Source organism: Saccharospirillum salsuginis (assembly GCF_014651855.1).
In the GTDB taxonomy this organism is placed as follows: Bacteria; Pseudomonadota; Gammaproteobacteria; order Pseudomonadales; family Natronospirillaceae; genus Saccharospirillum; species Saccharospirillum salsuginis.
The window spans coordinates 71,471-129,141 of record NZ_BMXR01000005.1 but is presented as its reverse complement, the minus strand read 5'-3'; the positions used below and the strand labels follow the sequence as shown (position 1 = coordinate 129,141).

General features: G+C 57.6%; 46 protein-coding genes and 1 riboswitch (1 of these 47 cut by a window edge). Of the genes, 29 read left to right on the top strand and 17 right to left on the bottom strand.

Annotated features, from left to right (window positions below; genetic code table 11):
• Window positions 1–430, top strand: the end of a protein-coding gene (locus IE111_RS11140; RefSeq protein WP_189608641.1) for a helix-turn-helix transcriptional regulator. Its footprint begins 677 nt before the window's first position; the window shows 430 of its 1,107 coding nt (coding positions 678–1,107); the start codon falls outside the window, past its left edge; it ends in the stop codon at window positions 428–430.
• 200 nt (window positions 431–630) lie between these two features.
• On the opposite strand, the gene IE111_RS11135 is transcribed toward IE111_RS11140, so the two are convergent.
• Entirely contained in the window at window positions 631–2,454 is a 1,824-nt protein-coding gene (locus IE111_RS11135) for an Ig-like domain-containing protein (protein ID WP_189608640.1), read from the bottom strand.
• A 480-nt stretch (window positions 2,455–2,934) separates the two neighbouring features.
• Here IE111_RS11135 and IE111_RS11130 point away from each other — a divergent pair, with 480 nt between their 5' ends.
• From IE111_RS11130 to IE111_RS11095, 8 genes are all read left to right on the top strand, one after another.
• Entirely contained in the window at window positions 2,935–4,740 is a 1,806-nt protein-coding gene (locus tag IE111_RS11130; RefSeq protein WP_189608639.1) for a protein adenylyltransferase SelO, read from the top strand.
• A 90-nt stretch (window positions 4,741–4,830) separates the two neighbouring features.
• A complete protein-coding gene (locus IE111_RS11125) occupies window positions 4,831–5,715 on the top strand; it encodes a HEPN domain-containing protein (protein WP_189608638.1) in 885 nt (294 codons plus the stop codon).
• Window positions 5,716–6,015: 300 nt separating this feature from the next.
• Complete coding sequence (locus IE111_RS11120; RefSeq protein ID WP_189608637.1) at window positions 6,016–6,501, top strand: Hcp family type VI secretion system effector; 486 nt, start codon at window positions 6,016–6,018, stop codon at window positions 6,499–6,501.
• 63 nt (window positions 6,502–6,564) lie between these two features.
• Window positions 6,565–6,996, top strand: a complete 432-nt coding sequence (locus IE111_RS11115; RefSeq protein ID WP_189608636.1) for a hypothetical protein — start codon at window positions 6,565–6,567, stop codon at window positions 6,994–6,996.
• Between the two features lies 1 nt (window position 6,997).
• Window positions 6,998–7,438, top strand: a complete 441-nt coding sequence (locus tag IE111_RS11110) for a hypothetical protein (RefSeq protein WP_189608635.1) — start codon at window positions 6,998–7,000, stop codon at window positions 7,436–7,438.
• A gap of 86 nt (window positions 7,439–7,524) precedes the next feature.
• Window positions 7,525–8,004, top strand: coding sequence for a hypothetical protein (locus IE111_RS11105; protein WP_189608634.1), 480 nt, complete (start codon window positions 7,525–7,527; stop codon window positions 8,002–8,004).
• Window positions 8,005–8,215: 211 nt separating this feature from the next.
• A complete protein-coding gene (locus tag IE111_RS11100) occupies window positions 8,216–9,100 on the top strand; it encodes a HEPN domain-containing protein (RefSeq protein WP_189608633.1) in 885 nt (294 codons plus the stop codon).
• A gap of 287 nt (window positions 9,101–9,387) precedes the next feature.
• Window positions 9,388–10,260: a hypothetical protein gene (locus tag IE111_RS11095; RefSeq protein ID WP_189608632.1), complete on the top strand. Its 873-nt coding sequence runs from the start codon at window positions 9,388–9,390 to the stop codon at window positions 10,258–10,260.
• Here the strand turns inward: IE111_RS11095 and IE111_RS11090 are convergent.
• The 7 genes from IE111_RS11090 to nrdA all read right to left on the bottom strand — a co-directional run bounded on the left by IE111_RS11090 (window position 10,250) and on the right by nrdA (window position 20,369).
• Window positions 10,250–12,745: a DEAD/DEAH box helicase gene (locus IE111_RS11090; protein WP_189608631.1), complete on the bottom strand. Its 2,496-nt coding sequence runs from the start codon at window positions 12,743–12,745 to the stop codon at window positions 10,250–10,252. The two genes, IE111_RS11095 and IE111_RS11090, sit on opposite strands and share 11 nt — an antisense overlap.
• On the bottom strand, window positions 12,742–13,641 hold the full coding sequence (locus tag IE111_RS11085) for a HamA C-terminal domain-containing protein (protein WP_189608630.1): 900 nt from the start codon (window positions 13,639–13,641) through the stop codon (window positions 12,742–12,744). Before IE111_RS11085 ends, IE111_RS11090 begins: the two co-directional genes overlap by 4 nt.
• A 929-nt stretch (window positions 13,642–14,570) precedes the next feature.
• Window positions 14,571–15,224, bottom strand: a complete 654-nt coding sequence (locus IE111_RS11080) for a DCL family protein (protein WP_189608629.1) — start codon at window positions 15,222–15,224, stop codon at window positions 14,571–14,573.
• A gap of 73 nt (window positions 15,225–15,297) precedes the next feature.
• Window positions 15,298–16,074: a hypothetical protein gene (locus IE111_RS11075; protein WP_189608628.1), complete on the bottom strand. Its 777-nt coding sequence runs from the start codon at window positions 16,072–16,074 to the stop codon at window positions 15,298–15,300.
• Between the two features lie 431 nt (window positions 16,075–16,505).
• A complete protein-coding gene (gene yfaE / locus IE111_RS11070) occupies window positions 16,506–16,793 on the bottom strand; it encodes a class I ribonucleotide reductase maintenance protein YfaE (RefSeq protein ID WP_189608627.1) in 288 nt (95 codons plus the stop codon).
• Complete coding sequence (nrdB, locus tag IE111_RS11065; RefSeq protein ID WP_189608626.1) at window positions 16,790–17,914, bottom strand: class Ia ribonucleoside-diphosphate reductase subunit beta; 1,125 nt, start codon at window positions 17,912–17,914, stop codon at window positions 16,790–16,792. The genes yfaE and nrdB overlap by 4 nt, the downstream gene beginning before the upstream one ends.
• 187 nt (window positions 17,915–18,101) lie before the next feature.
• On the bottom strand, window positions 18,102–20,369 hold the full coding sequence (nrdA, locus tag IE111_RS11060) for a class 1a ribonucleoside-diphosphate reductase subunit alpha (protein ID WP_189608625.1): 2,268 nt from the start codon (window positions 20,367–20,369) through the stop codon (window positions 18,102–18,104).
• Between the two features lie 106 nt (window positions 20,370–20,475).
• Window positions 20,476–20,726, bottom strand: a riboswitch (cobalamin riboswitch).
• Between the two features lie 146 nt (window positions 20,727–20,872).
• On the opposite strand from nrdA, the gene IE111_RS11055 reads away from it, so the two are divergent.
• The 3 genes from IE111_RS11055 (at window position 20,873) to IE111_RS11045 (ending at window position 22,856) form a co-directional block, all read left to right on the top strand.
• Window positions 20,873–21,784 carry an alpha/beta fold hydrolase gene (locus IE111_RS11055; protein WP_189608624.1) on the top strand — a complete coding sequence of 304 codons (912 nt, stop codon included), beginning with the start codon at window positions 20,873–20,875 and terminating at the stop codon, window positions 21,782–21,784.
• Window positions 21,785–21,799: 15 nt separating this feature from the next.
• Window positions 21,800–22,369 carry a TetR/AcrR family transcriptional regulator gene (locus IE111_RS11050; protein ID WP_189608623.1) on the top strand — a complete coding sequence of 190 codons (570 nt, stop codon included), beginning with the start codon at window positions 21,800–21,802 and terminating at the stop codon, window positions 22,367–22,369.
• Window positions 22,370–22,448: 79 nt separating this feature from the next.
• Window positions 22,449–22,856 (top strand): VOC family protein, encoded by a 408-nt coding sequence (locus tag IE111_RS11045; RefSeq protein ID WP_189608622.1) that lies wholly within the window; start codon window positions 22,449–22,451, stop codon window positions 22,854–22,856.
• A 574-nt stretch (window positions 22,857–23,430) separates the two neighbouring features.
• Here the strand turns inward: IE111_RS11045 and IE111_RS11040 are convergent.
• The 7 genes from IE111_RS11040 to IE111_RS11010 all read right to left on the bottom strand — a co-directional run bounded on the left by IE111_RS11040 (window position 23,431) and on the right by IE111_RS11010 (window position 34,612).
• Complete coding sequence (locus IE111_RS11040) at window positions 23,431–23,985, bottom strand: TMEM165/GDT1 family protein (protein ID WP_189608621.1); 555 nt, start codon at window positions 23,983–23,985, stop codon at window positions 23,431–23,433.
• 216 nt (window positions 23,986–24,201) lie between these two features.
• Entirely contained in the window at window positions 24,202–26,940 is a 2,739-nt protein-coding gene (locus tag IE111_RS11035; RefSeq protein ID WP_189608620.1) for an ImpA family metalloprotease, read from the bottom strand.
• A 310-nt stretch (window positions 26,941–27,250) separates the two neighbouring features.
• Window positions 27,251–28,657 (bottom strand): TRAP transporter large permease, encoded by a 1,407-nt coding sequence (locus IE111_RS11030; RefSeq protein WP_189608619.1) that lies wholly within the window; start codon window positions 28,655–28,657, stop codon window positions 27,251–27,253.
• Window positions 28,654–29,298 (bottom strand): TRAP transporter small permease subunit, encoded by a 645-nt coding sequence (locus tag IE111_RS11025; protein WP_189608618.1) that lies wholly within the window; start codon window positions 29,296–29,298, stop codon window positions 28,654–28,656. The genes IE111_RS11030 and IE111_RS11025 overlap by 4 nt, the downstream gene beginning before the upstream one ends.
• A 469-nt stretch (window positions 29,299–29,767) precedes the next feature.
• Entirely contained in the window at window positions 29,768–30,781 is a 1,014-nt protein-coding gene (locus tag IE111_RS11020; protein WP_189608617.1) for a C4-dicarboxylate TRAP transporter substrate-binding protein, read from the bottom strand.
• 325 nt (window positions 30,782–31,106) lie between these two features.
• The gene (locus IE111_RS11015) at window positions 31,107–32,474 is read right to left on the bottom strand and encodes a sigma-54-dependent transcriptional regulator (RefSeq protein ID WP_189608616.1); all 1,368 of its coding nucleotides are present in this window, start codon (window positions 32,472–32,474) and stop codon (window positions 31,107–31,109) included.
• Window positions 32,471–34,612: a sensor histidine kinase gene (locus IE111_RS11010; protein WP_189608615.1), complete on the bottom strand. Its 2,142-nt coding sequence runs from the start codon at window positions 34,610–34,612 to the stop codon at window positions 32,471–32,473. Before IE111_RS11010 ends, IE111_RS11015 begins: the two co-directional genes overlap by 4 nt.
• A 485-nt stretch (window positions 34,613–35,097) precedes the next feature.
• On the opposite strand from IE111_RS11010, the gene IE111_RS11005 reads away from it, so the two are divergent.
• The 4 genes from IE111_RS11005 (at window position 35,098) to IE111_RS10990 (ending at window position 39,523) form a co-directional block, all read left to right on the top strand.
• Entirely contained in the window at window positions 35,098–36,840 is a 1,743-nt protein-coding gene (locus IE111_RS11005; RefSeq protein WP_189608614.1) for an acetolactate synthase 3 large subunit, read from the top strand.
• 2 nt (window positions 36,841–36,842) lie between these two features.
• The gene (ilvN, locus tag IE111_RS11000; protein WP_189608613.1) at window positions 36,843–37,334 is read left to right on the top strand and encodes an acetolactate synthase small subunit; all 492 of its coding nucleotides are present in this window, start codon (window positions 36,843–36,845) and stop codon (window positions 37,332–37,334) included.
• A 180-nt stretch (window positions 37,335–37,514) separates the two neighbouring features.
• The gene (locus IE111_RS10995) at window positions 37,515–38,720 is read left to right on the top strand and encodes an EAL and HDOD domain-containing protein (RefSeq protein WP_189608612.1); all 1,206 of its coding nucleotides are present in this window, start codon (window positions 37,515–37,517) and stop codon (window positions 38,718–38,720) included.
• 38 nt (window positions 38,721–38,758) lie between these two features.
• Window positions 38,759–39,523: a Crp/Fnr family transcriptional regulator gene (locus IE111_RS10990; RefSeq protein ID WP_189608611.1), complete on the top strand. Its 765-nt coding sequence runs from the start codon at window positions 38,759–38,761 to the stop codon at window positions 39,521–39,523.
• Between the two features lie 325 nt (window positions 39,524–39,848).
• On the opposite strand, the gene ilvC is transcribed toward IE111_RS10990, so the two are convergent.
• Together ilvC and IE111_RS24720 are read right to left on the bottom strand one after the other, a co-directional pair.
• Window positions 39,849–41,330: a ketol-acid reductoisomerase gene (gene ilvC, locus IE111_RS10985; RefSeq protein WP_189608610.1), complete on the bottom strand. Its 1,482-nt coding sequence runs from the start codon at window positions 41,328–41,330 to the stop codon at window positions 39,849–39,851.
• Between the two features lie 382 nt (window positions 41,331–41,712).
• Entirely contained in the window at window positions 41,713–45,585 is a 3,873-nt protein-coding gene (locus tag IE111_RS24720; protein ID WP_189608609.1) for a glycosyl hydrolase, read from the bottom strand.
• A gap of 377 nt (window positions 45,586–45,962) precedes the next feature.
• Between IE111_RS24720 and IE111_RS10975 the strand changes: the two genes are divergently transcribed.
• The 13 genes from IE111_RS10975 to msrQ all read left to right on the top strand — a co-directional run bounded on the left by IE111_RS10975 (window position 45,963) and on the right by msrQ (window position 57,196).
• The gene (locus tag IE111_RS10975) at window positions 45,963–46,982 is read left to right on the top strand and encodes a BamA/TamA family outer membrane protein (RefSeq protein ID WP_189608608.1); all 1,020 of its coding nucleotides are present in this window, start codon (window positions 45,963–45,965) and stop codon (window positions 46,980–46,982) included.
• Window positions 46,982–48,091, top strand: coding sequence for a hypothetical protein (locus IE111_RS10970; RefSeq protein WP_189608607.1), 1,110 nt, complete (start codon window positions 46,982–46,984; stop codon window positions 48,089–48,091). The genes IE111_RS10975 and IE111_RS10970 overlap by 1 nt, the downstream gene beginning before the upstream one ends.
• Window positions 48,088–49,185, top strand: a complete 1,098-nt coding sequence (locus IE111_RS10965; RefSeq protein ID WP_189608606.1) for a sensor histidine kinase — start codon at window positions 48,088–48,090, stop codon at window positions 49,183–49,185. The genes IE111_RS10970 and IE111_RS10965 overlap by 4 nt, the downstream gene beginning before the upstream one ends.
• Window positions 49,175–49,948 (top strand): LytR/AlgR family response regulator transcription factor, encoded by a 774-nt coding sequence (locus IE111_RS10960; protein ID WP_189608605.1) that lies wholly within the window; start codon window positions 49,175–49,177, stop codon window positions 49,946–49,948. The genes IE111_RS10965 and IE111_RS10960 overlap by 11 nt, the downstream gene beginning before the upstream one ends.
• 118 nt (window positions 49,949–50,066) lie before the next feature.
• Window positions 50,067–50,714: a hypothetical protein gene (locus IE111_RS10955; protein ID WP_189608604.1), complete on the top strand. Its 648-nt coding sequence runs from the start codon at window positions 50,067–50,069 to the stop codon at window positions 50,712–50,714.
• Between the two features lies 1 nt (window position 50,715).
• Window positions 50,716–51,429 carry an ABC transporter ATP-binding protein gene (locus tag IE111_RS10950; RefSeq protein ID WP_189608603.1) on the top strand — a complete coding sequence of 238 codons (714 nt, stop codon included), beginning with the start codon at window positions 50,716–50,718 and terminating at the stop codon, window positions 51,427–51,429.
• Window positions 51,426–52,640, top strand: a complete 1,215-nt coding sequence (locus tag IE111_RS10945; protein ID WP_189608602.1) for an ABC transporter permease — start codon at window positions 51,426–51,428, stop codon at window positions 52,638–52,640. Before IE111_RS10950 ends, IE111_RS10945 begins: the two co-directional genes overlap by 4 nt.
• Entirely contained in the window at window positions 52,633–53,370 is a 738-nt protein-coding gene (locus IE111_RS10940) for an outer membrane lipoprotein-sorting protein (RefSeq protein WP_189608601.1), read from the top strand. Before IE111_RS10945 ends, IE111_RS10940 begins: the two co-directional genes overlap by 8 nt.
• A gap of 137 nt (window positions 53,371–53,507) precedes the next feature.
• A complete protein-coding gene (locus IE111_RS10935; protein ID WP_189608600.1) occupies window positions 53,508–53,672 on the top strand; it encodes a hypothetical protein in 165 nt (54 codons plus the stop codon).
• Between the two features lie 114 nt (window positions 53,673–53,786).
• On the top strand, window positions 53,787–54,680 hold the full coding sequence (ilvY, locus tag IE111_RS10930; RefSeq protein WP_189608599.1) for an HTH-type transcriptional activator IlvY: 894 nt from the start codon (window positions 53,787–53,789) through the stop codon (window positions 54,678–54,680).
• 70 nt (window positions 54,681–54,750) lie between these two features.
• Entirely contained in the window at window positions 54,751–55,545 is a 795-nt protein-coding gene (pssA, locus tag IE111_RS10925; protein WP_189608598.1) for a CDP-diacylglycerol--serine O-phosphatidyltransferase, read from the top strand.
• 56 nt (window positions 55,546–55,601) lie between these two features.
• Window positions 55,602–56,570 carry a protein-methionine-sulfoxide reductase catalytic subunit MsrP gene (gene msrP, locus IE111_RS10920; protein ID WP_189608597.1) on the top strand — a complete coding sequence of 323 codons (969 nt, stop codon included), beginning with the start codon at window positions 55,602–55,604 and terminating at the stop codon, window positions 56,568–56,570.
• On the top strand, window positions 56,570–57,196 hold the full coding sequence (msrQ, locus tag IE111_RS10915) for a protein-methionine-sulfoxide reductase heme-binding subunit MsrQ (RefSeq protein ID WP_189608596.1): 627 nt from the start codon (window positions 56,570–56,572) through the stop codon (window positions 57,194–57,196). Before msrP ends, msrQ begins: the two co-directional genes overlap by 1 nt.
• Window positions 57,197–57,671: the final 475 nt, after the last annotated feature.

Below are 57,671 nucleotides of genomic sequence, written 5' to 3'. Positions count from 1 at the left end.
CCTGATGAACCGTTCGTGTGCGGACTGGCTGCAGGTAACGACGCTCACTATGGAACAGGAGTCGTTTTTTGCCTCAGTGGCCGCTAAACGGGCCGCCAAAGACACCCATGAAAACCGACCATGCCCGCCCCCCAGATCGGTTCCGTTGTGCGAAGACCTGACCTTGTGGTACTGGCCCTCAACCTTCGAACGGCGCGTCGACGACGGCTTGCTGCGAGAGTTGTTTCAGCTCACTGCGCGTGAAGCGGAAGTCTGTCGGCACTTGGCTGCCGGGTTGCCCGCCAAAACCATTGCACGAGAACTGAACCTGTCCGTCTTCACCGTCCGCGACCATCTCAAGTCAATTGCCCATAAGACCGGCTACGCCTCCCAGGCGGAGTTGGTCGCCGGTTTGATGGCGCTGCCGGTTGAGGTCGGAAGCTTGAACTGAGGGATAGAGACGTAGAGCGCAGGCTCATCATTACACTCGCTGAAGCAATGCGACCGGAGACCCGCTGAGGAGGCCGCACGATGGGCACCATGCAGTTTGCGCGGACCGCCACCCGCAGTAAAGTGCTCCGATGAAAACGAGCCTGGACCACCGGCCCGAACGCAAACAAGAGGACATTCGGACCATCGACACCCTGCGCCTTACTCGAAACTGTTGGCTTCGATGTTGGTTCGCGTACCGTCGTCCTGGGCCCAAACAGCGATGGCATTGCCAACATGGTCGAACCCGACCTGTGGCACGGTGGCACTACCGGTCTCGTCCGTTTCGATAAGCCCCTCGGTGCTCCAACCGTCGCCGGGCGACCAGGTATTCGCCCAGATGCTGAAGGTCGTCCACACAGCGATGGCATTGCCGTCACCATCGAACGCGACCTGCGGAGTGCTAGCGCTGCTGTCAGTCGTTTCAACCAGCTCAGCCGTGCCCCAGCCGTCGTCGGGTGTGGCGGTGTTGGCCCAGATGTTGTACCCCGTGCCATCGTGCTGACGCCACACTGCGATGAGATTGTCGGCACTGTCGACAGCAATCTGCGGGTTGAAGGCGCTGCCGGCGTTGTCGGTTTCGAGGAGTTCATCCGCGCCCCACCCGCTGGCGGCTGTGTAGCTGGTGGCCCAGATATTGTCGCGCGTGCCATCATTGCTCGACCACACCACGGTCGCCACGTCCGAGCTGTCGATGACGATCTGCGGGTTGAACGAATTGCCGGCATCGGTGCTTTCAATGTCTTCCGGTGTGCCCCAGGTTCCGCCGGAAGCGTAAATGTTTGCGCGGATATCAAACTCCGTGCTGCCGTTGTACTGCGACCATACCGCGATGGCATTGCCGTCGCTGTCGAAAGCAATTTTTGGCACCTGGGCCGAGCCGCCGTCGGTTTCGATCTTTTCCGCCGTGCCCCATCCACTGCCCGACAAGTAGTAAATAGCCCAGATATTCGTCGGATTGGGCGTGGTCGGGGGTGGCTCGTCTTGCTCCCAGACAATCATGAGGTTCCCGGCACTGTCCGCGGCAATTTGCGGATCGGTCGCATTGCCGTCGTTGTACTCGATGAACCCGGCCGTGCCCCAGCCAGTGCCCGGCTGGTAACGGTTAACCCAGAGGTTGGTATAGGTGCTCAGCTGCGTCCACACCGCGCGGGCATCACCGTTGCTGTCGAAGACAACCTGTGGTGTTTCCGCATCCCCCGTACTACCGGAGATGACGGTGGCCGTACCCCAGCCACTGTCGGCCGACCAGGTATTGGCCCAGACCCGGTCGAAGCTGCCGTCGTTCTGGATCCAAACGGCCATGGCGTTGCCGTTACCATCAAAGGCAATCTGCGGCGCGCCCGCGTCACCGGAATCGGTCTCGATCGGCGCAGCCGTGCGCCAGGAGCGACACAGCACATCGACGTCATTCACATCCGCAGCAGCCACCGTCCCGCTGGCATTGGCCACCTGGCAAAGCTGCTGCTCGGGCGGTGCCGCCACGGTCACCTCGTATGCGCTGGCATCGGATAATTGCGTGGGGAACTCGAAACTGACGCCCGCCACGTCCAGGCTGTCAGCCTCATTGTTCTCCAGCGTCAGGCCAGAGTTCACCATGCCGGTGACCGTACCGCCGATGGCGTACAGCGGGGTTACCGTGATGCTGACAGTGGCCTGGGCCGAAGTCGCGCTACCGTCGCCAACGGTAAAGGTGAACGAGTCGTCACCGGTGAAATCCGCATCCGGGGTGTACGTAAGGTCAGGCACCGTGCCGCTCAGTGTGCCGTTGGCCGGATCGCCCTTGACCGTAAAACTCAGGCTATCGCCATCGTCGTCGTTGCCGGTGAGTGTAATGTCCAGGGGCGTGTTTTCACCGGTACTGACCGACTGGTCAGTGGCCTTTGGGGCCGTGTTGGAGTCTGTGCCGCCTCCGCCACCACAGGCTGAGAGCAACGAGACGCCTAAAAACAGAACAAGAACGGATACGAGATTGGAACGGTGCATAGGTATTCCCCCCCTTCACCGGGTTATCGTGGTGTACAGCCGGACTGCGGAATACCGACGTATGGACAGTCACCGAGTGCCAACAAGATATTGCGCTGCAGTCCGCATTCCCCGAGGGGTTTGAAAATCGCAGGTGCTGGATGTCGATAGCGTGTGTCGGCCACCCCAGCCGGTGCAGCTCATCCCTCCGTGACTGCAGCCCCCACGTGGAGACTATGTAGACACGGGAGAAAAAAACCAGGACGCAGCGCACACTTTCGCGCTTTTGGCCCCTTTTGCTGGGCCGCCGTCGCCCGGGTGACCGGCCAAGAGTATGAACATCGACGGGTTTGGATTGAAAACCGCCGGTTGGTTGAACCACTGCTGTATGCATCCGGGCACCACCACCATTACAATAGGGTAAAACTCATATCAACACTGGAGCACCCTTGTCTGGGTGTGACGCCATTCGCATTAAGCCGACCAATAGGGCGCCTGAGTATGCAACATGTAACGGCACCGGAGCAGGCTTCCTGGCCTCAGGATGCATCTCGTGAACACCCGTCCGAGGTTGCTCCCATCACAACGCTCGACGAGCTGGCCGAGCACGCGAGCTACTCGCTGGTGGAGTCGCTCCAATGCGACCCCAACGCAACCGAGGACGGCGTCGATCACGCCCCACGGCAGGTGTTTTCGGGCCATTATGTGCCGGTTAACCCCACTCCCATCCCTAACCCCGAATACGTCGCACACAGCAAAACGCTGTTCCGTGAACTGGGTTTGGATGACAGCCTGGCCCGGTCAGCCGACTTCATGGCCCTGTTTTCGGGTGACCTGACCCGGGTGCCACACCCCATGCGCAAGGTGGGCTGGGCCTGTGGTTATGCGCTGTCGATTTACGGCAACGAATTCTACCAGCAGTGCCCCTTTCAGACCGGCAACGGTTACGGCGACGGCCGGGCCGTGTCCGTTCTGGAGGCGGTACTCAACGGCAAACGCCGGGAAATGCAGCTCAAAGGCGGCGGTCGGACACCTTATTGCCGGGGGGCCGATGGCCGCGCCGTCTTGCGGTCGAGTGTTCGGGAGTTCCTGGCGCAGGAACACATGCATGCGCTCGGTGTACCCACGTCACGATCGCTGAGTTTGTACGTATCCAAAACCGAACAGGTCCAGCGGCCCTGGTATTCAGAAGGCTCTCATTCAGAAGACCCGGACATACTCGTGCAGAACCCGGTCGCTATCTCGACGCGCGTCGCGCCTTCGTTCATTCGCGTTGGACAACTCGAGCTGTTCGCTCGTCGCGCCCGCAAGCAGGAACACCCGAGAGCGATGGAAGAACTCGAACAGCTGGTGTTGCATCTCATCGACCGTGAATACAGCGGCGAAATAGACCCGGCACTGGGTACCGGCGAGAAGATCGTGCGCCTGGCGCGTCTGTTCCGCGGCCGCCTCACCTCGCTCATCGCCAACTGGATACGGGTTGGCTACTGCCAGGGCAACTTCAACAGCGACAACTGCGCGGCCGGTGGGTTCACCCTCGACTACGGCCCGTTTGGGTTCTGCGATGCGTTCGACCCGGCTTTCCAGCCCTGGACGGGCGGCGGTCAGCACTTCGCATTCCTGAACCAACCGGCCGCCGCCGAGCGCAATTTTCACTCGTTCTGCAGCGCCTTACAGCCGTTGCTGGAGTCTGATCACACCCGCCTGAAACAACTGATCGACATTGAGCGCGGCTTTTCGTCCGCCATGCAATCCGAACTAGAACAGATGTGGGCCGCCAAACTGGGGTTGAGCGACTTCAATGAACCGCTGGTCCGCGAGCTGTTGTCACTCATGGCGCATACCCCGGTGGACTACACCCTCTTTTTCCGGGAGCTCTCGGCGATACCCGACGACATTACGCCTCTGAAGAACAGCTTTTACACTGAAGCTGACGGTACCGGTCCCGTCAGGAACTCGATGGTCGCGACGGACCCAGAGGGCATGAATAAACGCTGGACCGAATGGCTCGCCCAGTGGCACTCACTGATCGACAGCGGTACGGGCGATGCCACGCCCCGCTCCCGTGAAGACATTGCCCGGCAGATGAAACGCACCAACCCTAAATACAGTTTGCGGGAGTGGTTTGTTGTGCCTGCGTATCAGCAAGCGATGAATGGCGACTACTCACGGGTGCATGAATTGCAGGATGTGATGACCCAGCCGTATGACGAACAGTCGAGCGTGGTGGAAGAGAAGTACTACCGGCTGAAACCGGCGCAGTACTTTGGGGCCGGAGGGTGGTCGCACTACAGCTGTTCATCATGATGCGCCGGGTGGGTGGCCCTACACGAACGCCATTCAAAGCGGCTGAAACCCACAGTTGGCGCGGCCGGTCACCCGTAGTAAAGTACCCCGATGAAAACGAGCCTGGACCACCTGCCCGAACGCAAACAAGAGGACATCCGGACCATCGCCACCGGTCTGCGTGACGCGCTGGATGAATTCCTCGCGGGCAAGACCGGTCGACGGCTCCAATACCGCATCCTCAAGATCATCCTCTTCGGCAGCCACGCCAAAGGCACCTGGGTGGAAGACCCCGACAACGGCTACGTGAGCGACTACGACATCCTCGTCATCGTCAACCAACCGGCGTTGGTCGAAGAATATGAAGTGTGGCAGACGGCCGAAGACCGGATAGAGCGTAAGGTAAGCGCCGAGCTGGGGCTGATTGTGCACACCCTGGGTGAGGTGAACGAAAACCTGGCCCAAGGTCAGTTCTTCTTCAGGGATATCCGGGAGGAGGGCATTGAGCTGTTCAGTGCCGACAACCGAGAGCTGGCATTGCCCGGGAAGCTGACGCCTGAGGAACGGAAGGCGATTGCACAGAAACATTACGATCAGTGGTTTGTGAGTGCCTCGGATTTCTTTGTGACGTTCGAGTTTGATAAGAACCGGGGCAAGCTGAATCAAGCTGCATTTTTGCTACATCAAGTTGTAGAGCGGTATTTTAGTTGTGTGTTGCTAGTCTGTACGAATTACCTTCCGAAAACCCACAACCTCAAACAATTGCGTTCATTGTGTGCTCAGCTAGATGTTCGGTTTGCCAAATTGTTCCCGCGAGACAGTAAGTTCCATCGGCGTAGCTTTCAGAGGTTAAAGCGCGCCTATGTGGATGCCCGATATTCCGAGCACTACGAGATCACGTTGGAAGAGTTGGATTGGCTAAGCAGCGAAGTGGCTAAGCTGCAGGAGCTGACCAAGGAAGTATGCACAACGGCATTGAACGAGATGGCCGATTGAATAAGAAGTTGATGCTTACCAACTGAGTACCGCAGGGTTCCTGGCCGCAGTGCACTCAGCACCATCAAATCAACAGAAGCACAACTCGAAGAACTCGTCGTCAGCGTTGGTTAATCACTCTCCTTAATTCGATCATCGAATCCATATACCAAATATTACAGGCTGTAATTTATTCGCCTTTATTTTGTGATTTCACTCACGAATAAATCAATTGCAAGTCAAAATGTATTGTCATGATGAAACCGCCTGAATACTCTCCCTTGCCAACCGTAGTTCAATCCACAAACAAGGAATAGGGACATGGCGATACCCGCTTATTTATGGCTAAAAGACGAACAAGGCAATGACATCAGAGGGTCCGTTAACGTATCAGGGCGTGAAGGATCAATCGAATTGCTTGAGTTTGACCATTCCATATACATTCCAACCGACAACGACACCGGCGAGTTGACCGGCACTCGTAAGCACGGCGCAATTACCGTTGTAAAAGCATTCGACGCGGCCTCTCCTTACTTGTTCAAGGCGTGTTGTAATGGGCAGAAGTTGGAAAGTGCAGTGTTGCGCTGGTACAAGATCGATGAATCCGGTCAGGAAGTAGAGTACTACCAACATGAGTTGGAAGGCGTCAAGATCAACTCATTCTCACCACAGATGGCCAACACCAAGGAACCATCGATGGAGAAGATTCCGCACATCGAGAGCATATCCTTGCGCTACGAGAAAATAACCCACACCTATTTGGATGGTAACGTCAGCCATTCAGATTCATGGTTTGAGGGACGATGAAGGAGACGGCAGGGGATGTTGTATTTCGCATCCCCACTTCCATTTGGTTAAGGGCTGAATACGATGGCTGCTACAGATCTACAATTGAGGGTTACAGTCGGAAAGCTCATAGAGCTGGCTTACTCAACCAATGAAGGACCGACAGCGAGAATTGTAAAATCGGGCAATAATTTCAGGATCAGTGTCGATCACACCGGCAAGGCGAAACTGTCAGGTGGCGGAGAGAGCGTCTTCTTTTATGGCGAGCCTGCCATGTCCGGTCTTGGCATCAGTATCAGTAGGGTGAGCATTCTTTTCACTAACGGAGATGGCTGGAACCTAAACTACAGTGCTACATTTACTTTAGTTGGTTCATCCAGCATATCCCTCATGGGAAGTTTCAATATAGAGGAGCTGCTTCTAAGTTGTAGCGGATGGTTGTGTGAAGCAGCCAGGCTTCTGAAAGGGAGAAATGCTAAGATTGAACAGCAGCTACAACAGATAATGGGACGATAGAATGAAGCTCACGTATTGGTTTACTCTGATCTTACTGGTGGGGTGCGCAAGTACACCGCATTCCAACACCGGTTTTTACGAAACCTACAAGCAGTACCAGAGTACAGTTCAGGACGACTATGAGTCAGCAACTGAACTCATAACGGACAGGTTCATGGAGGTGTACAATAAAGAGAAACTCAAGACAGAGCCTGATCGGTTTTTCCCGTACTTAGAGCACTTTCCGACAGTCGTCATGAATGAAGAGGATGTATTCGAAAGCCAAGATGAAAGTAGTGGCTGTCTGACTGTAGTAGGTACAGACAACGAAGGAGAGCCGGCTTCGATATCGATTCAGTTTGTAAAAGCCCAAGGCCTATGGCTAATGAATGCTTTTGAGATCGGTTATTATGAGAGACGAGACTGGCTGCCGAGTGAAGTTGTGTGCCCTGAGGTTCTTTAAACGGTAGCGGGCTCAGTATGCCGACAATATGGGTGAAATCCCGGTTCTCTCCGGTTGTAACATATAAATCAGCAAGAGCTGCAGCAATGCATACGAAAACCGACAAGGTGATGAAACGGATGATCCTGCCGCTCTCGATTTTCTTGTCCGCGTGTGCAAGTACTGCTGTTGATGAGACAGGTCAAGTCTCATTGTACCAGGAGTTTCAACGGTTCGGATCGCTGATCGTCGAAGATGAGATTCTGGCTACAGAGACGATGGTCTCCGCTAAATACGTCGCGCGGATCAAAACAGCACAGAAAAACATGCCAGAAGCGTTGCGAAGTCCTTATTATCGCGATCTGGCCACCAAATTACGCACTGAATACAGTCACTATGAAGACGTTCAGAGTGGTCAAGGGTGTTTGACGATTAATGGCCTGGATGATCGGCAACGGCCTAAGTCCCTGTCGTTGTATTACGTCAGTGAGGGTGGCAGGTGGGTCATCGACTCCATAATGGTTGCACTGCACCAGAGCATAGACGACTACTACCGAGAGGCGACGTGCCCCGCTATCGATCAATGAAACACCGCTATCCGGTCTTGCCTGCGATTTCACGGGCGCCAATGTGGGGCTCCAAAGCATTTGAAAGCAACGGTTGCCGGGGTGAGCCAGTCCACAGCGTCCTGCAAGGGGACCCCATATCCCCCATCCTGTTCCGGCCGATCGTGAACACCATTAGAAAAGGCTGAAATGCACAGTTGGCGCGGTCGCTCGCCCGTAGTAAAGTAACCCGATGAAAACGAGCCTGGACCACCTGCCCGAACGCAAACAAGAGGACATCCGGACCATTGCCACCGGTCTGCGCGATGCGCTGGACGAATTCCTCGCGGGCAAGACCGGCCGACGGCTGCAATACCGCATCCTCAAGATCATCCTATTCGGCAGCCACGCCAAAGGCACCTGGGTGGAAGACCCCGACAACGGCTACGTGAGCGACTACGACATCCTCGTCATCGTGAACCAACCGGCACTGGTGGAAGAGTACGAAGTGTGGCAGACCGCCGAAGACCGGATTGAACGCAAGGTGAGCGCCGAGTTGGGGCTTATTGTGCATACCCTGGGCGAGGTGAACGAGAACCTGGCGCAGGGGCAGTTCTTCTTTCGGGACATTCGGGAGGAGGGCATAGAGCTGTTCAGTGCCGACAACCGGGAACTGGCATTGCCCGGGAAGCTGACGCCCGAGGAACGGAAGGCGATTGCGCAGAAACATTACGATCAGTGGTTTGTGAGTGCGGGTCGGTTTCTAATAACCTGCCATGATCACATGGAGCGACAGTGGATTAATGAAGCCGCCTTTGAGTTGCATCAGGCAGCAGAACGCTTTTTCAGCTGCACTCTACTGGTGTGTACGAACTACCTACCGAAAACCCATAATCTGAAGCACTTGCGGTCACTGTGCGCCCAGCAGGACCTGCGCTTTGCCAGGCTCTTCCCGCGAGACAGTAAGTTCCATCGGCGTAGCTTTCAGAGACTAAAGCGCGCCTATGTGGATGCCCGGTACTCCGAGCACTACGAGATCACGTTGGAGGAACTGGATTGGCTGAGCCGCGAAGTCGCCAAGTTGCAGGAACTGACCCAGGAAGTATGCACCACGGCATTGAATGAGTTTGCCGATTGAAGAAGCAGTTGATGAGCAAAAAGTGAATAGCTCAGTACTCATAGCTGTTGTGAGCTCCATGCAATCAAATCAGCTGTGGTGCAACTCGAAGAGCCATATGTCCGAGTACTTTGATTCGAACTTTGATATCTGCAGTTTATTCTTTATTCGTTGAATGACCTGTAATAGTTGCCGAAAACTTGATATTATTCTGCACATATGAGCTCATGTACGGAAGAGGATGAAATATATTTCTTGTTTAGTTTATCTTCCGTATTCTTCGCCAACAATAAAGCTGGGTGAATTAAATGAATCGAATAAAAAAACCAATAACAGTTCGTTTCTTTTATATCCAAGCAAAGGATCAGTACTTTGATGATTTTATATCAAATTCGCTAACATTTTTAAATAACAAGATTCGTTCTAGAATAATAAATATAAGATCCAGAAAGTATCTCATTAAGGTTGATCCCACATCAAGCATACGTGGGAATAATTATTATCCTGTGACTGTTGTGAAAGAGAGAAATACATGGCAAGTGAAGGCCTCAAGGAGTGGTGGCTTTACGGGAGTATCTGTTAACCAAGGAATTATTGGTGACCCATATTTCTTTTTCGTGATTCCTGATAGGAAGTTGCTTCTAGGTTTCACTACTGGGCCAAGCGGAAGTCTAAAGAGTGTTGGCAAAACAATGTTAGAGCAGTTTAACAACAGCCGTGTTGATAGCATTGCGCTCAATTTAATTCCGAAAGAAAAAGAATTTTCTACACTTAATGAATTACCTGAATACAGCAGCTTACATTTCAAAGTAGATTCATCGTCCATTACAGATGTATCTGAAGATGCTCCTAAATTAATTAAAGACTTAAGTTCGGCACCTTATATAGAAGGTAATATGCAGCTATCTCTTGATTTGGATTTCAACGATTCAAAAAATGAAGAGTATTCTAAAGAAAAAATAGTTGAGATAGTTAGTTACCTGTCAGATCATGAAGGTTGTACGGTGCTAAAAATAAAGGGTAAAAATAGTAAAGGTGAATCGGTAAGCCTAGACTTTGCTAATGCTTTCTACAATTATAAGACTGAAATTGAAAACAGGAAAAATTATATAGACGAAGAATCTTCTTCAGAAGTTCTTGAGACTGCCTTAACTTATTTTGTTAACAATATTAGCCAGTAATCAGATTTTTAATTTCTTTTATTGTAACTCCATGAATGGAACCCAGCTTTCCTTCATTTAACATCTTTAAGAGACTGCCAGCAGATTGAATATCAAGGCTTTTATCTAATTTATCATCAATTTCCTTTGCCGCTTCTCTAGACAGCCCAATATTGATTAAGTTTACCATTCGTTCATCACAAGCTCCTACTTCCATGAATGAGTGGAGCTTTGATGATATGATATTCTCATTTCTTTCTATTAGAACACTGGAAAGTAGATACTCATAACATCGGATAGCGTTAGAAAGTCGAAAGCGAATGTCATTGTTAATAACTTTAATTACACTCCGTACTGATCTGTTCACATCGTATTTCTCAGATTTCTCTTCATCCCAGTCGATTTGTTTAAGAATAATGTCTCTCAGGCTATGACCCTGTATCCATTTCTTTGAGATAAGCACTACATATTTTACACTATATCCATCACTTGGTATGTAGACACCATGCTCATATAATTTAGTAGTAACACTTAGTAATCTTTCAAAAAGGTCCGCTGACTTTGGATGTGGCAATATCCAGTTTTTTAAGTCCTTTTGACTCCGAATAAAAGAAAGTAAACTATCTTGCTGAATGTAACCCACGGTCGGATTTGCTTCTAGCGTCAAAGGTGCCACTTCTAAAGAGTCATTGGCAGTCTTAATAGTTAGTCTTAAATTTTCTTTATCCTCATCATTTAAAGATAATTCATTAGCAGTTAAAGTATTTTCTAAATCTCCATTAGCATATTCTTTGATAAGTTTGTTTGCGATCGTGTAAAATTTAAATTGATCTTTTTCCGTATGATCATAAAGCCCTCTTAATGCGCTAATAACTTTTGGAAGATCATTATTTAATGTTGTATAGTATGTAGGAACCTTATCTGCTACCTCAGGAACATCGTCGAAATAGTCTTTGTATTTCCATTCATCTGGTTCTATTAAAAAAACATTTCCTGAAAAATGTTGAAGCATTCGTCCAGCCCTGCCAGTAATATTCTTGATTTTGACATCCTCAATGCGCTCCCATGGTTGATACATGGCACTTTGTTGCATTGGGTTTCTAAGAAACAAGTTCTTAGCGGGCAAGTTCACCCCTTCTGCAAGGGTGCTAGTACATACGACATAGCTGATGTGATCTTCTCTTACTAGGTTTTCAATCATTACTCGGAGGCTGCTGGGTAAGGGACCATAATGAAACGCTACCCCTTTCTTCAAGTTTTGAGCCAAAGAAAAACCCGAATGAATGAATTTTTTTACATAATCAGCAGCCTCCTCAAGTAAAGGGTTTTCTATGTTATGAGAAACCAATGCGGCTATTTCATTAGCTACATTTTCACAATAGTCGGTCCGATTTTGGTAAATGATATTACTTTGCCCTTCTCCAAGCCTGTAAATAATGTTAGAAAACTTTCTTCCTTTGAATTCTTTCTTTATGATTGTCTTATTTTGACTATTGTTTCTTGTGATAATAAGTTCTCGATTCTTTGGAGTAACTGATAAAACTATTTTAGCGACAGGTGAGTGTTGGGTTATTTCTTTCGTGAATTCTATCTTAGGAAGAACCGCAGAAAATGCATTTTGATAGCTTTGAGATGGCATGCTAATTATAACTTGCGGATAATTAACTTCCATCAGTTTTTCGATAGTAAGATGTAATAAAACGCCACGACTTGAATCAGCTATGTTTTGAGCTTCATCTATAAATAAGTAGTCAAATGAAAGATCTCCAGATTGCAGTACTTCATAAAGTCGTTCCTGGGTCATTATAAAAAGCGTTCTTGGTGCAAACTCTCCTTCCTTTGGAACCGTACAAACCTCAACTTTTATATTATTGTATCCCGTCAACAAATCATAAACCTTCCCTGCCACTTCTGAAATTAGAGCTCTTGTTGGTACAATTATCGCCGCAAATGATTCATCGCTGTTGGTCACCTTTTTAATTATATAGCTAAGGATAATATGTGTTTTTCCTGCTGAAGTTGGTGCGGCTGTAATGATATCCTTTTCTAATAATAAATCTTCCCATAGAGATCTTTGAAAGTCAGTCAATAGAAAATCTAGGTCTTCTACTGTATTTAGGCTTTCTCGAAAATCAATTTGCGCTTGAGAGTAAAAACCTAATTCTGTTTGAATTTGATCGAAGCGATCAGATAATAGTTTTACATTAGGAAAGTCCCCCTCATTAATAAACAGGTTTTTAGCTATTGGGATAATATCTTTGTGCTCTTCCCCTACAACATCCAATAGCATAGATAGAATGCTTGCACCTTCCCTGCGTATTTTGTCATCTTTAGATTGATAAAAAATTTGCGCGGTACTAACTAATTTTTTGATAACAGACCTTTCTAGCGATTTACTGTTACCTGCTAAACTATGTACATAGTTTGAGAAAAGGTTACTAGATGCTAATTGATATGCATTACTTTCGAAAACTTTTTCGGATAGTTTGTCTGCAAAGTTGGTCATTTTTCTATACCAATATGGTCAATAAAATCTGAAACAAGCATTTCAATATCACTAAATGGAAGCAATAGAAGAGGTGTTTCCTCTGTTGTCATTTCACCTTCTTCCACTTTTGAATAGTAATATGATACATACTCTTGAGCTAAATTTTTGTAATCTGTTAAAAATTCTTCATTGGATTTTGGTGTCGATATCAATTTAGGTTCAGCAAACCCAATAAAGCATGGCGATTTAATTTTTTCTTCTATATCTTTGTTGTTAAAAGGATCAAGAAGTTCTAATAAGCGCTGTTCTGTCTCTTCGTCTATACCTGGAAAATCAAGATAACTATCTAATAAATCAAGTTCATCTTGATACTTGCTCTTCGCGTTCACTATTGATTGAGTTGCTTTTGTTGCGGCAGATTTAAAACTTTTAAATAATTTAGACTCCCCTAAGTATAAAATAAACCCATCGTCTGTGAATTGCCCGTGAACAGCGTCCGCTCCAAAGACTGGCATCTTTGGATTTGATTTCTGAGAGACCTTACTTAAAATTTTTGGCGCTTCAAAATAGACATCTAGCAATGTGAATATTATTAGTTCACCGAGCTCTCCGTGAGCAGTTTTTTTACTTAGCTTTCTAATTGCCTTGTTAAATAGATCTTCCTTTGATTTCTTGCTTTTCACTCCGAGCTTTTTTTCAATCTCAGTGCATGAAAAAACAAAATTATGAAGCAACTCTGTTCTTATTAGCTCAAAAAATTCCGAATAGTCTGTTTTGCCATTAGAAATAGGGAGATAAACTAGAAGCGTCTCTACCTTCTGGCCATTAGGACATGTGTGCTCGACATCTACGTTCTTTAGCAATGCTTTAATTTTGTTGGCGTTTTGCAGTTGGGTTTGTAGTTTTTTTGACATATGCTGTTGTCAGTCTTCTCTGATTCCAATTTAATAAATTGAGGTCATTTGCTTTTCTCGGTCGGATAACTTGGGCGCCCATTGTTGTAAACACTGTTTAGCTGTGGAAGCGAAGAAATAGATCGGCAGTTTTCATGGTACTCCAATTTATTTCTAGGCTCAATTGCATAACTCTGCGCTTTAATGATATGTGCAGGCGCACTTTGCATTTCAATTTCAAATTATTTTAAAGTTCGCTTGACCATATTTATAGAAAAAAACTATTCAATAAACATTTGTGCGGCGCTTTATAGTTAGATACGCTTACGAACCGAATCTTATGGAACAGAGCCGGCTTATTCCTCTCGGGAAGAATAAAAAGATCATTTATTCGTACAGACTCACTCCACTCCAGACTTAGGAAGCTATAAACTCGTTGTGTGGTTGAAATATACCAAATTCGTCTATGCCTACTGATTTGTAATGGTCATAAACAACAGCCCCACTTTTTCGGGTTTGTGGGACTTAATTGCAACTCCTGAACACCACGCTACTCGTAGACACTGCGAGGTACCCGTTCATATATTCCCCACATGCCCTCATTCGGTCCAGTACTCAAGAATACTCTATTATCAATGCTGCATATAAACCTGACTCTTTCCTCCGTGAGGTTGTTCCAGCTCGCTATAGCCCGCGTGGACTTGAACTGATCTCCCTCATCAGGGTTAGCTACGGTGTTAGCTTTGAGCCAAGTGAAAATTCGTCTCGCGTGAATTCGTTGCGTTACCTTTTCGTATGAGTACTGGACCAGCCACACCGTAAGCCCTGCAATTGCGCCGCCCGCTCCGCCTATAATTATTCCATCTACTATGGTTGCCATTCTATCGACCTCTTAAGGCTCACAATGCTGAGTAGAGAAGCTTAGTGTTAAGTCCTACTGCATACGTTCGCTAGTTTTTTATCCTACGCAAATTTGCTTCTGCGCTTAGCAATTGTAAATTTGCATTACTTTGATGATGAGAACGCCAATCTTTCAGTAATTCTTGATCTTTTATCAAACCTCTCTGATCAGTGTCATTTGGCTTAGGGTTTGTTAAGGCAACAGACTCAAAATCGATTTGACGTTCTTGCAAAAAGTTATTTAATAGGTTGTCAAATGAAGGAGGTGCATAAGAAACATGACTGTTGTCGTAAGTTAACTTCACTCCAAGAATTGGACATACAATTACCTTGTTCAAAGCGATGCTCTTGAATTCAATAATGATATCTTTTACAGCTCTACGAAATGCCATAGAGACAATAGTTTTCTGAGAAGCAGGCTGTATGCAATGAACCCAACTACAATCTGTATGTGTACCATCTAATCTGTGAATATAAAGGCAAAGGTTATTGTGAAAGTCCCTTTCTACGGTTATGTACTCGATACCTATGCCTTTCTTTTTTGAGAACTCAGAATGTAGAGTAAATAATGAAATAAAAAAATGTTCATCATCCGGCCGAAGACGTTCGCCAGATCCGTACTGATTGATTCTTTTTCGAGCTTCTTCTATGGCACTTTTCTTAGTCCTAAACTGATATGTTCCAAATGCTATTGGTTTGGCCACTTGGTTCTCCTAAAAAAATCGCTATCATGTTAGTGGTTAACGGTCGTTTTGCACCCATCACTGGAGCGACTTTTTATACATGCTTTCTACTCATGCTTTCTAGCAAACCGGGATGCATATATGTTGTTTTTTCTTTGGGGATGCTGACAAAGTCCATAGTGCTATTAATTGGTACTCCACTGAGCCGAATATTGTCCTTGAACCCATTTATGAAAGTCTCTTTCTTTGAGGAGGAAACAGATTTGAGCGGAATAATTAAGTAAAACCAAAAGCTATTTAATGCAATTAATCGGATCATGAAATTGGAGTGTTGAGGACCATTATAGCTAATTTTACAACTACGAAGTAACTCCGCATCCATGGTTCCGTCTATTTGGTTTGTATGAGTATTGAATCGTTTTGATGATGTAACAATTTGAAGTCTCAATATGACATCTGGAGTGTAACTAACGTTCCCTAATATGTACGGGACATATTTTCTTAAGGCTGCTACAGCTCTAAACCCATCAGCTGAAGCTCGCGCTGAATTGTACGATATTTTCAATAGCTCTCTGAGAAGGTAGTTGTAATTAAATTCAAACTCAGCACTATCTCCAGGCAAGAGAGGAGGGTGCATATGGCTTTCAAATAATTTCACAAAATAACCATCAATTACAGAAAGAGCGCCGTTATTACATGACTCACATACGTCCTTAACTACTAAGTCAGCCTTGAAATACCTGTCCGATTTATCATTTAATGACAGTAGGGCTTCTTCATATGTTCGGATTACGCCATTAGGAAAAATGTGCTCTCTAGTTAAGTTGTTCTGTTCACCGCAGAATGCGCAAGATCTTTTTTTGGATACCATATGGTGAGTTACCCCTGAAGCCTTTTAGCAGAGAATGTCTGCCTACATGGTGACTACCAATTGCTTAAAAACCTTCTCAAATGTCGAGAACCCCGAAATATATCTGGGGTTGCTGGTCAGAGGAACTTGGTTTTCAAGTAGTATCTTAGACCAGGTTGATTATGTTATTGAAGCTTTCTGTCCAGCGGGCTATCCAGACGTATCGGATCACCTAGGAGAAGAGAGGGTATATAGTATACACTGGTCTTAAAAAAGCCGCACCGATTTTACTTTTAACCACGCTACCGCCGGGCCGGTTACAGGGCACACCAACAGGTCGGGTTGTGGGCGATTGTTCGCCTCCTGTGTCTATGTGTAGCCTGTTTTGTGATCGGCATCAACCTCTGTGTGCTCAAAGGTGTCGTCCGTGTCCGCCCTGTGGGGATATACAGTTACCCCCGAAACTCCACCGTCACATCCACAACCACCTTACAACTGCACGCCAACACCTCATTCGCCCCGCGGAACGCCAACGGCTCCTCGGGGTACTCCACCCGCCCTTTAATCAGCGTCATCCGGCACGCGCCGCAGTACCCCTCCCGGCATTGGAAGGGGATGCGGTAGCCTTTGCGCTCCAGTTGCTGCAGCACGGTCACGCCGCGTTCGGGGAAGAGGGTGACGCGGCGGGCGTCCGTTGTGCTGTTGTCCTTTGTGTGTGGGGGGCGGGTGGTTTCGGTCACAGCTCGAAGTCTTCCAGGGCGCCGGTGTCCACCTCACTTTGGATGGCGCCCACCAGGTAGGTGGTAATCTCGGTTTCCTGCGGGGCCACTTGCACGCTGTCGCTTTGCAGCCAGGCGTCCATCCACGGCAGGGGGTTTTTGGGTTGGCCGAACAGAGGTTCGAAGCCGAGCGCGGTGAGGCGCTGGTCGGTGATGTGGTCCACGTACTGGCCGAGGATGTCGGTGTTCAGGCCGATCATGGAGCCGTCTTTGAACAGGTAGGCGGCCCAGTCTTTTTCCTGGCGGGCGGCTTCCCGGAATATCTCGACCACGGTGTCGCGTTCTTCGCGCGCAATCTCGGCCATTTCCGGGTCGTCCTGGCCCTGGGCCATCAGGTTGAGCATGTGCTGGGTGCCGGTCAGGTGCAGAGCTTCGTCGCGGGCGATCAGGCGGATGATCTTGGCATTACCTTCCATTTTCGAGCGCTCGGCGAAGGCGAAGCTGCAGGCGAAGCTGACGTAGAAGCGGATGGCTTCGAGCACGTTGACGGAGACCATGGTGCGGTACAGCAGGCGTTTCAGGCGGCGCAGGGCGATGCGGCCTTCATCTCCGTTTTGCCATTCGGCCGATTGGGTCTGGAAGTGCTGGGTGGCTTCAATCAGTTCGTCGTAGTAGCGGGTCACCGAGGTGGCACGCTCGACGATGGCCGGGTTGGTGACGATGTCGTCGAACACGGCGCCCGGTTCGGTCAGCACGTTGCGCATGATGTGGGTGTAGGAGCGCGAGTGAATGGTCTCGCTGAACGCCCAGGTCTCGATCCAGGTTTCCAGTTCGGGCAGGGAGACTATGGGCAGCAGGGCGACGTTGGGGGAACGGCCTTGCACGCTGTCGAGCAGGGTTTGGTATTTGAGGTTGCTCAGGAAGATGTGTTGCTCGTGGTCGGGTAGGGCGATGAAGTCTTTGCGGTCGCGGGAGAGGTCGACTTCTTCCGGGCGCCAGAAGAAGGAGAGTTGTTTTTCGATCAGTTTTTCGAAGATGGGGTATTTTTGTTGGTCGTAGCGGGCGACGTTGACGGTTTCGCCGAAGAACATGGGTTGGGTGAAGGTGTTGAAGTCGCGTTGGTTGAAGGTCTGGTAGCTCATGGCGTTTCCGGTGTCTTGGTTGAATGATGGCGGATAACGCTGTCGCTCTTCCGCCCTACAGTAGCACCACAATAGTGTTTGTCGTTTGGTGTCGTGGTTTGGTAGTGGCGGATGTCGCTGTCGCTCTTCCGCCCTACGGGGTACCGCAATACGTCATTTGTATTGCGGGTTGGGTATTTGCCAGCCTTTAGATTTTGCAGGCGCCGCTGGCGCAGTCGTCTTCGTTCATGTCTTCGCCGGCGCCGTCTCGGGTGTTGTGGTAGTAGAGGGTTTTTACGCCGAGTTTGTAGGCGGTGAGCAGGTCGGAGATCAGTTGTTGCATGGGTACTTTGCCGCCTTCGAACCGGGTCGGGTCGTAGTGGGTGTTGGCGGAGATGGCCTGGTCGACGAATTTCTGCATCACGCCCACGAGGTTCAGGTAGCCGGTGTTGTCGGCTTGTTGCCACAGCAGTTCGTACTGGTCTTTCAGTTCGGTGATGTTGGGCACAACCTGTTTCAGGACGCCGTCTTTGGAGGTTTTCACGCTCACCAGGCTGCGCGGCGGTTCAATGCCGTTGGTGGCGTTGGCGATTTGCGATGAGGTCTCCGAGGGCATTAGCGCGGTCAGTGTGGAGTTGCGCAGGCCGTCACGCTGGATGGACTCGCGCAGGCTGTCCCAGTCGAGCTGCAGTTCGGTGGTGCAGATCTTGTCGAGGTCTTTTTTGTAGTGGTCGATCGGCAGTTGGCCGCTGGCGTATTGTGTCTCGTTGAAGCCGGGGCAGGCGCCGAATTCGCGCGCCAGTTCGTTGGAGGCCTTGAGCAGGTAGTACTGCATGGCTTCGAACGCCTGGTGGGTCAGGTCGACGGCGGAATTGTCGGAATAGCGCACGCCGTGCTTGGCGAGGTAGTAGGCGTAGTTGATGACGCCGATGCCCAGGGTGCGGCGTTTCATGGAGCCGATTTCGGCGGCTTTCACCGGGTAGTCCTGGTAGTCGAGCAGGCTGTCGAGCGCGCGGACAATCAGTTCGGCCAGCGGTTCCAGTTCGTCCAGGTTGTCGATGGCGCCGAGGTTGAACGCGGCCAGGGTGCACAGGGCGATCTCGCCGTTCTCGTCGTTGATGTCGTTCAACGGCTTGGTCGGCAGAGTAATCTCCATGCACAGGTTGCTCTGGCGCACCGGGGCCTGTTTCGGGTCGAAGGCGCCGTGGGTGTTGCAGTGGTCGACATTCTGAATGTAGATGCGGCCGGTGGAGGCGCGCTCCTGCAACAGGATGGAGAACAGTTCCACGGCCGGGATCTGCTGCTTGCGAATGTCGTCGCGCTGTTCGTACTCGGCGTAGAGCTGTTCGAAGCGTTCCTGGTCGTCGAAGAAGGCGTCGTACAGGTCCGGCACGTCGGACGGGCTGAACAAGGTGATGTGCTGGTTCTTGATCAGCCGGGTGTACATCAGGCGGTTCAGCTGCACGCCGTAGTCGAGTTGGCGCACGCGGTTGTCTTCGGTGCCGCGGTTGTTTTTCAGCACCATCAGGCTTTCCACTTCCAGGTGCCACAGCGGGTAGAAGAGGGTGGCCGCGCCGCCGCGCACGCCGCCCTGGGAGCAGCACTTCACGGCGGACTGGAAGTGTTTGTAGAAGGGGATGCAGCCGGTGTGGAAGGCCGCGCCGCCCCGAATCGGCGAGCCGATGGCGCGAATGCGGCCGGCGTTGACGCCGATGCCGGCGCGCTGGCTCACGTAGCGGACGATGGCGGCGGAGGTGGCGTTGATCGAATCCAGGCTGTCGTCGCTCTCGATCAGCACGCAGGAGCTGAACTGGCGCGTCGGCGTGCGCACGCCGGACATCACCGGCGTCGGCAGCGAGAGCTTGAAGGTGGAGACGGCTTCATAAAACCGCTGGATGAAATCGAGCCGGGTCTCGCGCGGGTAGTTCGAGAACAAACTCGCGGCGATCAGGATGTACAAAAACTGGGGGGACTCGTAAATCTCGCCGCTCACCCGGTTTTGCACCAGGTATTTGCCTTCGAGCTGTTTTACAGCCGCGTAGCTGAAGTTCAGGTCCCGCTCGTGGCGCAGGAAGCCTTCCATCGCCTCATAGTCGGCTTCGGAATAGTCGGTGAACAGGTGGCTGTCGTAGCGGCCGGCTTCCACCATCATCTCGACGTGGTCGCGCAGTCTGGGCGGCTCGAATTGGCCGTAGGCGCGTTTGCGCAGGTGGAAAATGGCCAGGCGTGCGGCCAGGTATTGGTAGTCCGGGGTGTCTTGGTCAATCAGGTCCGCCGCGGCCTTGATCAGGGTTTCGTGGATGTCGCTGGTGCTGATGCCGTCGTGGAACTGGAGCTGGGCCTTGAGTTCCACCTGGGAGACGGACACCGAGTCGAGCCCTTCGGCCGCCCAGTTGAGAACTTTGTGGATCTTGTCGAGGTTCAGTGGTTCCGAGTGCCCGCCGCGCTTGGCCACTGCGATGGTCGATGTGTTCACGTGCGCTTCCTCCGCCGAGCAAGGAGCGGAGCAAAAACACAGGTAAGCGCGGGCCGTTGCCTTGGCCGCAGGCTACCCGCACAGGTCACCCCGCCCGTTGCGAAAAGTATGTGGGTGCTTTCTGGCAGGTCTCCTGGCTTGTCGTGGAGCCGGCTCTTATCAGGAGCATCGGCCCGGCCCGTGTCCCTTCCCGGATGCGACGATCCAGTGGGTACGTACACGGTGGCACGACTTACAGTTGCGGGGGCAGCTTCGGACTGGGTTCGTGGCAAAAACCATCACAAACCGCACCGAATTCCCTTTTAAGACCGACACCGATATGTTAGGCGCCGGTTCACCAAAAGCCCACATATGGTGGTCGAACGAGGTTTGTCTGTCAATATATAGTTTTTCCCGGTCGAGACAGTGGGGAAACCCATCACAAAGTGACTTTTGGCTATTTTCTATTCAAGTTAGCTGATAGACTATAGGTATTAGTTAAATGGCTAATAGAGGTAGCTTCCATGATATTCCCGTCCGGCTCCCGCCACTGGGTTGTTTATTGTCTGCTGCCCATCCTGATCGCCGCCTGGCAAGTTGCCCGGGCTTCCACCGAGGAGGACATCACCGTGAATCGACTGACCACCACCCAAGGTACCATCGCCTACGAACTACAGGGTTCCGGTCCCCTGGTCCTGCTGCTGCCGGGCTTGGGGGATCTGCGCCAGAGTTACCGCTTTCTTGCGCCGAAACTGGCGGAGGCGGGCTACCGGGTCGCGAGTGTCGATCTGCCGGGCCATGGGGATTCCGGCACCGACTGGCCGGACTATCAAACCGCCACCGTGGCCGAGGGTATGCTGGCGTTGCTGGATGAACTCGGGGCCGAATCGGCCACGGTCGTGGGCAACTCCTTCAGTGCGGGCGTGGCGACCTGGATGGCGACCGAACGGCCGGAGCGGGTGAACCGCATCGTGATGATCGGCCCCTTCGTGCGGGACTATGGCAAGCCCCCGTTGATGATGCGCATGACCATGGGCGTGCTGTTCAATGGCCCCTGGAAGGTGCGGTCCTGGGCCTGGTACCACAGCACCCTGTTCACCGGCGCGACACCGGCGGACTACGAAGCCTATCAGCGGGATTTGAAAGCGAACCTGTCCGAACCGGGGCGCTTTCAGGCGGTGAAGGCGATGATCGACCGCAACGACGCGGCCGTGGAGCGCCGGTTGGATCAGGTGAAACAGCCGTCGCTGGTGATCATGGGCAGTAAAGACCCGGACTACGACGATGCCAAGGCCGAAGCGGAGTGGATCAGCCAGCGTCTGAACGGCGAGATGGCCATGATCGACGGGGCGGGGCATTATCCGCAGGCGGAGCGGCCGGAGGAGACCTTTGCTATCCTGCGCGACTTTCTGAACACCGCCGACCGTGCCGATTGAATTGTAGGAGACGCTATGCCCAGCCCCGGTTTGACGATAGACAAGGTGGTCGACGCCGCTCTGGACCTGATGCGCGAGGAGGGCGACAAGGCCCTGTCGATGAGCGCTCTGGCCCGACGGCTGGGGGTAAAACCCCCGTCGCTCTACAACCACGTCAAGGGCGTGGACGACCTGAAGCGCGCCATGCGCCTGAGTGGACTGCGGACCCTGCACCAGCATCTGCAGGCGGCCGTGGTCGGCTGGTCCGGTCCGGATGCACTCTGGGCCGCAGGTCAAGCCTACCGCACCTTCGCCCGCGAACACCCGGCGCTGTACAGCCTGACACTGGCCGCCACCGAAGAGGCCGATGAGGAATTGCAGGCGGCCGGCCAGCAACTGCTGACCACTCTGATGGCCATGTTGAGAGGCTATCGCCTCGAAGGCGACGCCGCCCTGCACGCGATCCGCTGCCTGCGCAGCGCCCTGCACGGTTTCGTCTCGCTGGAAATCGGCGGTGGCTTCGCCATGCCGCTGGACCTGGACGAGAGTTTCGACCGGCTGCTGCGCATGCTGGATCAGAGTTTCCGGGCTGAAGGGAGTAACTAAAGAGCGGCTGAAGGACGTGGCGACGGCTCCGGGCACGAACTAGACTGAGGTCCCACCGGGCCATAAAGGAGCCTGCGCCATGAACAACCTGATGCCGTACCTATTCTTCAACGGTCAGTGCAAAGCCGCACTGGACTTTTACGCCCACGCAATGGGCGGTGAAATCACGGCGTTGAGTACCTTCGCCGAAATGCCGGGCGAGACCCCGCCGGGGACGGAAGATCGCATCATGCACGCTACGTTCAAAGCCGGGGATATTGCGTTTATGGCCAGTGACAGCATGCCTGACCAGGATATCCCGCGCAGTGGTCCGGTGGCGTTGAGTCTGGATTTTACCGATGCCGATGAGCAGGCTGCTGTGTTTCATGAGCTGGCCGAAGGCGGGGAGATCACCATGGCGCTTCAGGATACGTTTTGGGGGGCAAGGTTCGGGATGGTGACGGATAAATTTGGGATTCAGTGGATGTTGAGTTTGAGTAAGGAGTGAGGGTGGCACACGGCCCCCGGTGTAGGGCAGAAGAGCGACAGCGACATCTGCCGGGGGAATTCATTGAGCCGGTGGATAGTCCATTGGCTCCATATTTTACCCACGGCAGATATCGGCGAAGCCTCTTCTGCCCTACGTTGGACAGAATACTTTGCCGGTGGTGTACCCATTGGCACGGACCCCCCGTAGGGCAGAAGAGCCCGAAGGGCGTGGGTAGAATGCCGTGCCGGTGGTTTGGCCATTGGCACGGTCCATCCCCGTAGGGCAGAAGAGCGACAGCGACATCTGCCGGGGGAAATCATTGAGCCGGTGGATAATCCATTGGCACAATAATCTACCCACGGCAGATATCGGCAAAGCCTCTTCTGCCCTACGGGGTCAGGGCGTGTGCCTGTGGTTTGTCCATTGGCACGATCCCCGAGTAGGGCAGAAGAGCGACAGCGACATCTGCCGGGGGGGAAATCATTGAGCCGGTGGACAATCCATTGGCACAATATTCTACCTACGGCAGATATCGGCGAAGCCTCTTCTGCCCTACACGAGGGGTGGGAGCCGGGACACGGGGTTTAACCCGTTACATTATCAAACTCCACACGCCGAACCCGATAAACAACACACTCGCCACTACATGCGCGGCTTTTACCGGGAGGCGTTGCATTAACCATTGGCCCGCCATGATCACCGGCACATTGGCGATCAACATACCGAGCGTGGTGCCCATCGTCACCCAGAATGTGGATTGAAATTCGGCCGCCAGCAAGACGGTGGCGATCTGCGTTTTGTCGCCAATCTCGGCGATGAAGAACAGGATCAAGGTCGCCCAGAACGCACCCAGTTTTTCGAACCGGCTCGGGCCGGCGTCGTCTTTGTCCGGAATCAGCATCCACATCCCGACGGCGATAAAACTCCCACCGATCAACCACCGACCCCAGTCGGGCGGCACGACGGTGCCGAGCCAGTCGCCGAGCAATGCCGAGAGGCCATGGTTGACCAGGGTCGCGATCAGGATACCGAGTACGATGGCGCGTTTGCGGTTGAACCGGGTGATCAGAAACAGGGACAGTAACTGGGTTTTATCGCCGATTTCGGCGATGGCGACGGCAAGGGTCGAACTGAGAAAAGCTTCCATAAGACAGGTTCCGGGGCGGGACGTACAACCAAAGGCAAACTCGGTGACTCCCGCCCTTGCGGTCACCGTGTTTGCCTCAGGTCTCATCAGTCCCCTTCGGGATGCGCCGACCATGAACGTTGAGGTTCAAGTTTGTTGACCGACGCGCCAGCCGGGGTGGGCTGGCCGATTACTCCCCCAAGACGGCGAGCATTCTAGCCCCCACCTGTTCCAAACTCAAGACTCGGGGTAGGCGGGCATGTCCGGCCCCACATCGACCGCCGGCTGGTTCAACCCGGTGCAGTAGGCATCGCCGCTGGCCAGTGTGAACACCCGGGCGGGCATCGACGGCAGAGCGGCCACCTGGGCCTGGGCTTTATCCGTGAATTCGAACCCGTAGGTGCCCAGCCAGTCGGTGAGGTCGCGTTCGGCCACGGTCGACAGAGCGATCAGCAGCCAGTCGTTTCTCGACAGGTCGTTGAGATCAGCATGGGCGTAATCTCCGAACCCGAGGCTGTCGCGGTACTCGAGCCAGCGGGTCTCGTTGTCGTCCGCCCAGTTGAATTGACGTTCCAGGCCGTGCAAACGGCCGAGCAGGTGCCAGCCGTCGTCCAGCACGCCCGCCTGCTGCACGGCCATGAACAATTGCACATAGAGGGCGGCGCCGTCGCTCCAGCCGGTCAGGTCCTGCTCGCGCATGTAGGCGGCCGGGTCGGCTTGGTCCTGGCTGGTGGCGATGTGGTTGTAGTGCGCCTCGAACGGCAGCGACTGGCAGCTGGGCGATTCGCCCGTCGCCTCGAAGTGTTTCCATTTGGTGAAGTAGGAATAGAAGTTGGTGCTGGCGTGCACCGGCCAGCCTGAAAACCGGAAACGCCCGCGTTCCAGGCCGTGGCCCATCTCGTGAATGTCGCCGTGGCCGAGCGGGTCGAACGACCAGTAGGCGTCGTAGGGGTTGCCGGAACAGCCGTAGCCGCAGGTGGCCTGGTCGGCGTTCATGTGTTTGACCTGGTCGATGGTGTGCACCGTCCAGCCCTGCGCTTCGATGTAACCTTGAATCTCGGTTTCCCAGTCCACGCCGGGGCCCTGGAACCCGGCCAGAACGTGCGGGAAGTTGCTGGTGTAGTCGCGTGTGGTTTCGGCCAGTTCCGCCGGTGAGGGCCAGTTGTCGATGGTTGCGCGCATTTTCTTGAGCGTGGAGTGCACCTCGAACCCGGCGGTGGTCAGTTCCGCCCAGTCGTAATCGCCTTGTTCGATGGCCTGGGTGAAAGCGGCGTTGTCGTCCGGCGAGGCCCAGAACGGGTGCTGGCCGACGCCCTCGAACCGGATCTGCACCGGGTGATCGTTCTCGCTGAAGGCGATCTGAATCGGCCCGCCGTAGGGCGATGACAACGTCAACGGTTCATTCGGTTCGAGGTCAAAGCGGACGCTGCGCAGGAACTTGGGCCGGTTGTAACTCTGAAACGCGTGCGTCGCGCCGCTGCGCTGGGTGTTGATGAACAGCTCGGTCTCGACCGGTTCGTTGTCCAGGCGGGTGACGGTGACGGTTTGACCGGGCAGCACATAGGCGCCGGTGGCGCGGAACGGCCGACGCGAGGTCAGGTTGGTGGTAACGGTGGCGCCGGTCACGTGACCGAAATCGGTGCGGCTGAAATTACCCAGGTCTTGCGGCACCGGTTGCCAGTCCCGGGACAGATAGACGCTGTAGTCGGCGATCGAGGCGTTGATGAACGCCTGGGCGTCGATGGTGTCGCTGTCGTCGACGATGGGGTCGTAGCGGACCTCGTGCCGCACGGCATCTCCCCACAGGGCCAGTAACTGCCAGACCCGGTCGGTGTCGTCGCCGAACAGGCGTTTGCTGTCTTGGTCCAGGGTGTTGAACCGGTCTTTGAGCGCGTTCAGGCCCGCGCCGAGTTCGGTCTGATAGGTGTCGCACTCGGTCTGGCATTCGTTCGGGTCGACGCTGAAGCTGTTGTCTTTCCAGTGCGTCAGCAGAGTGCGAATGGCGTTGATGGGTGCGGGCAACCGGTCGACGAGGCTCGCCGGGTCGTAGGCGCTCAGGCCCACCCGGTGCCAATAGTTGTCGTGGTGGTAGTCGACGTTCAGGGTGTCCAGCAGGGCGGCGCCCAGGTCGGTCAGGCCGCCGTCCCAATGCAGATAGAGCACCGGAATGCCCCGGTTCATGGCGTCTTTGACGGCGCTGTTGATCGTGTCGACGGACGCGTCACCCGCCTTCTGCGATACGATCAGCAGGTCCGTGGGTTGCTCCAGGCAGGCGGCCAGCGCCGCGCCATCGCAACTGGAGCGTTCGGGGTAGCTCACGGCGGTGCCGAAATGTTCGTCCAGCCAGGCTTCGGTACCCTCGGCGTCCGGGAAATAATAACTCTGGTCCATCTGCGCGATAACGATGCGCGCCGGGTCGGCCTCGGATGGGGTGCGACCCATCAACCAGTGCAGGCTGTTGGTGAGCCACTGGTGCATGTCGTCGTTGAGCAGGGTGCTGTCGCGCAGCCAGTTGCGCATGGGGTGGCCGCCTATGGCCAGGTGTCGGGCCGGCTCGACGCCAACCACGGCCAGTTCACGGGTTTTGGTCTCCCAGGTGTCGTGGAAGACCGCATTGGTCTCCAGCACCGGGCCGGAAAACCCGAACCGGGACCTCAGCATGGCCGCGTCGTGGGTCGGGTTCCAGGTCAGACTGGTGACGCCCTCGTTCAGGGTGTCGAATACGGTGGAGAACCGGGTACGGCGGTCCTCAATTTCAGCCAGCGCCGCTTCGCTGAGCGTCAGTGCGTCGGTTTTGCGGAAGTCACCGCTGGCGAGGGCTTGGTCAACGGGATGGGGTAGGGAGGTCGACGGGTCGTCCGTCCCGGAGGATGGGTCATCCGAATCGGTGCCATCGGTGGTGCCCGGGAAATCGGAAAGGTCCAGCGAGCATCCGCTCAGTGCCAGGCAGGTACAGAGCCACAATACGTATTTCACAGCGTTTTTATCCCGTCTTTTTTTATTCAGGGTGGGAGTCTACCCAAGAGGCCGGGGGACGACTGTGAAGTAGGCGGCTTTTTGGTCGTTGGGTGTTCGAATGTCGCAAACGGAGCAGTGAGTGAAGACGGTTTGTGATTGGAAGAGAGGGGGTAGGTTGGATTAGCGCGTGAGCGCGTAATCCAACATCCATACCATGCCCGTGAAGCAGACAGTGCCAACAATGAACCTGTTGGATTACGCGCACACGCGCTAATCCAACCTACGGGATCGGTGGCCAGGCCGCCGTTCTCTGGCAGCCTCCCATAAGTTACATCGATGTCATCAACGACGGCAGCCAGATAACGATGCCGGGGAAAGCAATCAGCACCGCGATGGTAATCACATCGGCGATGAAGAAGGGCGTCACGCCCCGGAAGACATCCTGCACGCTGATGTCGGGTCGAACGCCGGAGACGACGAAGCAATTCAACCCGATGGGCGGCGTGATCAGACACAGCTCCGCCATCTTCACCACGATGATCCCGAACCAGATGGCGCAGGCCGTACTCGACAGTCCGAAGGCGGATTCCGCCGCGGTCACACCGTCACCGCCGTTCAGGGCCATGACCGCCGGGAACACGACCGGCAGGGTGAGCAACAACATGCCGATGGCGTCCATGAACATGCCGAGCACGGCGTAGGCGACCAGAATCAGGATCAGCGTCAGCATCGGGCTCTGGTCCAGCCCGGCGATCCAGGTGGCGAAGGTGTCGGGCAGGTTGGCGAAGCCGAGGAAGCGCACGTAGATGAGCACACCCCAGATGATGGTGAAGATCATCGCCGTTAGCTTGGCCGTTTCCAGCAGGGCGTGGCCGAGATCCTGACGTTTCATGCCGCGCCACATCGCGTACAGCAGAACGACGAAGGCACCCAGTGAACCGGCTTCGGTCGGTGTGCCGACACCGCCGTAAATGCAGAAAATAATGATGAAGACGACAAAGAAAATCGGGAAGGCGCCGGGCACGGTTTCCAGTTTTTCCTTGAGCGAATATTTCCGCGTCGGCGGGCCGAAGTTCGGTCGGGTCACCGCGAGTGTGACGACCAAGCCGCCATAGATCAGCGCCGACACCGCACCGGGCAGAAAGCCGGCCATCAACAGCAGGCCCACGTCCTGTTCGACGATGATGGCGTAGATGACCAGGATCGCCGATGGCGGAATCAGCGATGCCAGTGTCCCCCCGGCGGCGACCACACCGGCGGCGAAGCGACGGTCGTAACCGACCTTCAGCATTTCCGGAATCGCGATGCGCGCGAACACAGCCGAGGTAGCGACGGACGCCCCGGAGACGGCGGCGAAACCGGCGGTGGCGAACACGGTGGAAACCCCGAGCCCGCCGGGCAACCAGCCGACCCAGCGTTTGGCGGCTTCGAAAAGCGCGCGCGTCAGCCCGGCGTGATAGGCGAGATAACCGATTAAAATAAAGGTCGGAATCAACGACAGCGACAGCGTCGTCGCCTTGGCGTGCGGAATCGTCCCGGCCATTTGCACGGCGACCATAAAGCCGCGCTCGAACCCCATTCGGGCCGAGAAAATCCACAACAGACCGAGAAAACCGGCGATGGCGGCGGCGAAGGCCACACGCATGCCGAGGATGACCATGGCCAACATAAAACCGGACACCCACAAACCGATGGAGACACTGTCCTGGCTGGCGAACCATTGGGCGATGTTCATTGCGCACCTCCCTTCGGTTCATCCCCTTCGATGTCACCCCCTTCAAGGGACTCGGCTTCGCGTTGGGCGACGGTGGCGGCATCCTCGACCAGGGGCACGGCCACCGGTTCGGTGCTGTTCAAGCGGAAGGCGCGGGCATAGCCCCACAGCTGCAAAATCAGACGCAGGCTGAGCAACGCCAGACCGATGGGAACAATTAACTTGGCCGGCCAGATGGGCAGGCCGATGTCGATGGAAGAGTCGCCGTTGGTGTAGGCGCGCAGAAAATGCAAATAGGAGCCGTAGGTCAGAATCAGAGTGACCAACAGCATGAAGAATACGGTAACGAATTCGGACAACCAAAGCGCGCGACCGCGCAGAGCGCCGACCAGCAAATCCATACGGATGTGACCGCCGAGTCGCTGGCAATAGGCGATGCCGAGAAAGGCGAAGACCGCCATCAATTGTTCCACCCAGTCGATGTAACCGCGCAACGGCATGTTGAACAACCAACGACCGAGAATGTTCACCACAGCGATGAACACCAGGGCCAGAATGGTGATGCCGGCGATCATCGTCAGCCAGGATTCCAGTTTATACACCCACCGATCAATTCGGCTCAGGCGTGAGGAGTCCGTTAACACGGACGCAGAACCAGCCATATCAGTACTCCTGATAGGTTTAATTCAAATTTCGGAAACAGTTGATGCTGGTTGCCGGGAATCCGCACCGGCTACCGGGTTGGCCTATTCGGGGTCGCCGTGAACCCATCCATGGGGGCTTGACGGCCGCCGTCCTGGCGGCCGACATCCCCGAATAGGCCAACCCGGTATCCGGCGCTAGCCCATCGCGTTTCCGAAATAGATGATGTGCCTGTAGGGTGGGCACCGCCCACCAAGGGAATTCAACAAACCACCGGGTAGGCCAAAGCCCCATTTGTAGGTTGGATTAGCCGCAGGCGTAATCCAACAATGGTGGCCCGGGCACGATACACGCCATTGGCTCACGTTGGATTACGCCCTTTCGGGCTAATCCAACCTACATATGGGGCAGTGGTATACTTGGCGGTTGAATCCCAAAAGTTGGTGGGCAGCCGAAGCGTCGGACCGTCCCACCCTACGGGGCCGCAAGTTACTTCGCGATGGTCTCAACCGTCAGGTCATACAACTCCTCAGCCGGCAGACCCTTGGCCTTCATTTCCTCGATCCAGGCTTCGGCTGCGGGTTGGGCCACCTGCTCGCGGAAACGGGCCAGTTCCTCTTCGGAGAAGGTCACGCGTTCGATGCCTTTCTCGTCAAGCGTCGGGCCCCACTTGGCCATGGTCTGGTTGTTGTAGTAGTCGACGTAGTAGTCGAGCGCTTCATCGACGCTGTCCATCAGGGCGTCGCGGTGTTCGTCGCTGAGGCTGGCGAGGGCGTCGTTGTTGACGACGACGGGGCAGTTCACGGTGCCGGGGTTGAGGTTGGTGGTCCACCAGTCGGCGGCTTCGACGGTGCCGAACGACATGTGGGCGTGCGGTGCGAAGGAGGCGGCGGAGATGACGCCGGAGTCGATGGACTGACGCACTTCGGTGGCGGACATGGAGGTCGGTACCGCGCCGATGGTTTCCATGGCGGCGCCGATGCCACCGGTCGCCCGAACGCGCAAGCCTTCGAAATCTTCCAGGCTGGATGGGGCGTCACCGACACCGACGACGTTGTACTGCGGCAGCGGAGACGGCATCAACAGGGTGGCGTTCCAGCGGCCCAGATCTTTCTCCACGGCCGGATGGTTGTACACCGCCATGGAGACTTCGATTTCTTTTTCCAGCGAATCCACACCGAGGAAGGGCAGTTCCAGCACGGTGATGGACGGGTTCTTGTCCGGATGATACCCGGCGCAGAACTGCGCCATTTCGAAGGCGCCGAAGGAAATACCGTCCAGGTTTTCGCGGTTGTTCGACAGACCGCCGTAGGACAGGTTCAGCGTGAAGTCGCCTTTGGTTTTCTGCTCCACCAACTCGGCGAGTTTCTCAACGTGCTCGGTGAAGGCGCGGCGCTGGCCCCAGAGGGACACGTTCCATTCGGTGGCGGCGTGCACGCTGCCGGTGAACAGGGACGCAGACAGAGTAACGGCCACAGCGGTGGCTTTCGGTGACAGGGTCATTGGGTTGTTCCTCATTGTTTTTGTTGAGTGGGTCTATGCCTTCGAGCAAAGGCTGAGGAAGGTATGGCAAGGGGTGTGCCAGGGCATTGAGGGCGGATGGTTCGGGCGTTTCAGGGCGGGTGTGGATTTTTATAGGCGGGTTATTGCTGATGAGGCCGGGGAGGGATGAGCAAGATTTTGCTTATTGGGGGGGGTTATCGTAGGGCAGAAGAGGCTACGCCGATATCTGCCGTTGGAAGCATACCTCGCCACGGTTCAGGCCAGCGCCACAGTCCAAAACGGCAGATATCGCTCCGCTCTTCTGCCCTACGATTGGTGCCTCATCTTAGACAAACGCCTCCCGCTTCAACCCATACTTCTGCATCTTCTGGTTCAACGTCCGGCGCGGTAAATCGAGCACCTCCATCACGGCTTTTATATTCCCTTTGTGATGCGTCAACTCGGCGCTGATCAGGGCTTTTTCCACCTGCTCCAACCGCTCGCTCAACGACCCTTCACCACTGTGCACGGACATCCGGTTGCTGGACCCCAGCTGCAACAGTTCCTGCACCGAAATGTCGTTGAAGCTGCGTGTCAGCAAATATCGCTCAGCCGTGTGTCTAAGCTCGCGCACATTGCCGGGCCAGTCGTGAATTTCCAGTGCGATCAGGTCGTCGTAGCTTAAATCCGGCACCGGTAACTGGTTGGTCTGGCCGGCTTCGCGCAGGAAATGACTGAACAGCATCGGGATGTCGGCGGTGCGTTCGCGCAGCGGCGGGATGTGGATCTCGGCGACCATCAGTCGGTAGTACAGATCCTCGCGGAAACGTCCGTCCGTGGCCGCTTCGCGCAGGTCTTCCTTGGACGCGGAAATCACGCGCACGTTCAGTGGAATAGTCTCGCGTGAACCGACGCGGGAGACTTCGCGTTCCTGCAATACCCGCAGCAGTTTGATCTGGAACGCCATTGGCATGCTTTCGATTTCGTCGAGAAACAGGGTGCCGTTGTTCGCGGCTTCGAAGATGCCGATCTGGCGTTTGTTGGCGCCGGTAAAGGCGCCGGCTTCGTGACCGAAGAGTTCGCTTTCCAGCAGGTTTTCCGGGATGGCGGCGACGTTGATCGCCATGAAGGGCTGGTCGCGACGAATGCTGTAGTCGTGCAGGCTGCGGGCGACCAGTTCCTTGCCGGTGCCGGTCTCGCCCATGATGATGATGTCCGCGTTGACCTTGGCCAGAGCAATGATCTGCTCGCGCAATCGGTACATGGCTTTCGAATGGCCGATCAATGTGCCGGCCAGGTCCTCTTCGTGGTCCGAATCCGCCACTTGCGGTGCCGTGGCCAGGGTGACCCGGCGTTGCTGCCAGGCGCGGCGGATCAGTTCGACCAGCCGGTCCGGCTTGTAGGGTTTTTCGATGAAGTCGTAGGCGCCGAGTTTCATCGCCTCCACCGCCTGGGCGATGCCGCCGTGGCCGGTGATCAGGATGACGGGAATGCCCGGGTCGACCGCCTGCAGCAGGCTCATGCCGTCCATGCCCGGCATCTTGATGTCGCTGACGATAACGCCGGGGAAATCCGGCGTCAGTTCCGGCAGGGCGTTTTGCGCACTGTCGAAGGTGCGCACCTCGATGTCGGCCAGGGTGAGCCACTGTTCGAGCGATTCGAGCACTTCCGGGTCGTCGTCGATGATGACGGCTTGCATCTGTGGGTCGGTCATGGGGTTTCCGTTTCCATCCAGTCGGCGGTCGCAAAGGTGAGCGTGAAGGTGGTGCCCTCGCCGGGCGCGCTGGTCACGGCCAGGGTCGCGCCCATGTCGTGGGCGAGGTTATAACTGATGGCGAGCCCGAGGCCCAGTCCGTCGCCGATTTTCTTGGTGGTGAAGAAGGGCTCGAAGGCGTGGGCCAGTTGGTCGTCGTCCATCCCCGGACCGTTGTCGGTCAGCGACAGTTGCACGCCGGCGGGTTGGTCCGGCGCCGGTTTCAGGTCGATGTGAATGCGCGGCTCGGGCTGTCCCTGGAGCGCATCCAGGGCGTTGCCGATCAGGTTCACCAGAATCTGCTCCAGGAACATGGTGTTGGCCTGAACGGTGGCGTCCCGATCGACATCGAGGGTACAGCTGACGCCCAGTTCCTGCATTCGCGGTTCGAGCAGATCGAGGGCGTAGTGAATCGGCTGGGTCAGCGAAACGGGGGCGCTGCCCGTGTTGCGTTTGCCGGCGAAAATGCGCAGCTGACGCGACAGCCGGGAGAGTCGGTCGACCAGGGATTCGATGCGGCCCAGGTTGCGGTCGACGTCGTCCACTTTCTGTCGTTCAAGCAGCAAGCGACTGCTGGCGGTGTAGTTGCTCAGCGCCGTGATCGGCTGGTTGATCTCGTGGGCGATGGCCGACGACATACGGCCCAGGGCGGCCAGTTTCTGGTTCTGCGCCAGTGCCGCTTGCGCTGCTTTCAGGTCGCGGGTGCGTTCTTCCACCCGCTGTTCCAGGGCTTCGTTCGCCTGCTCCAGCGCCAGTTGCGCCTGGGTCAGCTCGGTGATGTCCTGAACGGTGAGGATGAATTCGTCCTGTTGGCCAACGCGGATCGGGTTCAAGGTCACCAGAACGGGAAATCGGCTGCCATCCAGTCGCTGGCCTTCGGCCCGATAGGTGCCGGCGCCGTCGGTCCGCCAGGGGTGGATCAGCCGGTCCGGCCGCAGGTCGCTGTCGTCGTGGCGGAGCCCGAACAGCTCGCGCGCCTTTTCGTTGATGAACAGCGGGTGGAGGTCGGCGTCGAGATTGAACAGACCGGCATCGGTGTTCTGGATGATGGCGCGCTGGTGGTGCTCGCGTTCCTCGGTCAGGCGAATCACGGCCTGCTGGGCGCTGGCACGGCGACGGCGTTCGCGACCGTAGAGGATGCCGCCGGTGGCCGTCAGCGCCAGCAACACGGCCAGCGCCTGCCCCCAGCGGACCTGGCGGTGCACCTCGGCCAGGGGCAGGCGCAGGTGCATGGTCCAGGGGTAGCCGCCGACCGGGGAACCGAAGAGGATGTGCGTGCCGGCTTCGCCGCCCAGATCGAACCCGGACCAGCGTTCGCCGGACCAGTCCGTCACCGCGGTCAGCTCGCGCACCGGCTGGCTGCCGTATTGACGGGTCTCGATCAGCCGCAGGCGGTGCTCGGTCGAGAGCGGCCGGGTCGCCACGTAGTGCCATTGTGGTGACGACGACAGAAAGACGATGCCCTCGCGGTCCGTCACCCAGACGGCGTCGCCGGATTCCGCCCAACTGGCCTCGAGCGGCCCCAGATCGATCTTGACCACGATGACGCCGCTGATGGAGTCGAGTTGGTCGACCACGGGGGCGGACAGGAACAGACCGGGCTTGCCGGACGTGGCGCCGACGGCGAAATAGAAACCCGGCTCGCCGGCCATCGCCGAGGCGAAATACGGGCGGTAGCCGTAATTGTTGCCGACGAAGCTGGTCTCGGAGCGAAAGTTGCTCGACCAGCGGGTCAGCCCGGTCGTGTCCATCAGAAAGATTTCATCCGACCCGGCCTGAAGGTTGATGCGCGCCAGCAGTTCGGACGTCGCCCGGGCGGGTGGACCTTCCGGGTCGGCCAGGGCATCAACAATGCGCGGGTCGGACGCCAGGATGCGCGGCAGGTAAAAGTGCCGGTCGATGGTGGCCTGCAGCGACGTTTGATACACCCCCAGACGCTGTTCGGCGCGGTCCGCCGTGCGGTCCAGCTCCAGCCGCAGCCAGTACCGATCGGTCAGGATCAGCAGAAGCACCAGGCCGATAAACGCCGTCGCCAGCCAGAAGGGCAGCGAGCGGATGGCCCGGAACGGGGAGGGTGATACAGCATTCGGGGTCGTCATTGTTATCGTGCAAGCCCTGATACGACCCGAACAGTCTAATCCAGTAGGGTGGGCACTGCCCACCAAGTAGGTTGGATTAGCCCGAAGGGCGTAATCCAACAATTGTCCGAGGCGGTGGTCTGTATATCGGCACCATTGACGTGTTGGATTACGCCCTTCGGCTAATCCAACCTACTTACAACAACGCAAATCATGCCCTCGGCCCGGTTTTTTGGTGGGCGGTGCCCACCCTACGGTTGGATTCGATGCCCGGGGCCGGTACACTGGCCTCTCCGGTGCGCGTCGAGACCTCCCCGTCTCCCCGCCGGCTTAAAAACAACCCGATCCAGGCAGCAGTGTCGGTGTCCGCGTCGCAGGTTTCGCCCTCGACCGGCCGGCTGTATTGGTGGCGTCGCTTACCGGTGGCGTCGCTTGAATACGCGCTGAAGTTCGTTCCAACTTCGGGAGGAACGTCGTCCCTGGGTCACGAGTGAAGGGTCCTCCCCATGACACAACCTGCCTCCGAGCCGGAAATGCTTTCCGGCGGCGAAATGCTGATCCGCTCCCTGAAAGACCAGGGCGTTGAATACATCTACGGTTATCCCGGCGGTGCCGTGCTGCACATCTACGACGCGATTCACAAGCAGTCCGATGTGAAACACATCCTGGTGCGCCACGAACAGGCCGCGACCCACATGGCCGACGCCTACGCCCGCGCCAGCGGCAAGGCCGGCGTGGTGCTGGTCACCTCCGGTCCCGGCGCGACCAATGCCATTACCGGTATTGCCACCGCCTATATGGACTCGATCCCCATGGTCGTCATCACCGGTCAGGTGATGAGCCACCTGATTGGCGACGACGCCTTCCAGGAGACCGACATGATGGGGCTGTCACGGCCGATCGTGAAGCACAACATGTCCATTCGGGATCCGAACGACATTCCCAGCGCGGTCAAAAAGGCGTTCTACATCGCCGAGAGCGGTCGCCCCGGCCCGGTCGTCATCGACATTCCCAAAGACATGACGATGCCGAACGAGAAGTACCCCTACGAATACCCGGACCGCATCAAGATGCGCTCCTACAACCCGGTCAAGAAGGGGCACAGCGGCCAGATTCGCAAAGCGGTGAACATGCTGCTGCAGGCCAAGCGGCCGATCATCTATTCCGGCGGCGGTGTCATCCTGGGCAAGGCCAGCAAGGAACTGACCCAACTCGCGCAACAATTGAACGTGCCGGTCACCAACACCCTGATGGGCCTCGGCGCCTACCCGGGTACGGACCGTCAGTTCGTCGGCATGCTCGGCATGCACGGCTCCTATGAAGCCAACATGACCATGCACAACGCCGACTGCGTGCTCGCCATCGGCGCGCGCTTCGACGACCGCGTGACCAACAACACCGGCAAATTCTGCCCCGAAGCCAACATCATCCACATCGACATCGACCCGGCCTCGATTTCTAAGACCATCCAGGCCGACATCCCGATCGTCGGCCCGGTCAAGCCGGTGCTGAAGGAGATGCTGGAGCAGATTGAGCAGTCCAAACTGAAGATGGATCAGGATGCCCTGAACCTTTGGTGGGAGCAGATCGACGAGTGGCGCCAGCGCCACGGCGGCCGTTACCGCACGGACGATTCCGAGCGCATGAAGCCGCAGCACGTCATCGAGACCCTGTGCAAGGTCACCAAGGGCAACGCCTACGTCTGCTCGGACGTCGGCCAGCACCAGATGTTCGCGGCCCAGTACTACAAGTTCAACCACCCCAATCGCTGGATCAACTCCGGCGGCCTCGGCACCATGGGCTTCGGCCTGCCGGCGGCCATGGGCGTGCAGCTGAGCTACCCGGACGCGGACGTTGTCTGCGTGACCGGTGAAGGCTCCATCCAGATGAACATCCAGGAACTCTCCACCTGCCGCCAGTACGGCCTGCCGGTGAAGATCCTCTGCCTGAACAACGGCTACCTGGGGATGGTGCGCCAGTGGCAGGACATGAACTACGAGTCCCGCTATTCGCATTCCTACATGGATTCGCTGCCGGACTTCTGCGCCCTGGCCGAAAGCTACGGCCACATGGGCATCCGCATCGAACACCCGGACGAACTGGAAGGCAAGCTGGAAGAGGCGATGGCCGTGACCGACAAGGTCGTCTTCATCGACGTTCTGGTCGACCCGGAAGAACACGTGTACCCCATGCAGGTTCCGAACGGCGCCATGTCCGACATGTTCCTGAGCAAGACGGAGAGGACCTGATCATGCGGCACATTATTTCAGTTCTGATGGAAAACGAAGCCGGTGCCCTGGCTCGGGTTGTCGGTCTGTTCGCTCAGCGCGGCTACAACATCGAATCGCTCAACGTCGCCCCGACCGACGACGAGACCCTGTCCCGTCTGACGCTGGTGACCAAGGGCGAAGACCGGGTGATCGAACAGATCACCAAGCACCTGAACAAGCTGATCGAAGTGGTCAAACTGGTCGACCTGACCGAAGGCTCGCACATCGAACGCGAGCTGATGATGGTCAAGGTGCGCGCCACTGGCGCCCAGCGCGAAGAAGTCAAACGCACCTGCGACATCTTCCGCGGCCAGATCATCGACGTCACGCCCACCACCTACACCATCCAGGTGACTGGCAATGAGGAAAAGGTCAACGCCTTCATGGACGCCCTCTCCGGCGCGACCTTGATGGAAGTGGCCCGCACCGGTGTCGCTGGTATAGCCCGTGGGGACAAGAGTTTGAGTCTCTGAGTCGGATCCCTGAAAAAAGGCGAGCTTCGGCTCGCCTTTTTTGTTTGATAAACAGGTACATACGGTTCTCCATTGGACCGCCTGCTTCCATACCGAATCACTGCTTCTCTCTCCCCCGATTGGCGACAGGCCGTCCCTGCCCCTGCTATAGTAAACCCAGTACGATGACGAGGACGGGTTTTGCAGGAACAGGTACTTTTCGCCCGACAGCCGATTTTCGACCGGGGTTTGAAGCTCTTCGGCTATGAATTGCTGTTTCGGCAGGGCACGGATGACCGGGCGGTGTTCGACGATGGCGATCAGGCCACCAAGTCGGTGATGCTGAACGCCTACACGCACAGCGACACCCTCTCGGCGCTGAATCACAAGCCGGGGCTGTTGAACGTCACCAAGACGATGCTCAACGCCTTGCCGGATTTCCTGCGCCACAACCTCATCATCGAGGTGCTGGAGGACTATCACTCGGATGCGGATCTGGTCGACGTTTTGGCCGGGTTGCGCGAGCGTGGCTTCCGGTTGGCGCTCGATGACTTCGAGATGAAGGACTACCGCTCGCCGCTGCTGGATATGGTCGACATCGTCAAGATCGACGTTCTGGCGACGAGCCGCGACGACATCCTCGCCATGCTCGACCGGCTCGAGCCGCACAACGTCAAGTTGATCGCCGAGAAGGTCGAGGATTATGGCATGTACCAGTTCTGCCTCGACAACGGCTTCGACTACTTCCAGGGGTATTTCTTCTGCCAGCCGGAGATTGTCACCGGCCATAGGCTCGACCCGGGGCGGGCCAGCCTGCTGACCCTGCTGGCGGAGATCTACCGGCCCAACATCGAGCCGAACGACATCTATGAGCTGGTCCAGAAGGACACGGTGCTCTCGTATAAACTGCTGCAGCTGGTCAATTCGGCATTCTACCGCCGTGCCCGCACCATCGATTCACTGCATCAAGCGGTCATGATGCTCGGCATCGACCGCATCCGCAGTTGGGCAACGTTGATCAACATGGGTCAGCTGGACGACAAGCCCAAGGAACTGCAACGCGAAGCCCTGACCCGGGCCTTTCTATGCGAATGCATTGGCCAGACCATCGAGCCGGAACGGGCCAACACCTATTTCACCGCCGGTTTGTTATCGGTGCTGGATGCCTGGCTGGACCGGCCCATGCCGAGTATTCTCAGCCAGATTCCGCTCAGCGCGGAGCTCAAGGCGGCCCTGATTGAACGGGAGGGGCGACTGGGCCAGGCGCTGGAGATGGCCATTGCCTATTGCCGCTCGAATTGGCAAGCTTTGGATCCGCAGTGGCTGTCCGACCATCGACTCAGCCCGGCGCAATTGTGCGACTGGTACAGCCAGTCCATCGACCGCGCCGATCAATTGCTGGGCTGAGCGCCGACCGGACGGCATCAAGAGGACACGTTCACACCATGTTTACCCTGGTCAAACACCCCGACAACTGGCTGGCCCGCGCACAGAACCATCAGATCCAGTGCCTGAAGAATGTACCGGCGGCACCCAGCGAGACCAAGACCCTGCCGCGGGATGCCCTGATGAACGAAGACACGCTGAATTGGGCGCTGGTCCGGCCGAGCGAGGGCCTGATGGGCCTGGCGATCGACGGCAACCGTCTGGTCGCCATCGAACCGGGCGATGCCTGGCTCGGGCATCCGGGCAGCCGTCTGAACTGGTTTCAGGAAGGCGCGGTCACCTTCGACATCTGGCACTGGTCCGACCTGCCCGAAGACTACATCCCGACGCTGATCTCCGGCTTCCACGACAGCCTGCTCGAACTGCTGCACTACAACGCCCAACTGCCCCAAGACCCGGCGCCGGGTTTCGAGTTTTTCCGTTCCGGCGACGTCATCATCCGCGAAGGTGAAGTGGCGGACTGCGTCTACACCCTGATCCAGGGCCGCGCCAAAGTCCTGCGTGACGGTACCCAACTCGGCGTCGCCCGCGAAGGTGAAATCCTCGGCCTGCAGGCCATGCTGCTCAACAGCACCCGCACCGCCACCGTCGTCGCCGAAGGCAGTTGCAGCGCCGTACGGGTCGACTACGACCGATTCCAGAACCTCATCGCCTCCCGCCCGGAACTGGTCGTCTCAACGCTCGAAACCATGGCCAAACAAATCGAACGGATGAACCAGCGACTGCTGCAAATCGACCCCGGCCCGAGCGACGACACCGACTGATCAACCACACCACCATCCACACCACCCTCCCAAAGCCAATCGGCTGTTACCGGACGGTTGAGAGGCAGGCCAGCGCCGGGGAGGGGGACACTCTGGAGGGGGTGTCCGCAGCATGGATGCTGCGGTCTAGTCTACATGGACGTATTCACGACGGCCCCCGGAAGAGCGTCCCCCTCCCCGGCAGCGGGTTCCAGGCAATACACCAAAACCAACCACATACCCAAAAAAAAGCCCGCCGATTGGCGGGCTAATGCTCACTCCCTTTTGGGGACCTCACTGAGAACCGTGAGCCCCCGTCGGGCAGGGTCGATTCGAGCGACGACCCTTATGCCTCGACGAGGCGCTTCATATCCGTCATGTAACCGCGCAATTCCTCACCGATCCACTCGATCGGATGGTTGCGAATCGCACTGTTCACCGTAATCAATTCAATGTTATCGACCTTGGTGGTCTTGTCCGCCAGGCCCTTACCGATGACATCGGCCTTCACCTTCGGCATGAACTTCTCGGCCAGCAAGGGTACCGCCGCGTTCGCGAACAGATAGTTGCCGTATTCGGCCGTGTCACTGATCACCACGTTCATCTCGTACAGCTTCTTACGCGCGATGGTGTTCGCGATCAAAGGCAGCTCATGCAATGATTCATAATAAGCGGATTCTTCGATAATACCACTGGCCACCATGGTCTCGAACGCCAGTTCAACGCCGGCTTTGACCATCGCCACCATCAGAATGCCGTTGTCGAAAAATTCCTGCTCGTCCAGATCGTTCTCGGCGACCGGCTGCTGTTCGAAGGCGGTCTGGCCGGTTTCTTCGCGCCAGGTGAACAGGTCTTTATCGTTGTTCGCCCAGTCGGCCATCATGCGCTCGGAGAAAGCGCCGCTGATGATGTCGTCCTGGTGCTTCTGGAACAGCGGCGTCATCAGGTCTTTCAGTTCTTCGGCCAGTTCGTGGGCCTTGATCTTCGCCGGGTTGCTCAGGCGATCCATCATGTTGGTGATGCCGCCGTGCTTGAGCGCTTCGGTGATGGTTTCCCAGCCGTACTGAACCAGCTTGCTGGCGTAGGCGGCGTCGACGCCTTCGGCGGTCATTTTGTCGTAGCACAGCAGGGAACCGGCCTGCAGCATGCCGCACAGGATGGTCTGCTCACCCATCAGGTCGGATTTCACTTCGGCGACGAAGGAGCTGGCCAGTACGCCGGCGCGGTGACCACCGGTGGCGGCGGCCCAGGCTTTGGCGATTTCGAAGCCTTCGCCCTTGGGGTCGTTTTCCGGGTGGACGGCGATCAGTGTCGGGACGCCGAAGCCGCGCTTGTATTCTTCACGCACTTCGGTGCCGGGGCACTTGGGCGCGACCATGACGACGGTGATGTCGGAGCGGATTTTCTGGCCGACTTCGACGATGTTGAAACCGTGTGAATAGCCCAGGGCGCTGCCTTCTTTCATGAAGGGCATGACGGTTTCGACGACGCTGCTGTGCTGTTTGTCCGGGGTCAGGTTGACGACCAGGTCGGCCTGGGGAATCAGGTTTTCGTAGGAGTCGACCTGGAAGCCGTTTTCACTGGCGTTTTTCCAGGACTGGCGCTTTTCGTCGATGGCGGCCTGGCGCAGGGCGTAGGAGACGTCCAGACCGGAGTCGCGCATGTTCAGACCCTGGTTGAGACCCTGGGCACCGCAGCCGACGATGACGACTTTCTTGCCTTTCAGGAAGTCGCATTCGTTGGCGAATTCGGACTTTTCCATGAAGCGGCATACGCCCAGTTGGGCGAGTTGCTGGCGGAGGTTCAGGGTGTTGAAGTAGTTGCTCATTCGGTTTCCTGTCAATTCGGTTAGTGGATGGTTACCACCGTTGACATCGAGTCTAGCTCAGTTGGTTTGTTGCCGGAAATGAATTGTTGGCAATCAGGTGTTGCTGAAAAGGGAATAGTGGGTAAGTGGTTGAATGGCCGTGGGTTATTGGGAGGCTGGGTTGAGTTGGCTCCGTGCCAGGGTCCGGGCCCGATGCCGGGGGTTGCTTATGCGGGGTCGCCGTGAACCCATCCATGGGGGCTTGACCTCGGCATCCATGCCTCGCACATCCCCGCATAAACAACCCCCGGCACCGTGCCCTGTCTACCGTGGTACGAGCCCAAACACCGCTGAGAGCGTCGGCGCTCACAAGGGGGCTCGTCCGTGAGCCTATGACCAGGAATCAGTGAAAGTAGGTTTTGCTCTCACTGTCGATCACACAAGCACAGTCTCCGTCGTAGTAGGTGAAGAAGACGTCGATCCGGTCGCCGCTTTGCAGGCCGTCGACGGTCCATTCGTTGCGTCCGTTCTGGTGGATCATGCGGACGTTGAGTTGGCCGCCCTGGTTGACGTGGTAATGGGCGTCGGCCCAGGCGTCGGAGTTGACGAACAGGAGGGCGGTGTCGGTGTCGACGGTGGTGACGCCGAATTCGTCGGTGATCGGGCAGCCGTCATCGTGGACCGGGGTGCCTGCGGGGGTGCCGGGGCAGAGGTCGTCGTTGTCGTAGACGCCGTCGCCATCACTGTCACTCAAGGCGCAGCCGTTGGCGTCGACGGGGGGGCCGGCCGGGGTGCCTGGGCATTGGTCCTGGCCGTCCGGGATGCCGTCGTTGTCGGTGTCTTCGGGCAGGGCGCAGCCGGTGCTGTCGACCTCGGTGCCGGCGGGTGTGCCGGGGCAGGCGTCGTAGCTGTCCTGGACGCCGTCACCGTCGGTGTCCTCAATGATCACCGAGTGGTAGTAGGTGGTGTAGCTGCTGTCTTTGACGCAGGCGCAGTCGGGGTCGAGGTAGGTGTAGAAGACGTCGATCCGGTCGCCGTCGCTGAGGCCGTCGATGACCCATTCGTTGCGACCGTTTTGCTGGATCATGCGGACGTTGAGCTGGCCACCCTGGTTGATGGTGTAGTGGGCGTCGGCCCAGTCGGTGGTGTTGACGAAGAGGACGGCGCTGTCGCTGTCGAGGTGCTGCACACCGAAGAGTTCGACGATTTCGCAGCCGTTTGCGTCGACGTCGGCGCCGGCCGGGGTGCCGGGGCAGAGGTCCTGGTCGTCGTTGACGCCGTCGCCGTCCGAGTCCTGGGGCAGGGCGCAGCCGTCACTGTCGACTGGGGTGCCGGCGAGTGTGCCTGGGCAGAGGTCCTGGTCGTCGTTGACGCCGTCGTTATCCGAGTCCTGCGGCAGGGCGCAGCCATTGCTGTCGACTGGGGTGCCGGCGGGTGTGCCGGGGCACAGGTCCTGGCCGTCGCTTACGCCGTCGTTATCCGAGTCTTCGGGCAGAGCGCAGCCGGTGCTGTCGACCGGGGTACCGGCGGGTGTGCCGGGGCATTGGTCCTGGCCGTCGCTGACGCCGTCGCCGTCAGAATCCGGCAGGGCGCAGCCGTCGTTGTCGACCGGGGTGCCGGCGGGGGTGTCGGGGCAGAGGTCCTGGTCGTCGTTGACGCCGTCGTTGTCCGAGTCTTGCGGAAGGGCGCAGCCATCGTTGTCGACCGGTGTGCCGGCCGGGGTGTTGGGGCAGAGGTCGTCGGTGTCGGGGACGCCGTCGTTGTCGCTGTCTTCGACAATATCGACCGGGAATCCGGCGCCTTGGCCGAGTGAGTTGGCGGCCACTTCGATGCCCATGCCGTCGCTGAACGCCAGGGTTCGGGTGGTGTCGGCGCTGTTGTAGGCGACGTAGGTTTTCTCGCCGTTCTTGTTGAAGACGATGCCCAGGGCGTGGCCAATCGGGCGGACGCTGAAGTCCGGCTGGCCGAACAGCTGCAGCGTCTTCATGTGGTGGTAGGTGTGGGCGCGGGATTCACCGAATTCGATGCCGAGCGCCGGGTCGACGCCGTTGACCGGGTCGTCGCTGAGGTTGGTGTCTTTCCAGCGCTCGAGGGCGGCGTCCGGGTCGGTAAAGGCGAGGTATTCGCTGACGATGTCCTGCCAACGGACACGGACTTCCTCTTTGTTGAATATGCCGCCGTCGCCGTCCCAGAGGGCGTATTCGGTCCAGATGGCGTCGAAGTTGGTCTGGACGTAGGCTGGGTCCTTGCCGAGATACATCGAGGCGCCGGTGATCGGCAGCATGTTGATGCCGTGGGTCTGGATCGGGTCTTCGGTCCACCAGGTGGAGTGGTCGTAGCCGCCGCCCCAGACGCGGGAGACGTCGACGTTGCCGTAGGCGGGGTTGTCGAGGTCGCCGTACAGGTTGAACCAGTAGCTGTTGGCCGCTTCCACTTCCTGGGTGTAGAGGTAGATGCCCAGATCGCGGATCTCGGTGTCGCCGGTGGCTTCGCCCCAGAGGATCAGGCCGGCCCAGGCGTTGATCGCCTCGGACGAGGCTTCCTGGTTGTTGCCCCCGGACCAGTCTTCAAAGGTGTTTTCTTCATGCGGCACGGTGCCGGAGGCCCAGGAATGGCCTTCGTACGGATCGAACGCGCGCAGGAAGGGGTAGCGGCTGTCGCCACGCGCGGGGTTGGCGATGTCGTGGATCAGTTCCTTAACCATGCCGCCCCACTGGCTGTCTTCGGCCCATTGCGGGTCGCGCAGGGCGATCTGGGCGGCGGCCTGAATCCAGTAGCCGTAGTGGAAGTGGTGGTCGTTCAGGTCGGTATCGCTGTTGTAGCTGGCCGGGTAGCCGACGAGGGTGCCCCAGTCCTGGTCGTAGTAGAAGTAGTTGTCGGGGTTGGATTTGTCGGCGTCAAACCAGTATTCGAGCTGGCCTTTCAGGCTGTCGAACATCGTGTCGGTCAATTCGGCGATGTCCGGGTTGGTGTCGTCGAGCATGTCGGCGATGCTGACCAGGCCGTACAGGCGGTTCAGGTTCTTGCCCAGCCAGTAGGTGTCGTAGCCGGTGTTGGAACCGTCGACCCCTGGCTGAATGAACTTGGGTTCCAGGCTGTAGCCGTAACCGTAGTAGTCGGTCAGATGCTGGGTCAGTTGGGCGGTGGCATTGGCATCCGGCAGCTCGGGCAGGCTCGGCAGAATGCCGTTGAAGTCCTGCACTGTGGTGAAACCGGTGCCGGCGACGGTTTTCATGACGCCGCGGATGCTGTCGTATTGTTGCGTCAGCGCTGTCCCGTCGAGATTGCGCCATTGGTGCGGGTAGAGCGCCAGTACCGTGCCGGTCGCGGTGCTTTCTGGTTTGGCGTCGAGCGTGGCGTTGTAGTGGGTGTAGAGCTTGCCCTGTTGCTCGTTGTACTGCCAGTCAACCCGGGTGTCCGTGACGAAGTTGTAGGCGCGGGCCTGGTAAAAATCAAAGGTGTCGGCCAGGCCGTCGGGCAGGCCGGCGACGCTGAAATAGTCCCGCCCGGTGGGCAGGTCGGCCGAGATGGTGGTAGCGCCGATGGTCCATTGCGTGCCTTCGGGCGCGAACAGGCCGTAGTGGTTCCAGTCGCCGGTGACCGGATCGAGCACGCGCACCTGCAGGGCATGGCCGTCCTGTTGCACCACTTCCATCTGAGTGCCGCGTTTCAGGTCGATGCGCGGTTCGGCCTGTTCGAACTCGAAATACGCGAAAGGCAGGCCATGGCCGATGGTCGCGGCCATCGATTGGGTACCGTTGCCCATGACGATGCGGTAGGTCCAGTCGGTGACCCGGTCGGCACGGGCGTCCGGCGGGGAAAAGGTGGACGGTTTGACCACCAGATCGGCCTGGCCGATGTGGGAGCGGCGGACAACGGTTTCGCCCATGTAATCCAGCGGTTCGGTGGTCTCCGGCGGGTTGCCGATTTCGAAGCCTTCCGGCGTGGCCATAAAGGACAGCGGGTGGGCGTACAGTGCCTTGGAATACTGATCGACGATGACCGAGCTGGCCCAGTCGTTCGACGGAATCGGGCCGGTCATGTTGTCCGTCACATAGACGGTTTGTGGCAGCGATCGCTCGGAGCGGCATTGCTGTTCCCAGTCGAACAGCTGGCAGCCGACGCGTTCCAGGCTGACGGACCCCTGACCGATGGCTTCGGTCGGCCAGTCGGCGGCCCAGGTGGGGGCGGATAGCGTGATCAGCGTGGCAAGCAGGCAGCGGCCACGGGCGTTCGCCCGGTGCGGGCGCCCGGCCACAAGTTCGGTATGTTTCATGGTTGCCTCTATTGTTGTTGTGTTGGCGTTATTCGCTCGTTGTTTTTGTTGTTCCACCGGTAGGTCGGCGGGATGTTTCAGGAGTCAGCGCTTACACCTTTTTGCGCCCGGTCACCCCGTTTGAGGTGTTCGAACGACTGGCATCGGGAAGCCTTTCCACAATGACAGAATCAGGTTAGCGTATTTTTTAACCAGATGAAAGCGCTTACATTTAGATTTCATGAACCCTCTCACACACTGTGTTCATTCACCGCCGCTGCCGTTCACGCCCGTTATCGGCCGATCGTCCCGGTGCCTTGCCGTTCGTCGCCCGGGCCTGTGGCTTGCGGGTCAACGATTTAGGGTGGCTTCATCCACTCAATGACATGGGACTTGTTGTGAATCGATTGACTGTGATGGTGGTGTCCACCGTTTGTCTGACCTGGGGTTCGGCGGAGGCGGCCTCCGTGGGAATGCCGGAGGCGCCGACCTACAATACCGCGATTTCCCCGATCTTCGGCTACGATCCGGTCTACGGCACTATTCTGGGGGGCGCATGGTTTCGCTATCCGGCACCGGGGGCGGAACCGGAGCGGCCGCGTTATCAGGAAATCTTTGTTCAGGGGACCTTCGGCGGACAGTTCAGCGTCAAGGCGCGGCAGCGTCGCACCGATCTCTGGCCCGGCTGGGATCACACGGTGGCGGTCTCTGCCGATAATTTCTTCGACTACGAGTTTCCCGAAGGCGAGTCCGATTACGAACGGTTCGACCGGTGGACGCTGGATCTGGGCAACGAACTGGATCGCGCATTGACCGAGCGCTGGTCTGTTTTTGGCCGCTTGTCCGTCAGCGGACGGCATCACGAGCGGGACGGCGAGACGGTCATTGCGTATCCTGGCACGGGTGTGCGCTGGGACAGCCGGAATGCGAATCTGAACCCGAGGCAGGGCGGCTATGCGGTCGCGGCCGTCGATGTCCTGCCCGACGTACTGCACAGCGAAGATCTCGACAACACCGGCTGGCGCGGCGAGCTGGATCTGCGCCGGTACGTCCCCCTGTTCGAAGAGAGTGTGCTGGCGCTTCGGGCCGAAGGGGAGGTGACCGACGGCGATGTGTTCGAGGCGGCGTTGGGCGGCGATCGTCAGTTGCGCGGGTATGTGGCCCGTCGTTTTGTCGGTGATACTCGCCTGGCCACCCAGGCGGAACTGCGTTTTCCGATCGTCGGCTGGGTGTCCGGGGTGACCTTTGTCGAGACCGGCTGGATCGCTTCCGATGGCGATTGGGATAACCCGTCCAGCCTCGGGGGTGGCCTCCGCTTTGGTTTGCCGCCGGATGGTCAGATGAAGGTCCGGGCCGATCTGGGTGTGTCCGATGCGGGCGACATGCAATTCTTTGTCAGTTTCAATCAGGTGTTCTGATGAACCAAGCGATGTCAGCGAAACGGTATGTCATTCCAGGGGTGCTGAACCTGATGCTGATTCTGCCGGCCTCGGCGCTGGACTGGCGTCTGGAGGCCGACTGGGAGGCCGAACGGCAGGAAACCGTCGACGCACCACTGCCTTTGGTGGAGGAGACGCCCTTCGACTGGCGCGAGCGCTACGACCTGTCGGTCTCGCAGTCCGGCGCTCAGCTCGATCTGCGGTTCGAACCGCAGGCCGATTCGGCACTGCAGGTCCGTCAGGCGTTTTACGACGGCCGCCTGGGGGACTACGAGTTGACCCTGGGGCGAAAAAACCTGCACTGGGACTACGGTTATCTGGCCAACCCGCTGAACTGGCTCGGTCCCGAAGACGGCCGCTCCGAGACTCTGGCCGAGCCCCTGGTGTCGATTCAACAGTTTCGCGGCATCAATACGGACCAGGCCGTGTGCTCGCTGCGCCTGAACGACGAGCCGGAACTCTGTGCCCTTCGGACTCAGGGGTTCGCCGGCGCGCTCGACTGGCAGGCGCTGGTGGGGTATCAGGAGAGCTGGCGCGTCGGCGTCGGCGCCTCCTGGGTCCCCGGTCAGCGCTGGGAATATCACGGCTCCGTCGTCGGGTACGAATCGGCCGAGCGCTGGCAATACCGCGACAGCGCACTGGACCAAAGCGCCGGGGCGGCCTGGAACGGGCTGGTCGGCGCCCAGGTCAGCGGCGCATCCGGCTGGCAACTCTGGCTGGAGCATCACTACGACAGCCGGGCGCTGTCCGTCATCGACTGGCGGCGTCTGGCGGATGATCTGGATGTCTGGTCCGGTACGCCCCAGGCCATGGCACTGGCACCGGCCTGGCAAACGCCGACGCTGACCGAGCATCGCTCGATGATCCGCCTGACCCAGAATTGGGGAGACTGGGACCTGACCGGTACTTTGATCGGTTTCTGGGCCGATGAAGCGACGCCGCTGACCGACCTCGAATTGTCCTATGCCTGGACTCAGCAAGCCGAGGTGCGCGTAGGCTGGCAGTCCACCTCGTCCTCGGGCATTCTGGGCCGCATCGGCCGGTCCGATGTCTATCTCTTTGGCTTCAATTGGGTACTGGCACCATGAGCGCGTCTCCCCGCACCCCCTCGACAACCCAACGGACCTTCGGTGACCGGACCTTGTCCGAATGGGTGGTCGGTGTCGGGTCCACCGCCGTGATTTGCGCGCTGATCGCCTGGATGACCCAGTTGATGAACGAAGCCAGTTACTGGCTGAATCTGCGCATTTCACTTGGGTTCGGCATCAGTATGGTGCTTACCATCAACCTGTCCCATCTGGCCTGGCCGGACCGCTCGGAGCTGTTCAGGAACGGAATCGGGGTCAGCGTCGGTCTGGCGATCGGCATGGTCAATTTGCTGGCCGTGATCTTCGGCAACCCCTTCCAGATCGACTTTCGCGAGCAATGGGCGCTGATTCTCGGCAACATGGCGATTTCCGCGATGTTCAGCCTCATCGTGTTTTATTTCTTCTACACCACCTATCGGGTCCAGCGGTTGCACCGGGAAGTGAGCGAACACCAACTGCAGGCGGCCCGGAAAGACAAGGACCTGATGCTCAGTCAGCTCAAGTTGATGCAGAGCCAGATCGAACCGCATTTTCTGTTCAACACCCTGGCCAATGTTCAGGGGTTGATCGACCAGGATAGCGCGGCCGCCAAACAGCTGGTCGGTGAGCTCACCACCATGCTGCGCGCGAGCCTGCGCCGAACCCGTCAGGACCAGACCCGGCTGGATGAGGAGCTCACCATTGTGCGCAGTTATCTGGCGATCCAGGCCATCCGGATGGGGGATCGGCTGCGGTTTTCCATCGACGTGCCGGACGCGCTCGGCGATGTGCCGCTGCCGCCTTTACTGATTCAGCCTTTGGTGGAAAATGCCGTGGTGCATGGCATCGAGCCCAGCCCACAGGGCGGGTGCGTCGATGTCTTGGCCAGCCGGGAAGAGGGACGGTTATTGATCCGGATTCGGGATACCGGGCTGGGTCTGGGTAACGCCCCCAAGTCCAGTGGCGAAGGGGTCGGGCTGAGCAATGTCCGCGACCGACTGCGCATGCTCTATGGCGACGCCGCGTCGCTGACCCTGAAACCCGGCGAGGAGCAAGGCACCGAGGTGTGCCTGCGTGTGCCCCTGTCGACGGAGACACCGACGAATGACGGATGAACTCACGGCCATCATTGCCGATGACGAACCGGTACTGCGCTTTCATCTCAAGCAAATGCTGGGGGATGTCTGGTCCGAACTGGACGTGGCCGCCATGGCCTCCAGTGGGGACGAAGCCTGGCAACTGATCGAGACCGTGCGGCCCCGGGTCGTGTTTCTGGACATCAAAATGCCCGGCATGACGGGGCTGGATGTGGCCGAGCGCATGCAGCAGGCCGGTTTGACCCGGGAATGCGCCGTTGTGTTTCTCACCGCCTACGACGAATACGCCGTGCGGGCGTTCGAGCACGAAGCCATCGATTATCTGTTGAAACCGGTCGATGAAAAGCGGCTGGAACAGACCCGCGATCGTATTCTACAGCGCTTGACGCGGCCGGCTCCGACCCAAGTCGACCTGTCGGACCTGAAACGGCTGCTGAGCCGCGACGGATCCCGCGAATCCCTGCGCTGGCTGAACGTTCAGCGCGGCGAAGACATCCACATCATCGATGTGGCCTCGGTGCTCTATTTTCTGGCCGAGGACAAATACACCACGGTGGTGACCGACGAAGGCGAGTACCTGCTGCGCAAGTCCCTCAAGCAGTTGGAAGCGGAGCTGGACGATCAGGCCTTCTGGCGCATTCATCGGTCGACCCTGGTGCAGGTCGCCCGCATCGACCGGGTCGAGCGCAGTTTCTCCGGTCAATTGAAGGTGCATGTGCGCGGCGCGCGCAAACCGCTCGGCGTCAGCCGCCGCTTTGCCGAACGCTTCAAAACCATGTAGCCGCTGGCTCCAAAGCTGTGCCGTTTATTCCCTCAGACAACCATTCGTCGATTTGACCCACATCATCCCGCCCGTCGCCATAGAGTGGCTTCATACCTTAATAACAAGGAGAGAAGCCATGCGAACCCTGACGATACTCACACTGCTGTTCAGTCTCTGGATCCCCGCGACCTTCGCGGAATCCACCCCCTACGGCCCGGAAGTCGAAGAAGCCTACCGGTATTACCTGGCCGGTACCGAGGGCGATAAAAAAGCCACAGGAAACGCGGTCTCGATGCTGGAAACCCTGCGCGATGAACACCCGGAGGACCCGCTGATCCTGACGCTGCTCGGCGGCAGCCAGACGTTGCAAGGCCGGGACGCCTGGATGCCCTGGAACAAGATGAGCCTGACCGAGGACGGCCTGGCCGCCATGGGTAAAGCCCAGCGCCTGCTGCGCCCGGAACACGATGAGTGGAGGTTCGACAGTCTGCCGGTCAGCCTGCAGGTGAAGAGCCTCGCCGGCATCACCTTCACCCAGGTGCCGGACTTTTTCGGCCGCTTCGAACAGGGCTATGCGCTGTTGCTGGAATCCAGCCAGAGCCCGCTGCTCGACGAAGTGGCGCCCGAGGTGCACAGCTACATCCACTATTACGCGGCGCTGGCGGCCAAGCAGGCCGAGGAAAAGGACCGGCAGATCCAGTTGTTGCAACGCCTGGCGGCGCTACCGGTAGACGACGACTTCACAACGGCGGCGCGCGACGCCCTGGCGGAGGCGGGAGAGTGACATGAGCCTGCTCCGAACACGACAATTGACCAAGAGCTATCACCTGGACGAGGTCGAGCAACGGGTCCTCACGGGTGTCGATCTGGAACTGGTTGCCGGGGAATTCGTCGGGCTGGTCGGACCTTCCGGCTGCGGCAAGACGACCCTGCTGAACCTGTGCGGCCTGATCGACCGGCCGGACAGCGGCCAGTTGTTCTGGCACGACCGGGAACTCACCGGTCAAACCCAGGCGTACCTGACCGAACTGCGCCGCCGCACCATCGGCTTTGTGTTTCAGGATTTCAATCTGATCCCGGTGATGAGCGCCTGGGACAACATCGCCTACCCCCTGATGCTGTTGGGGATGTCCGGAACGGAACAGAAAGAGCGGGTGCGGTCCCTGGCCGAAGCCGTGGGCATCGACACCCTGCTGGACAAGCGACCGGCCCGGCTGTCCGGCGGTCAGCGCCAGCGGGTGGCCATCGCCCGGGCACTGGCCAAGCGACCGGAGTTGATCATCGCCGACGAACCGACGGCCAGCCTCGACGAGGATACCGCGTTGACCGTGGTCGAGTTGCTGCGCGATCTGGGACGACAGTACGGATCCACTGTGCTGGTGGCGACGCACGACGCCCGCCTGACGCGCTGGTGTGACCGACTGATCCGGCTGCATCACGGCCATCTGGTTCACAATTCGACCACCGAGGGCGTGACCGCCGGGGAGGTGCTGGTATGAAATGGCTGCTGCTGGCCTGGAGCAATCTGGGCCGAAACCGGCGTCGAACCCTGGCGACCCTGATGCTCACCGCGATCGGGGTGACCGGCATCATGGCGACCAGCGGGTTCGCGCTCTACACCTATGAGTCCCTGCAGGAATTCGCGATGCGCGACAAGGGGCACGTCATCCTGACCCATCCGGATTTCTACTCCGAACAGGAAGACTTCCCGCTGCAATACGGGCTCGAGGAGGCGGCCTCGTTGCAACGGACACTGCTCGGCGACGAGGAGGTGCGCGACACCCTGGCCACAGTCGAGTTCAGCGGCCTGATCACCAACGGGGATAAATCGACCATTTTCCTGGGCGAAGGCGTCGAACCCGAGCTGTTTCAGGTGCGCGGTCCGGTGATGCAATTGAACGACGGCCGCTTGTTCGGCGTGAGCGAAGACAACACCGATGCCCAGGCACTGATCGGGCAATCCCTGGCCAATAACCTGAAAGTGGGTGTCGGCGATGGCCTGACGCTGATGAGCACAACCGTCGATGGCGCGCTCAATGCGATCGATGTCGTGGTGCGCGGTATCGTCTCCACCGGGGTCCCGGAGATGGACAGTCGCCTGGTCATGACGCAAATCGAGGACGCCCAGCGCCTGTTGAACAGCGACCGCGTGACCCGCATCGGGGTCTACCTGAGCGACAACGACGACGCCGACGACTATTACCGGCAGCTGGTCGAAGCCTACCCCGAGCTCGGCGTGACCGCCTGGCATGAACGGGCCTTCTTCTACAAGAGTGTGCGCAACCTCTATAACCGCATCTTCGGTGTCATGGGCGTGGTCATCCTCGCCATGGTTGGCTTCGCCATCTTCAACACAGCGTCGATGAGCGTCATGGAGCGCATTCGGGAAATCGGAGCGCTCGCGGCCATGGGCACCCGGCGCCGGGAGATTCTGCGCCTGTTCCTGATGGAGGCCGGTTTGATCGGTGGGCTGGGCAGCCTGGTTGGTCTGGCGCTGGCTGGACTGTTGTCCCTCGGGTTGATGGTTTTCGAGGTGCAGATGCCGCCACCGCCGGGGCAGACCGAAGGGTACCCGCTGCAGGTGTACTGGTCGCTGCAGGTCGCCTGGATCAGTTCGGCCCTGGTCATCGCTCTGTCGGTTCTGGCAAGCGGATTCGCCACCCTGAAAGGTGTTCGTAAACCCATTGTGGAGGCTCTGAATTATGCGTAGTCCAATCATGCGCAGCCCCTGGCCGTTTATCATGATTCTGGCGATCATCACCATCGGGTCGTTGCGGGCCGACGAAGCCCCGGAATTGGCGGTGCTGGATTCGGCCCGAACGGGCGAGGGCAACGTCAGGGTCGATACCCTGATCGAAGTGCGGGAAAACGGAGAACTGGTCCGATCCAGTGAGTACGACGTTTACGTAGGAACGGACAGACGGTCGCTGGCGCTGGTGCGCAGTGGCCGCGAAGCCGGCCAGAAAATCCTGATGCTGGACGACCAGTTCTGGCTCTTCCTGCCGTCGAGCCAGCGCCCGATCCGGATCACTCCGATGCAGAAAATGCTCGGCGAAGCGTCCATCGGCGACATCGCTTCACTGCGTTGGCAGGAAGACTACCGGGTAGTCGAGCGGGTACCGCAGGCGGACGACCAACTGATGTTGACGCTGGAAGCAGCCCGCGCCGGTTTGAGTTATCAGCGTGTGGAACTGACGGTCCGGGCCGGGGATTTCGCGCCCTTGTCGGCCCGGTTTTTCCTGACCTCGGGTAAACTGGCCAAGACGGCCGACTTCCACCTGGACGAATCCGGTCCGGAACTGGTCGTGACAGGCCTGTCGCTGACTGACGAGGTCATGGGCGAGGAGGTGACCCGCATCGAATATCGCGAGGTGGCCTCGGTCGAGATCCCCGAGCGTTGGTTTTCGCCGGCGTTTCTGGCGCGAAACCGACTCGATTGATTGTTGACCGGCCGGTGGAATACAGGTGATTCCGCGGCTTTGTATTGATACACTGTCCAACCGGCGAACGTCATGTCGACCGAACGCCGGTCCAACGCGATCACGCCCATCGGTGTGATCCTGACAGGGAGGAGACCATGACTCTCAAACAACTCTGGATGGCGACCGTGACACTGCTGTTGACGGTGATGCTCAGCCAGCCCAGCGCGCTGGTGAATCTGGCGCTGTCGTTTGGCGATTCGTTGGTGTGGGTGGCGCTGAACGTCCTGGAACATCTGGCCGATGCCGCTCTGAATCATTGATCCGTCGATCTTCTTCTCTGACTGTTTGTGCAACTGAGGCCGGCGTATATTGCGTTTGCTGCAATATAACGCGCGACGTGGCATAATCGGCTGCAGTCAGAGGAGGTTCCGTCTATGGATCTGCGCGCGCTCAAGCAGTTCTTGCACTTATCCCAAACACTGCATTACGGCAAAACATCCGAGGCCATGCACGTCAGCCCGTCCACGCTGAGCCGCAGTATCGCTCGGCTGGAAGACGAACTGGGGGCCACCCTGTTCGAGCGGGACAACCGCACGGTCGTGCTCACCCAGGCTGGCCGATTGTTCCGGGAATTCGCCGAGTCCACGCTGGCCCAGTGGCAGGATTTGCGCCACAAACTGCAGAACGACCCGATCGAGCTGCGTGGCCAGATCCGGCTGTATTGTTCGGTCACGGCCAGCTATACCTTCATGCTCGACCTGTTGACCGAATTCCGGTCCCGTTACCCCAATATCGAGGTGATTCTCGAAACCGGGGACTATGCCATGGCCATGCAGAAGGTGATGGACGACGAGACCGACATCGCCGTCGCGCCGCGCCCGGATCATCTGCCCAACCCGCTGATGTTTCATTCCATCGTCGAAACACCGTTGGAATTCATCGCGCCGGCCATCGACTGCCCGGTTCGGGCCCAGTTGGCCGAGTCGCCGATTCCCTGGGGACAGATCCCGTTCATTGTTTCCGAGTACGGCCTGGCCCGTAAACGTCTGGACCAGTGGTTCCGGTCGCACAGCTTCAAACCGACCATCTACGCCCAGATCGCCGGCCATGAAGCCATCGTCAGCATGGTTGGCCTGGGCTTTGGCGTCGGTGTCGTTCCCGGGCTGGTCATTGAAAACAGCCCGTTGAAGGACAAGATCGTCCGCATCGAGACCGATACCGAACTGCAGCCTTTCGACGTGGGCGTCTGCGTTCTGAACCGGCGCCTGCAGGATCCATTGGTCAACGCCTTCTGGCGCACCGCCTCGGAGTTGAACCAGACGACCTGACGCATTCCGGCCGCCTTCGGCTAGACTGACAGCCCCGGCGGCCACACATTGACTGAATATAGGGGGACCCATGCGTTCCACAGAAAACACCGAGACCGTCTCGGATCGCTTGCCCATACAACCCAATGGCCATCCCCGGCGGGGCGTGTATTTGTTGCCCAATCTGCTGACCACCGCCGCGTTGTTCGCCGGCTTCTATTCGATTATTTCGTCCATCGGCGGCGATTTCGTCAAAGCGTCGGTGGCCCTGCTGGTGGCCCAGTTGCTCGATGGCATGGATGGCCGGGTCGCACGGATGACGCACACCCAGAGCGAGTTCGGCGCCCAGTACGACAGCATGTCCGACAACCTCGCCTTTGGTGTGGCACCGGCGTTGCTGGCCTTTCAGTGGTCCCTGCACAGCCTGGGTAAGCTGGGCTGGGTCGCGGCCTTCATCTTCGTCGCCGGTGCCGCCCTGCGGCTGGCGCGATTCAACATCCAGATCAACACCGTCGACAAGAAGTTCTTCGTCGGCCTGGCCAGCCCGGCCGGTGCCGGCATCGTCTGGGCGACCGTCTGGGCGCTGACCGAATCCGGTGTGTCCGGCGAGTCCGTGGCCTGGATGATGGTTGTCCTGGTTCCGGTGATCGGGGCTTTAATGGTCAGCCCGGTGCGCTACTATTCGTTCAAGGATCTCAGCGATCGCGGTCGCGTACCCTTTGTCGTATTGCTCATCGCCGTGATGGTCATCGCCATCATCGCGCTGGATCCGGCCAAGGTGCTGTTGGCGATCGCGGTGCTCTATGCCCTGTCCGGCCCGGTTTTTGAAGTCTGGCGTCGCATGCGCCAATACCGAAATGCGCGCAAGGCGGGAACTTCCCGATAGCAAACCGGTCGTAATGGCAGGACGTACATCTTTCCACACTCTTGCGGACTGCCATTATGTTGATTAAACGCCCCACGGATCTGACCGAAAACGATGTAACCCCCCGCCAGTCCTACCTGAACCGGCGCCAGATCATGCAGGCCGCCGGTGGTCTGGCACTGGCCGGCCTGGTTCCGGGGGCGTTCGCCACGCCACCGGCCGCACCGCACTGGTTGGCGCAAAAGGTCGAGAACACCCTGTTCCGCAGTGTCAGTACCGAAGACGGCCTGACCGAAAAAGCGGATGTGACCTCCTACAACAACTTCTATGAATTCGGCACCGGCAAGGACGACCCGGCCAAATACGCCGATGAATTCAACCCATACCCCTGGCAAATCGAAGTCGGCGGCCTGTGCGACAAACCCGGAACCCTGGATCTGGAAAGCCTGGTCAGCGCGCGTCAGACCGAGGAGCGCATCTATCGTTTGCGCTGTGTCGAAGCCTGGTCGATGGTCATTCCCTGGGTCGGCATCGAGCTCGGTACGCTGCTCAAACAGTTCGAACCGCGCTCCAGCGCCAAATACGTGGCCTTCCAGACGCTGTTCCGGCCCGAGGAAATGCGTGGCCAGAAGAGCCGTTTTTCCTTCATCGACTATCCCTACGTGGAAGGACTGCGCATGGACGAAGCCATGCACCGGCTGTCATTCCTGGCCATCGGCATGTACGGCGAACCCCTACCGAACCAGAATGGCGCGCCGATCCGACTGGTCGTGCCCTGGAAATACGGATTCAAGAGCATCAAGTCCATCGTCAAGATCGAGTTCGTCGAGGAAGAGCCGCCGACCACCTGGAACCTCGCCAGCGCCCGCGAATACGGTTTCTACAGCAACGTGAACCCCAATGTGGACCATCCGCGCTGGAGCCAGGCCAACGAACGGCGCATCGGCCCCAACGGCAACATCGAACGCATCCCGACAGCGATGTTCAACGGCTACACCGAAGTCGCTTCCCTCTATGAGGGCATGGACCTGCGGAAGTTCTTCTGATGGCGTTTCCAATCAAACTGAACCAGGGGCCGGTGTGGTGGGTCCTCTTCCTGGCGGCACTGGCACCGGCGGCCTACTACTGGGGCTTGTTCCTGTTCGACCCCCGGGCATTGGGCGTGGACTCTCTCGAAGTCATCCTCCAGGAAATGGGACGATGGACGCTCTGGATGTTGTTGATCACGCTGGCGTGCTCGCCGTTGAAGCGCCGCACCCCGATCAACAAGGCCGTTCGCTATCGGCGGATGCTCGGCTTGTTTACCTTCTTCTATGCGAGCTTGCATCTCAGCATCTACCTGATCGGCTGGATCGAGCTGGACTTGGCCGTGTTTATCGAAGACCTCGGCAAGCGCCCTTTCATCTACCTGGGCATGATCGCCTGGACCGGCCTGCTGGCCCTGGCGGTGACCTCGCCCAAGGCGATGGTGCGCCAGTTGAAGAAGAACTGGAAACGACTGCACCGTGTTGTCTACGGCATTTTGGTATTGGCGGTCATCCACTTCTGGATGCAATCCCGAGTGTCCTCCCTCGAGGCCTGGCTCTATACCTTCATCGCCATCATCCTGCTGGGCGAACGCCTCCTGGCCAAATTCGCCAAACCCCAAAGAAGAACCACAGCCATAGCGTAGGGTGCCACTTTGTAGGGTGGGTCGGTCCGACGCTTCGGCCGCCCACCAATAAGAAACCTCCCATTCCTACAATGTCGGCACATATGGCCAACCCACCGCGCACGCTGAATGCCATGCCCGGTTCTACTCCCCTGGTGGGCGGTGCCCACCCTACATCAATCTGCCCGATATGTAGGTTGGATTAGGCCGAAGGCCGTAATCCAACACCCTTACCCCGCCACAAAGCCCCCCAAACACCGCTCAGTCACATTCCCGTCAACTTTTTCCGATTCAGCCCTTGACCGGCGAAAGAAAAAGACTATTATACGCCTCCCTCGCAGCCAACGGCGGCGAGGACGTCGGATTCGGGCGGCTTTTGAAGCGGGTGTTGCACCTACCTCGAAAGCACTTTTTAAAGCGCACCTAAGTGATTGTTTTAAAAAGAAAAAAGCTCAGAAAACGGTTGACAACGCGGCGCAGATCATTAAGATACGCA

Bases quoted from the DNA above. Each gene is read 5' to 3' on its own strand.
- IE111_RS11135 (WP_189608640.1), bottom strand. From the start codon at position 2,454: ATGCACCGTTCCAATCTCGTATCCGTTCTTGTTCTGTTTTTAGGCGTC.
- IE111_RS11130 (WP_189608639.1), top strand. From the start codon at position 2,935: ATGCAACATGTAACGGCACCGGAGCAGGCTTCCTGGCCTCAGGATGCA.
- IE111_RS11125 (WP_189608638.1), top strand. From the start codon at position 4,831: ATGAAAACGAGCCTGGACCACCTGCCCGAACGCAAACAAGAGGACATC.
- IE111_RS11120 (WP_189608637.1), top strand. From the start codon at position 6,016: ATGGCGATACCCGCTTATTTATGGCTAAAAGACGAACAAGGCAATGAC.
- IE111_RS11115 (WP_189608636.1), top strand. From the start codon at position 6,565: ATGGCTGCTACAGATCTACAATTGAGGGTTACAGTCGGAAAGCTCATA.
- IE111_RS11110 (WP_189608635.1), top strand. From the start codon at position 6,998: ATGAAGCTCACGTATTGGTTTACTCTGATCTTACTGGTGGGGTGCGCA.
- IE111_RS11105 (WP_189608634.1), top strand. From the start codon at position 7,525: ATGCATACGAAAACCGACAAGGTGATGAAACGGATGATCCTGCCGCTC.
- IE111_RS11100 (WP_189608633.1), top strand. From the start codon at position 8,216: ATGAAAACGAGCCTGGACCACCTGCCCGAACGCAAACAAGAGGACATC.
- IE111_RS11095 (WP_189608632.1), top strand. From the start codon at position 9,388: ATGAATCGAATAAAAAAACCAATAACAGTTCGTTTCTTTTATATCCAA.
- IE111_RS11090 (WP_189608631.1), bottom strand. From the start codon at position 12,745: ATGACCAACTTTGCAGACAAACTATCCGAAAAAGTTTTCGAAAGTAAT.
- IE111_RS11085 (WP_189608630.1), bottom strand. From the start codon at position 13,641: ATGTCAAAAAAACTACAAACCCAACTGCAAAACGCCAACAAAATTAAA.
- IE111_RS11075 (WP_189608628.1), bottom strand. From the start codon at position 16,074: ATGGTATCCAAAAAAAGATCTTGCGCATTCTGCGGTGAACAGAACAAC.
- nrdB (WP_189608626.1), bottom strand. From the start codon at position 17,914: ATGAGCTACCAGACCTTCAACCAACGCGACTTCAACACCTTCACCCAA.
- IE111_RS11055 (WP_189608624.1), top strand. From the start codon at position 20,873: ATGATATTCCCGTCCGGCTCCCGCCACTGGGTTGTTTATTGTCTGCTG.
- IE111_RS11050 (WP_189608623.1), top strand. From the start codon at position 21,800: ATGCCCAGCCCCGGTTTGACGATAGACAAGGTGGTCGACGCCGCTCTG.
- IE111_RS11045 (WP_189608622.1), top strand. From the start codon at position 22,449: ATGAACAACCTGATGCCGTACCTATTCTTCAACGGTCAGTGCAAAGCC.
- IE111_RS11040 (WP_189608621.1), bottom strand. From the start codon at position 23,985: ATGGAAGCTTTTCTCAGTTCGACCCTTGCCGTCGCCATCGCCGAAATC.
- IE111_RS11030 (WP_189608619.1), bottom strand. From the start codon at position 28,657: ATGAACATCGCCCAATGGTTCGCCAGCCAGGACAGTGTCTCCATCGGT.
- IE111_RS11025 (WP_189608618.1), bottom strand. From the start codon at position 29,298: ATGGCTGGTTCTGCGTCCGTGTTAACGGACTCCTCACGCCTGAGCCGA.
- IE111_RS11020 (WP_189608617.1), bottom strand. From the start codon at position 30,781: ATGACCCTGTCACCGAAAGCCACCGCTGTGGCCGTTACTCTGTCTGCG.
- IE111_RS11015 (WP_189608616.1), bottom strand. From the start codon at position 32,474: ATGACCGACCCACAGATGCAAGCCGTCATCATCGACGACGACCCGGAA.
- IE111_RS11010 (WP_189608615.1), bottom strand. From the start codon at position 34,612: ATGACGACCCCGAATGCTGTATCACCCTCCCCGTTCCGGGCCATCCGC.
- IE111_RS11005 (WP_189608614.1), top strand. From the start codon at position 35,098: ATGACACAACCTGCCTCCGAGCCGGAAATGCTTTCCGGCGGCGAAATG.
- ilvN (WP_189608613.1), top strand. From the start codon at position 36,843: ATGCGGCACATTATTTCAGTTCTGATGGAAAACGAAGCCGGTGCCCTG.
- IE111_RS10990 (WP_189608611.1), top strand. From the start codon at position 38,759: ATGTTTACCCTGGTCAAACACCCCGACAACTGGCTGGCCCGCGCACAG.
- ilvC (WP_189608610.1), bottom strand. From the start codon at position 41,330: ATGAGCAACTACTTCAACACCCTGAACCTCCGCCAGCAACTCGCCCAA.
- IE111_RS24720 (WP_189608609.1), bottom strand. From the start codon at position 45,585: ATGAAACATACCGAACTTGTGGCCGGGCGCCCGCACCGGGCGAACGCC.
- IE111_RS10970 (WP_189608607.1), top strand. From the start codon at position 46,982: ATGAACCAAGCGATGTCAGCGAAACGGTATGTCATTCCAGGGGTGCTG.
- IE111_RS10965 (WP_189608606.1), top strand. From the start codon at position 48,088: ATGAGCGCGTCTCCCCGCACCCCCTCGACAACCCAACGGACCTTCGGT.
- IE111_RS10960 (WP_189608605.1), top strand. From the start codon at position 49,175: ATGACGGATGAACTCACGGCCATCATTGCCGATGACGAACCGGTACTG.
- IE111_RS10955 (WP_189608604.1), top strand. From the start codon at position 50,067: ATGCGAACCCTGACGATACTCACACTGCTGTTCAGTCTCTGGATCCCC.
- IE111_RS10950 (WP_189608603.1), top strand. From the start codon at position 50,716: ATGAGCCTGCTCCGAACACGACAATTGACCAAGAGCTATCACCTGGAC.
- IE111_RS10945 (WP_189608602.1), top strand. From the start codon at position 51,426: ATGAAATGGCTGCTGCTGGCCTGGAGCAATCTGGGCCGAAACCGGCGT.
- IE111_RS10940 (WP_189608601.1), top strand. From the start codon at position 52,633: ATGCGTAGTCCAATCATGCGCAGCCCCTGGCCGTTTATCATGATTCTG.
- IE111_RS10935 (WP_189608600.1), top strand. From the start codon at position 53,508: ATGACTCTCAAACAACTCTGGATGGCGACCGTGACACTGCTGTTGACG.
- ilvY (WP_189608599.1), top strand. From the start codon at position 53,787: ATGGATCTGCGCGCGCTCAAGCAGTTCTTGCACTTATCCCAAACACTG.
- pssA (WP_189608598.1), top strand. From the start codon at position 54,751: ATGCGTTCCACAGAAAACACCGAGACCGTCTCGGATCGCTTGCCCATA.
- msrP (WP_189608597.1), top strand. From the start codon at position 55,602: ATGTTGATTAAACGCCCCACGGATCTGACCGAAAACGATGTAACCCCC.
- msrQ (WP_189608596.1), top strand. From the start codon at position 56,570: ATGGCGTTTCCAATCAAACTGAACCAGGGGCCGGTGTGGTGGGTCCTC.